A 56806-nucleotide genomic window follows, 5' to 3' on the forward strand; every position below is an offset into this window, starting at 1 on the left:
ACCCGGGGCTCGCGGGTCGCTTCCGGTGGCAGGGTCACGCTCCTCATCCTAGGCTCGACCCCGTGGCCGACCCCGAGCACGAGACCGCCGCCGACGACCGTCCGCGCGCGCACGCCGCGGCGGTCAGGCGCACCGACCTGAAGCGGCGCTCCCGCCTCGCGGGCGAGGCCTCGGCGGCCGCCGCCGAGGTGGAGAGCGCGCTCGACGTGCCCCGCGACGCGACGTCGGCCGCCTTCTTCGACGTGGACAACACGCTGATGCAGGGGGCGAGCATCTTCCACCTGGCGAAGGGGCTCTACCGCCGGGAGTTCTTCACGACCCGCGAGATCGCCGGGGCGGTCTGGAAGCAGGCCTACTTCCGGGTCGTCGGCGTCGAGGACCCGGAGCACGTGGCGGAGGCGCGCAGCTCCGCGCTCGGCTTCATCGCGGGCCACACCGTCGGCGAGCTCGAGTCGCTGGCGGAGGAGATCTTCGACGAGGCCATGGCCATGCGGATCTGGCCCGGCACGCGGGCCCTCGCGCAGCTGCACCTCGACCGGGGCCAGCGGGTGTGGCTGGTGACGGCGGCGCCGGTCGAGATCGCGACGATCATCGCGCGCCGGCTCGGGCTGACCGGAGCGCTCGGCACCGTCGCCGAGCACGACGAGGACGGTGTCTACACGGGTCGCCTGGTCGGCGACATGCTCCACGGCCCGGCGAAGAAGGAGGCCGTCAAGGCCCTCGCCGCACGGGAGGGCCTCGACCTCGAGCGTTGCTCGGCGTACTCCGACTCCTTCAACGACCTCCCCCTCCTCGGCCTCGTCGGCGACCCCTGCGCGATCAACCCCGACGCCCGGCTGCGGGCGCACGCCCGGGAGCAGGGCTGGCGGGTGCGGGACTACCGCACGGGCCGCAAGGCCGCCCGCCTCGGCCTGCTGACCGGCGCGGCCGTGGGGGCCGCCGCCGGTGCCGTGGCGGCCGGTACGGCGCTCCGTTCCGCCCGGCGCTGACCGCCGCGGACGCCACCGCCCGTTCTCCTCGGGTCCCCGACGGATTTGCCGATAGCGGTTCCCAAGGCCCCGGACGGGACCTAATCTGAGCCGACGTCCCCCTGGGGAGAGGGGCGGGGAGGGCACCACGATGGGCAGTGCAGCGCGGCAGGCACGCGCGTTCGAGCGAGGGCTCGACGCGCTGCGTGCCCTCGTGCTCGAAGCACTCGCGCCCGGGGCGGTCGCGACCGCCGGGGCTCCCCTCACGATCCTCCACCACGACGTGGTCGGCAGCGCCCGGGGCGCGTCCGGCGCGACGGCCGGCGCGACGGCCGGCGCGACGACGGGTCCGGGCGGCGGCCCGGACGGCGGTCCGGACGGCGTGCCGGGCGAGCCGGGCAGCACGGAGGCCCACTCCGCGGAGGAGCGTCCCGAGGACCGCGAGCGCCTCATCGCGCTCGTCGACCTGGCCCGCGGGGGCGACCGCGAGGCGTTCGGGCTGCTCTACGACCACTACCACGGTGCGGTCTACCGCTTCCTCTACTACCGCACGCGCTCGGTCACGCTCGCCGAGGACCTGACGTCGGAGACGTTCTTCCGCGCCCTGCGCCGGATGAGCGACTTCCGCTGGCAGGGCAAGGACTTCGGTGCGTGGTTGATGACCATCGCGCGCAACCTCACGACCGACCACTTCAAGGCCGGACGCACGCGCCTCGAGCACACGGTCGAGGACATGGGCCTGCACGACGACGGCCACGACGACGGACCCGAGTCGACGGTGCTCTCGGCGATCACCAACGAGCTGCTGATGGAGGCCCTCACCCAGCTGCCCGCGGAGCAGCAGGACTGCCTCGTCATGCGCTTCCTCCAGGGGATGAGCATCGCCGAGACGGCCGCGGTGCTCGAGCGCAGCGAGGGGGCGGTCAAGCAGCTCCAGCTGCGGGGCGTGCGCAACCTGGCGAAGCTGATGCCCGAGGGGATGCGGGACTCGTGAGCCGCCGTAACCTCCGGGCCTGCGCCCTCGTTGACCGGGACAGTGCACCTGTCCGGCCCTCCCTCGGGCAGGGCCACCGACCGATGAGGATGCCCGCATGATGTCCCTCCCGACGGCGCGTCGCCGTGCCGAGGAGCTCGACGCAGCGGTCTCCGGGTCGGCGCGCGACGCCTCCGCGCCGAGCGCCGACCTCGAGCCGCTGCTCGATGTCGTCGCCCAGCTGCGCGCCGAGGCCGCCGCCTCGGTCCCCGTCCCGCGCGCCGACTTCGCCGCCGACCTCCGCGCCCGCCTCATGACCGAGGCCGCCACCGTGCTGGTCGCGCCCGACCCGGCCACCGACGAGCTCCTCACGATCCGTCGCTCCCCCCACGCCCCCCGTCGCCAGCGTCGCGTGACCGCCGTCGCGGCCGCCCTCGTGGTGGCCGGCGGGTCGAGCACGATGGCGTACGCCGCGCAGGGCGCCCTCCCCGGCGACTCGCTCTACCCGGTCAAGCGCGCGCTCGAGGGCGCCCGCGGGTCCATCAGCCTCACCGACGAGTCGCGCGGGGCCCTCACGCTGCGGCACGCCGAGCAGCGGCTGGCGGAGGTGCAGGGCCTCGTCGACCGGCACGACAGCGCGAGCGACGCGCTCGTGTCCGACGCCCTCGCCACCTTCGTGGAGCAGTCCGACGAGGCCGCCGAGCTGCTGCTCGCGGCCGGCGCCCAGGGCGACGACAGGTCGGTGACCGACCTCCGTGGCTTCGTCGCCGGCTCCGTCGCGACCCTCGCCGACCTGGAGCCGTCACTGTCCGTCACCGACCAGGAGGGCCTGGCGGCCGCGGTCGCCGCGCTGCGCGACATCGACGAGCGCGCCCTCGAGCTGTGCCCCACCTGCGGGTCGTCCGCCGCGGTCGAGCTGCCGTTCGCGCTGGCGAACGCCGCCTCGATGTTCGACGAGGGCCTCTTCGGCGAGAACGCGCCCGTCGTGCCCGACGTCGACGTCACCGCCCTCCCGCCGGGCAGCGTGGCCGGTCCCCAGGACGACGGGACGTCCGTCGCCGCGCCGCCCGAGACCGCGCCGCCCGCCACCGGGGGGAACGAGGAGCCGAGCACGCCGTCGCAGCCGCCGACCGCGGCGCCGAGCGAGCCCAGTGCCCCGACGAGCCCGCCGCCCAGCCCCGGGCTGCCGGGCACCAGCGGCGGCATCACCGGCGCGACCGAGGGCATCACCGGCCTGACCGGGCCGCTCGCCGAGCCGCTCCAGGCCATCACCGAGACGCTCGACACCCTGCTCGGCCTCAAGTCGACGCCCTGAGCCTGGCGCGCCCGCGCGCAACGCGTCCTCCCCCGCCGCGGGGGCGCGGGTGGTTCAGCCGAAGGCGCCGCCGCGATCGATGAGCAGCTGGTAGAGCGTGCTCTGGATCGTCTCGCGCACCTGGTCGGTCACGTCGAACACCAGCATGGGGTCGTCGGCGGCACCCGCGTCGTACTCGTCCGTGCGGATCGGCTCGCCGAACTCCATCAGCCACTTCGACGGCAGCGGCACGAGGCCCAGCGGGCCGAGCAGCGGGAACGTCGGGGTGATCGGGACGTAGGGCATCCCCAGCAGGCGCGCCAGCGAGGGCACGTTGCCGACGAGGGGGTAGATCTCCTCCGCGCCCACGACGGACAGCGGGACGATCGGCACGCCCGTGCGCACGGCCGCGGCCACGAAGCCGCCGCGCCCGAAGCGCTGCAGCTTGTAGCGCTCCGAGAACGGCTTGCCGATGCCCTTGAAGCCCTCGGGCCAGACCCCGACGAGCTCGCCCGAGCGCAGCAGCCGCTCGGCGTCGGCGTTGCAGGCGAGCGTCGTGCCCCCGCGGCGCGCCACGGTGCTGACGATCGGCAGCCGGAACACCAGATCCGCGCCGAGCGGGCGCAGGAACCGCCCCGCGTGGTCGTGGACGGCCACCATCGTCATCAAGCCGTCGACGGGGACGGTGCCGGAGTGGTTCGACACGACGAGGGCGCCGCCGGTGGTGGGCAGGTTCTCGATCCCCCGCACCTCGACGCGGAACCACTTCTCCGCGATGAGGCGCAGCGCGGCGAGGAAAAAGCGCTCGGTCAGCTCGGGGTCGAAGCCGAACTCGTCGACCACGTAGTCGCCCGTCACCCGTCGGCGCAGGAACGCGAGGAAGCGCGCGAGCTGCTGCTCGGCGTCGTCGCCGAACAGCTCCGCGGCCGCGTGCTGGAAGGCGGCCAGCCAGTCCCCGATCGGCACGCCCGCCAGGGGGCCCCGCTCCTGGGCCGTGGCCGGCGCGCGGGGCGGCTCGACGTCGGACGTCACGGGCGGGGCGGGGGGTGCGGGCGGCTCCGCCGCGGGGGTACGCCGCGGGGCTCCGTTGCCGGGGCCGCTGCCGCCCGCGAGGTCACGCGCGGACGTGGACGGCCGGTTGCGGCCGCTGCCGCGCCCGGGGCGACCGCGCGTGCCGATCGGGATGATGTCGGCGTCACCCACGCGGGCCTCCCGGTGCGACGAAGGGGTGCACGGAGCCCGCGTCCACGGCGACCGGGGTCGGGCGCTCGGGCGGGGGCAGGTGCTCGGCGAGCCGGCCCAGGACCTGCTCGGGCGCCGCGAAGGTGGGCGTCAGGTCCGCCGCGAAGTCGGCGAACGCCTCGGCGGTCGTGTAGCGGGGCGTGAAGCCCAGCTCGGTGCGCGAGCGGGACGTGTCGACCCCGCGCCCGTAGGTGAGGAAGGCGACCAGCTCCGGCGACAGCTCGGCGAGCCGCACCCGACGCACGAGCTGGCCGAGGCCGCCGAGCGCGAACGGGGGCAGCGCCACGCTGGGACGCTGCATGCGCCGCACTGCCTGGTGCAGCGTGATGATGCCGTCGCCGGCGATGTTGAACGTGCCGCCCACCTCGGCGTGCACCCCGTGCTGCAGCACGCCGACGAGGTCGTCCGCGTGCAGGAACTGCATGCGCGGGTCGAAGCCGAGCACCGTGGGCACGACGGGGAGCCGGAGGTAGGACGTCATCGGGCTGGTCACCGTCGGGCCCAGCACGTTGGCGGCGCGCAGCAGGAGGACGCGGACGTCGGGGCGTCGACGGGCGAACCCGCGGACGTAGCCCTCGACCTCCTGCGCGTCCTTGCCGTAGCCGCCGCGCGCGACCCGGGGCTCGATGTCCTCGGTGAACATCGCCGGGTCGCGGCTGGACGCGCCGTACACCGTCGTCGTCGACTTCACGACGAGGTGACGGACGGTCTCCGACTTCTGGCACGCGGCGAGGAGCTGCATCGTGCCGATGACGTTGAGCTCCTTCATCGCGTTGCGACCCCCGGTCGCACCGGGGGTCGCGATGACGCTCATGTGGACGACGGTGTCGACGTCCTCACGCGCGATGACCTTCGCGATGACGGGCGTGCGGATGTCCGCACGGACGAACGAGACGGAACCGAGGTCCCCCCGCGGGGGGACGACGTCGACGCCGACGACGCGGTCGACGCCGGGATCGTCGGCGAGCGCGTGCGCGACCCGCCGCCCGAGGTCACGTGAGACCCCGGTGACGAGAACGACCCGGCCCACCGCGACGCCTCAGTCCCGCAGCGGCGTCACTTGCCGAGCTTGCGGCGCTGGACGCGCGTCTTCTTGAGCAGCTTGCGGTGCTTCTTCTTCGCCATGCGCTTGCGCCGCTTCTTGATGACAGAACCCACGAGTTACCTCTTCACGTGCCTACAGCGGAACCGCGCACCGAGGACACGGGGCGGCCAGACGCTCAGCGTAGCCGGAGGGGCGTGCCGCACCGAAACCCGCGTCCTCCGGCGGGACCAGCGGCGGGACTAGCCGGCGTTGTAGAAGCTGCGGCGCAGGTACTCGTCCACGTCGCCCTCGGCCACCCGGAACGACCGTCCGACGCGCACGGCGGGGAGGTCGCCGCCGTGCACCAGGCGGTACACCGTCATCTTCGAGACGCGCATGACCGCGGCGACCTCGGCGATGGTGAGGAAGCGGACTCCGGACAGGTCGCCGGTCGGACCGTCGTGCTGGGGCATCAGGCACCGCTTTCGTGCCCACGCGCGCCGGACGGGCCGTCCGACCCACTGACGCATGGGGTTGGCGTGAGAATAGGGCCTCGTGTGACGGATGGGGAAGGTTGGGTTCGCAAAATCTGGAACTTCCCGGCGTGTCGCCTTGCGTTCGCGCGTCGCATCGGAATGACAGCGGTGCAACTCGACCCCTCGACCCGGGGGTCCAGGGGTGTCCCCGCTCGCTGGCACACTGCGGCGGGTGATCCCCCGCCGCCCGCTCGACGCCGTGCTGTTCGACCTCGACGACACCCTGGTCGACCACCGCGGAGCAGCCCGCGCCGGCCTCGAGCGGTGGGCGTCGAGCCACGGGGTGACCGGCACGCCCGACGAGATCGCCGAGCGCTGGAGCGCGCTCGAGGTGCGCCACTACGCGGCGTACCAGCAGCGGCGGCTGACGTTCGCCGAGCAGCGCCGCGCGCGCGTGCGGGCGTTCCTCCCCCACCTCGACCTCAGCAGCGACGCCGCGGCCGACGACGCCTTCGCCGGCTACCTCGTGGGCTACCAGGCGGCCTGGCGGGCGTTCGGCGACGCGACCCGGGCGCTGCGCCGCGCCGCGGCCGCGGGCCTGGTCGTCGGCGTGCTGACCAACGGCGACGCGGTCCGCCAGCGCCGCAAGGCCGAGGCCGTGGGGCTCGCCGCCCTGCTCGACGGCCTCGGCGCCCCCGTGCTGGCCTCCTCGAGCCTCCCGGCGGCCAAGCCGGACGCGCGGTCCTACGCGGCGGCCTGCGACCGGCTCGGCGTCGCGCCCGCCACGACGCTGATGGTGGGCGACTCGCTCGTCAACGACGTCCGCGGGGCGCTCGACGCCGGCCTCGCGGCCGTGCTGCTGGACCGGTACGACGAGCACCCCACCGCCGGCGTACGCCGCGTGCGGACCCTCGACGAGCTCGACTTCGGGCGAGCGGCGTAGGACGCGGGGGTCAGGACCCCAGCGCGCGGGAGCGGTCGCGGGCGGCCTCCATGGCCGCGAGGAACGCGGCGCGGACCTTGTGGATCTCGAGCTCGCGCAGCGCGGCGGCGGTGGTGCCGGCGGGCGAGGTGACCTGCTCGCGCAGCACCGTCGGGTGGGTGCCGGTCTCGCGGAGCATGGCGGCGGAGCCCACGAGGGTCTGCACGACGAGCTCGGTGGCGGTCGCCCGCGGCAGGCCGAGGTGCACGCCCGCCTCGATCATCGACTCGACCACGAAGAAGACGTACGCCGGGCCCGAGCCGGAGATCGCGGTCACGGCGTCCTGCTGCGCCTCGGGGATGCGCACGACCCGGCCGGTCGCGCTCAGCAGGGCCTCGACCTCGTCGAGGTGCTCGGCCGTCGCGTGACGGCCCCCGGAGACGGCGTGCATGCCCTCGTCGACGAGCGCGGGGGTGTTGGGCATGACGCGCACGACGGCGACGCCGGCGGGCACCCGCTCCTCGACGTACGCCGTGGTGATGCCGGCGGCGAGGGAGACGACGAGCTGGCCGGGGCGGAGCTCGGGGGCCACCTGCTCGAGCACGGCGGCCATGTCCTGGGGCTTGACCACGAGGGCGACGGTGTCGGCGCGGCGGGCCGCGTCCACGTTGTCGACGACCGCGACGCCGTAGCGGGCGGTGAGCTCCTCGGCGCGCTCCGGCCGCTTCTCCCCCACGACCAGCTCCTCCGGGCGGCGACCCGCACGGACGAGGCCCGACAGGAGGGTCTCGCCCATGACGCCGGCACCGATGATGGCGGTCAGACGGGGGGTGGAGCTGCTCACGTGCTGCCTGCTTCCGGCTCGGGTGAGCCGGGGCGGCTCACGACCTGGAGATCAACGACGTGAGGAAGAGTGACAGGTTCGCCGGTCGCTCCGCGAGCCGGCGGGTGAGGTAGCCGTACCAGTCGGTGCCGTAGGGCACGTAGACGCGCATCGTCTCGCCCGCCCCGGCGAGACGCCGCTGCTCCGCCGGGCGGATGCCGTAGAGCATCTGGAACTCGTAGGTGCCCGGCCCGCGACCGTGGCGGCTGGCGAGGGACGCGGCGATCCGGATGAGCCGCGGGTCGTGGGTCGCCACCATCGGGTAGCCCTGTCCCGCCATGAGGATCCGCAGGCTGCGCACGAAGGCGCGGTCGACGGCGTCCCCCTGGTGGGCGACCGTCGCCGGCGCGTCGTAGGCGCCCTTGCAGAGCCGCACGCGGGAGCCCTCGTGGGCGAGGTCGCGGGCGTCGGCCTCGGTGCGGTGCAGGTAGGCCTGCAGCACGGCGCCGACGTCGGGGTGCTCGCGGCGCAGCTCGTGCACGACGGTGAGCGTGTCGTCGATGATCTCGTGGTGCTCGGCGTCGACGGTGACCGTCGTGCCGACCGCGCGGGCCGCCTCGCAGATGCGGTGCGCGTTGGCGAGCGCGAGGTCGAGGCCGTCGTCGCCCAGGGAGAGGCCGACCGCGCTCAGCTTGAGCGACACCTCGGCGCGCCGGGCCAGGCCGTGGGCCGCCAGGTCGTCGAGCAGCGCGAGGTAGACCTGCGTGGTGTCCTCGGCCCGGCCGGTGTCCGTCGTGAGCTCGCCCAGGTGGTCGATCGTGACCGCGAGGCCGTCGCCCACGAGGTCGGCCGTGACGCGCACGGCCTCGGCGGTGGACTCGCCCGCGACGTACCCGCGCACCACCGCGGCGGTCAGGGGCATCGTCATGAGCCCCCGCTTCACCTCCTCGCTGCGCGCCAGCGCGAGCAGGGGACGACGCAGGAGGGACATGCGCTCCAACCTACCGGGCGTGATCCAGGCGACACCGGGGCCGGTCCGCGGCGCCTCCAGACCGGGTACGACGGCGGTTCAGACCGCCGCGGGGCGCAGGTGCTCGCGGGCGAACGCGAGGGAGTCGGCGAGGTCCGCGCGCCGGGCGTCGGCCGTCTCCGCCTTCCGCGTGTTGATCTCGAGCACGACGTGGCCGTCGAACCCGGTGCGCACGAGGTGGCGCAGCAGGCGCTCGGGCTCCATGCGCCCGCGGCCCGGCACCAGGTGCTCGTCCTTCGCCGAGCCCGTGCCGTCGGTGAGGTGCACGTGCCGCAGGCGCTCGCCGAGTCGCTCCGCCATCGCGACGGGGTCGGAGCCGGCGATCGCGGCGTGGGAGACGTCGATCGTGGTGTTGGCGTAGTTCTCGTCCGAGGGGTCCCAGCCCGGCACGTAGACCTCGACGCCCCGCGTCGAGCCCTTCCGGGGCGTGGCCTTCCAGGGATACATGTTCTCGACCGCGAAGGCGACGCCGCTCGACTCCTCGAGCGCGGCGATGCCGTTGACGAAGTCGCGGGCGTACTCCCGCTGCCAGCGGAACGGCGGGTGCACCACGACCACGTCCGCCCCGAGGGCCTTGGCCATCTCGGCCGACCGCTCCAGCTTCCCCCACGGCTCGAGCCCCCAGACCGCCTGCGTGAAGAGCAGGCAGGGGGCGTGCACCGCACACACCGGTACGTCGTGGTGCTCGGCCAGCTGCTCCACGGCGGCCACCTGCTGGCTGAGCGCGTCGATCCCCACCATCACCTCGACCGCGTCGTACCCGAGCTCGGCCGCGTAGGCGAACCCGTGCGCGGTCGACTCGGGGTAGACCGAGGAGGTGGACAGGCCGACGATCATCGGGCCGCTCCTAGGAGTGGGGGGCGGGTCAGCCCAGGACGCTGAGCTGGTCGAGCCGTTCCAGGATGACGCCCTCCCGAAGCGCCCACGGACAGATCTCGAGGCCCTCGAGCCCGAAGATGTCCATGACGGCGTCGGCGACGAGTGCGCCGGGCACGACCTGGTGCGTGCGGCTGGGCGACACCCCGGGCAGCGCGGCGAGCGCCTCGTGGTCCATCACCATGAGCTTGGGGATCCACTCGCGCAGCTCGGCGGCGGGCAGCACCCGGGGCGCCAGCGGACCCTCGGACGAGCCCGGAGCGCCGCAGATGCGGGCCAGGGAGCGGAAGGTCTTCGACGTCGCGACCGCCTTGTCGGGCGCACCCGCGCGCAGCAGGTTGCCCGCGTCGCGGGCGATCTCGGCCCGGATGGTGCGGCGCAGGTCGCGCACGTGGTCCTCGTCGGGCACGCCCTGCGCGAACCAGGTGCGCGACAGCCGGGCCGCACCCAGCGGCAGCGACCACGCGACGTCGGGCGCCTCGTTGGAGCCGCCGGCGATCTCGAGCGAGCCGCCGCCGATGTCGAAGACGGCCAGCCGGCCCGCGGACCAGCCGAACCAGCGGCGTACCGACAGGAAGGTGAGGCGTGCCTCGTCCTCGCCCGAGAGCACCGTCAGCGACACCCCGGTGCGGCCCTCCACCTCGGCGAGCACCGCTTCGGAGTTCGCCGCGTCGCGCACCGCGGAGGTCGCGAACGCCAGCATGTCCTCGCAGCCCTTGTCCTCGGCCACGACCTTCGCCTGCTGCGCGAACGCCGCGAGGGCGTCGATGCCCGCCTGGCTGACGGCGCCCGCGGCGTCGAGGTGCTCGGCGAGGCGCAGCGGCTCCTTGTAGGAGGAGGCGGGCAGCGGCGCCGCCCCACCGGCCGCGTCGACCACGAGCAGGTGACCCGTGTTCGAGCCGATGTCCAGCACTCCCAACCTCATGGGCAGAACGGTAGCGCCGCACGGGCCCGCCGGTGCCGTCGGCCGTAGGGTGGCCCGGTGCCCGATCGGTCCGGTCCCTCCCGCGAGGCGCCCCTCGACTTCCCCCGCGCCTGGGTCGAGTTCGGCGACCCCGCCGACGACGGCCAGGTCTTCCGCTGCGACCTGACGTGGCTCACCTCGGCGTACACCTGCATCTTCGGCGCCGGCTGCGCCGGCATCTACGCCTCGGCCCCCGACGTCGGCTGCTGCACGCTCGGGGCGCACTTCTCCGACCGTGACGACGAGCGCAGGGTCGCCGGGTTCGTCGCGGAGCTGGACGCCGACCTGTGGCAGCACCGCCCGGACGTCGCGAAGGTGACCCGGAAGGACTGGGTGACCAAGGACGAGGACGGCGCCCGCAAGACGCTGACGGTCGTCGTCGACGGGCAGGAGGCATGCGTGTTCGCCAACCGCCCCGGGTTCGCCGGGGGCGAGGGCTGCGCGCTGCACGCGCTGGCGCTGCGCCAGGGGCGCAACCCGCTCGAGACGAAGCCCGACGTCTGCTGGCAGCTGCCCCTGCGCCGCACCTACCGCACGGTCGAGCGGCCCGACGGCACGTCGTACCTCGAGGTGTCGATCGGCGAGTACGACCGTCGCGGCTGGGGACCGGGCGGGCACGACCTCGACTGGTACTGCACCGGCAACCCCGTCGCCCACGTCGCCCCGGAGCCGCTCTACGTCACGAGCGAGGCCGAGCTGCGGGAGCTGATGGGCGACGCGGGGTACGTCGCGCTCGTCCGCCACTGCGAGGCGCACGTCCGCTCGCGGTCGGCCCTGGCGCTGCACCCGGCCGACCCGCGCTGATCCCCCTGCTGAATCTCGACGTCAAGACACCCGACCCCGGTTTCGCGGCGGCGCGGTGTGTCCCACAGAATCGGGCCATGCGCCTCGACCACGTCTCGTACGCCGCCGGACCCGACGGACTGGCGGCGACCGCCGAGCGCATCGGGAAGCTGCTCGGCCGTGAGTTCACCGACGGCGGCATCCACCCCCGCTTCGGCACCCGCAACATGACCCTCGGCCTCGCCAACGACACCTACATCGAGATCGTCGAGGTGCTCGACCACCCGGCCTCCGACAAGGCCCCCTTCGGCCAGGCCGTGCGAGCCCGGTCCGCGCTCGGCGGGGGGTGGCTCGGCTGGGTCGTCGCCGTCGGCGACCTGTCGCGCATCGAGCGCCGCCTCGGCCGCGAGGCCGTCAAGGGCAGCCGCCACCGGCCCGACGGCACCGAGCTGGTCTGGAAGCAGCTGGGCGTCAACGGCCTCATCGCCGACCCGCAGCTGCCGTTCTTCGTGCACTGGGACTCCCCGCGCGAGCTGCACCCGGGCGCCGGCGCCGACCAGGCGTTCTCGCTGGCCTCGCTGGAGATCGCGGGCGACCCGCACCGCGTGAGCGAGTGGCTGGGCGAGCCCATCGAGGAGCCGCTGGAGGACATGAAGGTCGAGTGGGTCGCGCCGCACGGCACCCCCGGCCTGCTCGCCGTGCAGGTGCAGACGCCGGACGGCCTCGTCCGCATCTGAGCGCACCCCACCCACGCTCGTGGCGAAGCTCCCGCCCGGCGCCCCCCGCGGCACCATCCCCAGCCCCAACATCTGGGAGCACACGGCTGCCTACGAGCTCGAGAACCGCGGCGTCGACCGCGGCGGCCTCATCGAGCGCACCATGCGCGGGATCCACGACTGGTCGGGCGCCACGTTCCTCGACCTCGGCTGCGGCGCCGGGTTCCACCTCCCGCGGTGGGCCGGCGCGGAGCCGAGCGGCGGACGCGCGGCCCAGGTCGTCGGCGTCGAGCCGCACCCCGCCCTCGCCGCCCTGGCCCGGCGGCGGGTCCGGCACCTCGAGGGCGTGCGGGTCGAGGTCGGCTCCGCCCAGGAGATCCCGCTGCCGGACGCCTCCGTCGACGTGGTGCATGCCCGGTGGGCCTACTTCTTCGGCCCGGGCTGCGAACCCGGCCTCGCCGAGCTCTCCCGCGTCGTACGGCGCGGGGGGACGGCGTTCGTGATCGACAACGACGGGTCGCGCTCGACCTTCGGGGCGTGGTTCCGGCGGGGCTACCCGAAGGTCGATCCCCCGGAGGTGATCGAGCGCTTCTGGGCGTCGCACGGGTGGAACCGGGAGCCGCTCGAGATCGCCTGGGAGCACGAGACCCGCGAGGACTTCGAGGCCGTCGTGCGCATCGAGTTCGACCCGCGCACCGCCGACGCGATCCTGGCCGAGCACGCGGGCACGTCGGTCGACTACGCCGTCAACCTGTGGTGGCGGCGGTTCTGACGCTCCTCGTGCGGGGTCGGGTCGTCAGCGCTCGCTGCTGCCCCGCACCACGAGCGTCGGCTCGAGGAGGGTGCCGGAGCCGAACACCTCGCGGTGGGTGAGCAGCTTGCCGAGGCGGTCCACCACCTGCACGGCGACCTCCTCCACCGGCTGGCGCACCGAGGTGAGGCCCCCGGGCAGGAGCTGCGCGAAGGGCGAGTCGTCGAAGCCGGTCACGGCGACGTCGCGGCCCGGTCGCAGCCCGCGGGCGTGCAGCTGGTGGAGCACCCCCGTCGCCAACGTGTCCGAGGCGCAGACGAAGGCGGTCGGGCGGGCCTCGTCGAGCAGCACCCCCGCCGCCTCGACGCCGCTGGCCACGCAGTCCTCGACGCGCGAGGCCAGGCCGGTCGTGGGCAGCCCGTGCCCGTGCATGGTGCGCGACCAGCCGGCGCGGCGGTCCTCGCCGATGGGCGAGTCCTTCCGCCAGCCGATCCAGGCGATGCGGGTGTGGCCCTGCGCGAGCAGGTGGGCGGTCGCCGCCGACGTGCCGGCAGCGCCGTCGACGTCGACCCACGGGTGCAGCGCGGCGGGTGTCCAGGGGCGGCCGAAGGCCACGAAGGGCACGCCGCCGTCCTCGAGGTAGGCCGCCTGCGGGCTGCCCTTGAAGGTGTCGGTCACGACGAAGGCGTCGACGGCGGTCGAGCGCACGAGGTCGTCGTAGCCCGACGACGGGTCCGCCGGGTCGTTCCCGTCGAACAGCAGCACGTGGTAGTCGGCGTCCCGCGTCGCCTGCACCAGCGCGTGCACGAACCGGTCGATGGTCGCGTTGGCCGTGTCCTCGGCGAAGGGCGTGAGCCGCAGGCCGATGAGCCGCGACGACTTGGTGCGGAGGTTCCGGGCGGCCCGGTTGGGCGTGTAGCCCAGGTGCGCGATCGCGGCCCGCACCCGCTCGAGGGTGTCGGCCCGCAGCAGCGAGGGGTTGTTGAGCGCGTTGGAGACGGTCTGCCGCGAGACACCGGCCATCGCGGCGACGTCCGCCAGGGTGGGCAGGGACGTCGCGCCGTCCTGCACCCGGTGGAGCTCGCGACCCATGCGTCCTCTTCCGTCCGCCTGCCCTAGAACGTTCCAACGGTACGACGCGGCGACCCCGACCGCACGGCAACCCCGCGGTTGTGGAGGGCGGTCGGGCCGGTCGCTCTCGCCGCGCCGCGGCGGCGTGCCCCCTGGGGACGAGCCGCGAGGACTGTCGGCAGCCTCGTCTAGCGTCCTCGCCATGTCCCGCACCCCCTCGCGCTCGTCGCGTCCGCGCACCGTCCACCGCTGCACCGAGTGCGGCTGGGAGACGGCGAAGTGGGTCGGGCGCTGCGGCGAGTGCCAGGCGTGGGGCACGGTCGAGGAGGTCGCCCCGGCGGCAGCGGGCACCACGGCCGTGGCGGGTCCCGTGTCGGCGCCGGCGGTGCCGATCGGCGAGGTGCGCACGGACACGGCGGCCTTCCGGTCCTCGGGCGTGCCCGAGCTCGACCGCGTGCTGGGCGGCGGTCTCGTGCCCGGTGCGGCGCTGCTGCTGGCCGGCGAGCCCGGGGTCGGGAAGTCGACCCTGCTGCTGGAGGTGGCGGCGCAGACCGCGCGGCTCAAGGCACGCACGCTCTACGTCTCGGGCGAGGAGTCCGCGTCGCAGGTGCGCCTGCGGGCCGATCGCACGCACAACGTGACCGAGGAGCTCTACCTGGCGGCGGAGACCGACCTCGGCGCCGTGCTGGGCCACGTCGACGCCGTGAAGCCGACCCTCCTGGTCGTCGACTCGGTGCAGACGATCCAGGCCGCGGGCGTCGACGGTGTGCCGGGCGGCGTCACCCAGGTCAAGGAGGTCGCGGCCGCGCTCATCCGGATGGCCAAGACCCGCGGCATCACGACGGTCCTCGTCGGCCACGTCACGAAGGACGGCGCGATCGCCGGCCCCCGCGTGCTCGAGCACCTCGTCGACGTGGTGCTGCACTTCGAGGGCGACCGCGACTCACGGCTGCGGATGGTGCGGGCGATGAAGAACCGCTACGGGCCGGTCGACGAGGTGGGCTGCTTCGAGCTGGCGAGCGACGGCATCGTCGCCGTCTCCGACCCGACCGGCCTGTTCGTCGAGCACCACGAGCGGCAGGTCCCGGGCACGTGCGTGGCCGTCGCGATGGAGGGCCGCCGCCCGCTCCTCGCCGAGGTGCAGGCCCTCGTGACGCCGACGTCGGCCGACCGGCCCCGGCGCACGACGTCGGGGCTCGACGGGTCCCGCATCGCGATGGTCATCGCCGTCCTGGCGCAGCACTGCGGGGTGCGTCTGCACAACATGGACGTGTTCGCCTCGACCGTCGGCGGAGCCCGCCTGCACGAGCCGGCCAGCGACCTCGCCGTCGCCGTGGCGCTGGCCTCGGCCACGCAGGGCCGCGCCGCCCCGCTGGGCGTGGTGGCGATGGGCGAGATCGGCCTCGCGGGCGAGCTCCGGCGGGTGCGCGACCTCGACCAGCGCCTGGGCGAGGCCGCCCGCCTGGGATTCCGGCTCGCGATCGTGCCGGGTCGCTCGCCCAACGGCCGGGCGCGCACCCCGGAGTCCTGGACCGTCGACGGCATGAAGGTGATCGACTCGAGCGACGTGCAGTCCGCCCTCCGCCTGCTCAACCTCCTGCCGGGCTGAGCCGCCCGGCCGGGCCGGCCCCGCGACGTACCGGTGGGGTGCTCAGCCCCCCGCGAACGGCGGGAGGAACTGCACGACGCTGCCCGCGGCGACCACGACCTCGCCCGGATCGTCGGAGCTCACCGGTCGGTCGTCGACGAGCACCGAGCAGACGGCCAGCACGTCGCCCAGCCGCGCCCCCGGGTGGAGGCCGAGGAGACGTTGCTGCAGGTCAGCCAGGGTCACCGGCCCCTCCACCTCGAGCCGGTCCGCGTCGGTGCCGGCCGCCTGCTTGGCCGACGCCCAGTAGCGCGCCTCGATGACCTGCGTCTCACTTCGCGGGGATTCCGGTGGTGTGTCGCCCATGTTTCTGTATTCTCCCGTTCACTTGTGCTGGCCGAAGCTCAACGTCGTGTTTCGGTCCCCACCCCCTCAGGGAGGAGACCATCGTGAGTGCACTTCTGCTCCTCACCAGCGCCCTGCAGCCCTCGGTCGAGGTGCTGCCGGGCCTCGCGCTGCTCGGCCACTCCGTCAAGATTCTTCCAGCCGAGGGCAGCGCCCTGCTGGAGGCCCCCGACGCCGACCTCGTGCTCGTCGACGGGCGCCAGGAGCTGGCCCACGCCCGTGACCTGTGCCGCCTGATCCGCACCACCGGGTCCGACGTGCCGGTCCTGCTGATCGTCACCGAGGGCGGCCTCGCCGTCGTCGCCGCCGACTGGGGCATGGACGACGTCCTGCTCCACACCTGCGGTCCCGCCGAGCTCGAGGCGCGCATCCGGCTCTCGATCGGCCGTCTCGCCGCGCAGCGCGAGGCGGACGACCCCGAGGCCCACGTCATCCGCTCCGGCGAGGTCGTCGTCGACGACGCGACCTACACCGCGAAGCTGGGCGGGCGCCCGCTCGACCTGACCTTCAAGGAGTTCGAGCTCCTCAAGTTCCTCGCCCAGCACCCGGGTCGCGTCTTCAGCCGCCAGCAGCTGCTCCAGGAGGTGTGGGGCTACGACTACTTCGGCGGCACCCGCACGGTCGACGTCCACGTGCGTCGCCTCCGCGCCAAGCTCGGCCCCGAGCACGAGACGCTGATCGGCACCGTGCGCAACGTGGGTTACCGCTTCGTGCTCCCGACGAAGGAGAAGGCCGAGGCCTCGGTCTCCGCCGACGCCTGAGCCCGGCACCCGACGTCGTCGACGGCCCTCCGACCCCCGTGGTCGGGGGGCCGCCGTACTCTCGGGCCATGGTCGAGGCGCGCGACACGACGACGTTCACCGTCCGCGAGGTCCACGACCTCGACTCCCGCGCCCGCGACGAGGTCACGGGCATCGACGGCGACGTCCGCACGACCTTCGGCGCGGGCGCGCTCGACGAGGCGGGGCTCCGCCACCTCGAGCACCGCGGCCTCGAGGACGCCCGCCTGTGGCTGGCGGTCGCCACCGGACCCGACGGCCGCGGGCGACCCGGCGGCTTCGCGTTCCTCCGGGGCACGGACGCGGAGCGCGACCTGACCCTCGCGGTCCGACCGGCGGTCGCCGGCCACGGCCTCGGTACGGCGCTCGCGGAGGCCGCCCTCGCCGACGCGCCCGCGGGACGGGTCGTCGCGTGGCGGCACACGACGGACGAGCGCGCCGACCGGTTGGCGGCCCGACTCGGCTTCGCGGTCGTGCGCGAGCTGCTGGTGATGGAACGGCCCGCGACCGGACTGCCGCCGGTCGCCGAGCGCGACGACGTGCGGATCCGGACCTACACGCCCGACGACCGCGACGACCTGCTCCGCATCAACGCGGCCGCGTTCGCCCACCACCCGGAGCAGGGCGCCATGGACGAGCGGGACCTGGCGGAGCGGATGTCCCAGGACTGGTACGACCCCGCCGGCCTCCTCGTCGCGGAGGACGCCACCAGCGGCGCCGTGCTCGGATTCCACTGGACCAAGACCGCGCGGCGGCCCGGCGACGCGGGCCCGGTCGGCTCGGGCGCGGACGGGGAGGTCTACGTCGTCGGCGTCGCCCCCGCGGCGCAGGGCCGCGGGCTCGGCACCCTCCTCACCCTCGCGGGACTGCACCACCTGGCGTCGTGGGGCGTGCAGCGCATCGAGCTGTACGTCGAGGGCGACAACGCCGGCGCCCGCGCGGTCTACGCCGGGCTCGGCTTCGAGGTCGTGGCGACGCACGTGCAGTACGCCCGCGAGGCGCCGAGCGCCTGACGCGCGCCCGGGGTGCTCCCGGGCGCGTTCGCTGGCCTCAGTCCGGGAGCTCGGCGCCGACGGCCGCGAGCACGGCGGCCGCGATGGCGCGGGCGCCCTCGCGCGTCGGGTGGGCCCCGTCGTCGGAGAGACCCGGTCGCCAGCGGTCCTCGCCGCCCTCCCCGACGGCGTCGACGGTCTCGACGAACGGCACGTCGAGCTCGGCCGCGAGCTCGCGCTCGGCGGCGATGAGTGGCCCCACGTCGCCCCAGTCGTCGCGGTCGAGCGGTGGGGGCGAGATGACCCAGACCGCGGCCCCGGCCGCCTGGGCGGACGTGACCATCGAGCGCAGCGAGTCGAGGGAGTCCTCGACCGGGATCCCGAGCCGGACGTCGTTGGTGCCGCCCATGATGACGACGGCCCGCGGGTCGCGCTCGAGCACGTCCTCGTCGAACCGTGCCTCCATCTGGCCGAGGGTCTGGCCCGAGACGGCGGCGTTCGCGACGTACCGCCACGGGGTGCGGTCGTCGACCACGACGTAGCGCAACCACGACGCCTTGCCCGGCAGGTCGGTGAACTCGTCGGTGTCGGCCTGGCTGATGGAGTCACCGATGAACACGGTGGGGACGCCGTGGGTGCTGGCCTCGACGCGGACCGCCTCGTGCACGAGCAGCCCGGTGAGCGCCGCCAGCGCCACGCCACCGGTGGCAGCACGACGGACGAGCGCGCGGTTCACGAACCGGCCTCCTCGAGACCCGCCGCCAGCGCGTCCGCGAGCTCGGCCACGGCCGCGGTGTTGCTGGCCCCGAGGGCGACCCAGTTGGCGAAGCCGTGGATGAGGCCGTCGAACCGGCGGACGCGGACGGGCACGCCGGCGTCGGCCAGCTTCGCGGCGTAGGCCTCCCCCTCGTCCCGCAGGGGGTCGAACCCCGCCGTGGCGACGTACGCCGGCGCGAGGGCCTCCGGCACGTCGGCGAAGAGCGGGGAGGCGGACGGGTCGGTGCGCTGCTCCTCGACCGGCAGGTAGTGGGCGGCGACCCCGTCCATGAACTCGGTCGTCAGGTAGAACCCCTGGCCGAAGAGCCGGTGGGAGGCGCTCCCCCGGGTCATGTCGGTCGCCGGGTAGATCAGCAGCTGGAAGGCGAGCGGGATCTCGCGCCGCGCGGCCTCGATCGCCACCGCGGCCGCGAGGTTGCCGCCCGCGGAGTCGCCGCCCACGGCGATCCGGCGGGCGTCCGCACCGAGCCACCCCGCGTTGGCGCTCACCCACTCGAGGGCGGCGAGGGCGTCGTCGTACGCCGCGGGGAACGGGTGCTCCGGGGCCAGCCGGTAGGCCACGGACAGCACCCGCACACCGGCGCGCTCGGCGAGGAACCGGCACAGCGGGTCGTGGCTGTCGAGGTCGCCGTAGAGCCAGCCGCCACCGTGGAAGAAGACCAGCAGGGGATCGCCGTCGCCGCCGTCGCGGACGAGGCGGCCGCTCGGGACGTAGAGCCGGCCCGGGAGGTCGGCCACGCGGCACGGGCGGGTGGCGCCGATCGGCTGGTCCCCGCCGGCCAGGACCGCCTGGGCCCGGAGCACCGCCCGTCCCCGGGCGACCGGCAGGTCCTCCACGACCGGCTCGCGGGCGATCCGGCGCAACCGCAGGACGAGCTGCGTGTCGAGGTCGAGCTCGAGCCCGTCGACCCGCACGGGCGGGCCGGCGAGGCGGCGCTTGACCGGCTCGGGCAGCCGCAGCACCGCCGTGACCGAGGCACGGCGGGCCGCGGCGACGACGGCTGCGGGGCGGGTCGGGAGGGACACGGCGGTCACGTTACCCGCCGGTTCGGGCACGCGCTGGGGGTCTTGCGGACCCTGTGGAGAACGACACCGGCCGTTCACCCGGCAGTGGGAGGATCATCGACATGACCGACCCGTCCGCCCTCGCTGCCCACGTCTCCGGATCCCTGGACGACGGGCCGCCCGAGGCTGCTCTGGCCGCCGTCGGCGGTGACACGTTCGACGTGGACCCGCCCTACACGCCTGACCCGGAGGCCCTCGCCGCCGTCGAGAAGCACGGTGACCGCTTCCTCGACCGCGAGGTCTCGTGGCTCAAGTTCAACCAGCGGGTGCTGGAGCTGGCGGAGGACCCGTCGCTGCCGCTGCTCGAGCGGGTGCGCTTCCTCGCGATCTTCGCGAGCAACCTCGACGAGTTCTTCATGGTGCGCGTCGCCGGGCTCAAGCGCCGGATCGCGGCGGGCGTGGCGGTGCGTGCCGCGTCCGGCCTCCTCCCGCGCGAGGTGCTGAAGGAGATCTGGGCGACGACGAGCGAGCTCATGGAGCGGCACGCGCGCGTCTTCCGGGAGGACATCACGCCGTCGCTCGAGGCCGAGGGCATCCAGCTGGTGCGCTGGGAGGACCTCGACCGCGAGGAGCAGAAGCACTGCAAGCGGCTGTTCCGCGACCGGGTGTTCCCCGTGCTGACACCGCTCGCGGTCGACCCGGCGCACCCGTTCCCCTACATCTCGGGCCTGTCGCTCAACCTCGCCGTCCTCGTGCGCAACCCGAAGTCGGGCAAGGAGCAGTTCGCGCGGGTGAAGGTGCCGCCGATCTTCGACCGCTTCGTGGCGGTGGGCAACCAGCGGTTCGTGCCGCTGGAGGACGTGATCCGCGAGCACCTCAAGCGCCTGTTCCCCGGGATGGAGGTGCTGCAGGTCCACACGTTCCGGGTGACCCGCAACGAGGACCTCGAGGTCGAGGAGGACGACGCCGAGAACCTGCTGGCCGCGCTGGAGAAGGAGCTGCTCCGCCGCCGCTTCGGCCCCGCGGTGCGCCTGGAGGTCGAGGAGTCGATCGATCCCGCGGTGCTCGAGCTGCTGATGTCGGAGCTCGGCGTGCGCGAGGAGGAGGTCTTCCGCCTGACCGGCCCGCTCGACCTGCGCGGGCTCAACGACATCGCCGACCTCGACCGGGAGGACCTGAAGTACCGGGCGTTCGTGCCCACGACCCACCCGCTGCTCGCCGAGGTGGAGTCGAGCTCGCCGGTGGACGTCTTCAAGGCGGTGCGGCGCAACGACGTGCTCCTGCACCACCCCTACGACTCGTTCGCCACGTCCGTGCAGCGGTTCCTCGAGCAGGCCGCCGCCGACCCCCACGTGCTGGCGATCAAGCAGACGCTCTACCGCACGTCGGGCGACTCGCCCATCATCGACGCCCTCATCGACGCCGCCGAGGCCGGCAAGCAGGTGCTCGTCATCGTCGAGATCAAGGCGCGGTTCGACGAGACCAACAACATCCGGTGGGCACGCAAGCTGGAGCACGCGGGCTGCCACGTGGTCTACGGGCTGGTCGGCCTCAAGACCCACTGCAAGCTCTCGCTCGTGGTGCGCGACGAGCCCGACGGCATCCGCCGCTACACCCACATCGGCACGGGCAACTACAACCCGAAGACGGCGCGGCTCTACGAGGACCTCGGCCTCCTCACGGCCGACCCGCGCATCGGCGAGGACGTCGCGCACCTGTTCAACAACCTGTCCGGGTTCTCCCGCAACGCGTCCTATGACGAGCTCCTGGTCGCGCCCGACTCCGTGCGCACCGGCCTCGTCGAGCAGATCCACGCCGAGATCGCCCACCACCAGGCGGGCCGTCCCGCGCGGATCCGGCTCAAGGCCAACTCGGTCGTCGACGAGGCGATCATCGACGCGCTCTACCTGGCCTCGCAGGAGGGCGTGCCCGTCGAGCTCCTCGTGCGGGGCATCTGCGCCCTGCGTCCGGGCGTGCCGGGCCTGTCCGAGTCCATCACGGTGCGCTCCGTGCTCGGTCGGTTCCTCGAGCACAGTCGCGTCTTCACGTTCGAGGGCGGCGGCGAGCCCCAGGCCTGGATCGGCTCGGCCGACATGATGCACCGCAACCTCGACCGCCGCGTCGAGGTGCTGGTGCGCCTGCCCTCCGTGCTCGGCACCCGCGTCCAGAGCCTGCTCGACCTCGCGTTCGACCCCGACACCAACGCATGGGAGCTCGACGCCGACGGGGTCTGGAACCGCAACGCCGGTTCGGTGCACCTGCAGGAGAGCCTCGTCGACCGGCAGCGCCGCCGCCGGTCCTGACGCCCGTCCGGGCGGACGGTACGGCGCGGGCCCGCCCCGCGCCGTACCGGGAGAACGCGCATGCGACCCCCCGCGGTTTGTGACGCCGGAGTGACGTGCCCCTAGCATGGGGCGGCCGGTTCCCATCCAGCAGGAGAAGTCGTGGCTTTTCGTTTCCGCCCGGTCGAGGGTGCCTTCTTCGACCTCTTCGCCCAGCAGGCTCAGCACCTGACCGTCGGAGCCGGCCTGCTCGCCGAGATGCTGGCCGACGGCGCCGACCACGAGGACGTGGCCCGGCGCATGCGGGACGCCGAGCACGCTGCCGACGAGACGACCCACGAGATCGTGCGGAAGGTGAACAGCACGTTCATCACCCCGTTCGACCGTGAGGACATCTACGGCCTGGCGTCGGGACTCGACGACGTCATGGACGAGATGGACGAGGTCGTCGACATGATCCTGCTCTACGAGGTGAAGTCGCTGCCCGCCGAGCTGGGTGCCCAGGTCGAGGTGCTGCAGCGCTGCGCCGAGCTGACGGCCGAGGCCATGCCGCGGCTGCGCACGATGCAGGACCTCTCGGAGTACTGGATCGAGATCAACCGCCTCGAGAACGCCGGCGACAAGAACCACCGCCGCACGCTCGCGAACCTCTTCAGCGGCAACTACAAGGCGCTCGAGGTGCTCAAGCTGAAGGACATCGTCGAGGCGCTCGAGCGCGCCGTGGACGCCTTCGAGACCGTCGCGAACACCGTGGAGCAGATCGCGGTCAAGGAGTCCTGACGACGTGGAGCTCACCATCGTCATCGTGGTGGTCGTCGTCGCCCTGGTCTTCGACTACACGAACGGCTTCCACGACGCGGCCAACGCGATCGCGACGTCGGTCTCCACCCGGGCGCTGACCCCGCGGGTGGCGCTCGGCATGGCCGCCGTCATGAACTTCGTCGGCGCGTTCCTCGGCCAGGAGATCGCCAACACCGTCGCGTCGGTGATCACGATCCCCGAACCATCGACGACCTCGGCGGCCGTGCACGGACTCGTGATCGTGCTCGCGGGCCTCCTGGGCGCGATCACGTGGAACCTCGTCACCTGGTACTTCGGCCTCCCCTCCTCCTCGTCCCACGCCCTCATCGGCGGCCTCGTCGGCGCTGCCATCGCCGGCGGCGCGGGCGTGAAGTGGGACGTCATCGTCGAGAAGGTCGTCATCCCGATGATCGCCTCGCCGCTGTTCGGCTTCGGCGCCGCGTTCCTCCTGATGCTGGCGATCATGTGGATCTTCCGCCGGCGCAAGCCCGGCCCGACGCAGCGCGGCTTCCGGGTCGCGCAGACCGTCTCGGCCGCCGCGATGGCGCTCGGCCACGGCCTCCAGGACGCCCAGAAGACGATGGGCGTCATCTTCCTGGCGCTCGTCACCGGCGGCTTCGCCGCGCAGTCCGACGGCCTCCCGTTCTGGGTCATCTTCTCGGCCGCCGCGGCGATCTCGCTGGGCACGTACGCCGGCGGATGGCGCATCATGCGCACCCTCGGCCGCCGCATCATCGACCTCGACCCCGCGCGTGGCTTCGCCTCGGAGACCGTCGCGGCCGGCGTGCTCTACACGACCGCGTTCGTGTTCGAGGCGCCCATCTCCACCACGCACACCATCACCTCCGCTGTCATGGGCGCCGGCGCCACCAAGCGCTTCTCGGCCGTGCGGTGGGGCGTCGCGAAGTCGATCGTCGCCGCCTGGGTGCTCACCTTCCCCGCCGCCGGGCTCGTGGGCGCCGTGGGTTACTGGGTCGCGCACGTGCTGTTCGAGGTCGCGCCCTGACGGTCTGACGCTCCCGGACGTCATGCACCTCGGCGGCCGGGGCCATCCGGACGCATGACGTCCCGTGGGCGTCAGGCCGCCACCCCGGGTACGCCGCGGGACCAGCCCCCACGCCGCAGGCCGGCCTCGATCTGGTCGAAGAACTCGTCCTTGGCGAAGCGCAGCCCGAGCAGCGGCAGCCGGAGGACCGTGTCGGCGCCGGAGAGCGTCACCGCGTTGTGACGGATCGCGTCGGCGACCACGTTCTCCGCCCACGCGTGGTGGATGCCGTCGATCTCGAGAACGAGGCCGTACTCCTCCCACCAGACGTCGAGGAAGTAGCTGCCGTCCCGAGCGCGCCGGCGTGCCTGCCGCGTCGGCTCCGGCAGCCCCCGTCGTCGGCACTCGCGCGCCACGTCGATCTCCCCGAGCGACTCCGCTCCACCGGCGAGCTCCAGGAGCACGGTGCCGACCAGCCGCCGCCGACGGTCACGACGGATGCGGAGGAGCTCGGTCGCGATCCGCTCCGTCGTCGCGATGCCCTGCTGCACCGTCATCGTGAGGAGCAGGGTCGCCTGACGGTCGCTGTCCGCCCAGAGGGCACCGCGCACGGCAGCCACCTCCGGCCTGCTCCGGGGGATGCCCACCCCCACCACGTCCGCCGCATCGAAACGGCGGGTCTGGCGCACGGCGACCCCGCGAGCACGCCGCACCCGCGCTCCCCGGGGAACGCTCACGCGCACGTCGCCTCCGTCGAAACGACGCAGTCCCGCGACCTCCAACGCCGCCGCCGCGTCGAGGTGGGCGCGCGGCCCGGCGCCCAGCACCGCCGCCCAGAGCTCCGCGTCGCGCGGCAGCGGCCCCGTGTGCACGGCGACGCACTGCGAACCCCATCGCCGCCAACGCCCGGCGGCCAGCTCGGCGCGCAGCTGCGCGCGGGTGACTCCCGCGGCGTACACCTGCCGGAGGGACAGCACCCCCTCCTGACCGTTCGCGATCGCGAGCGCGCGCGCACGGGCCGCTGCTCGTGCTGATCGGCGGGCCTGGCGCTCTGCGGCGGTGAGGGGCATGCCGACATGCTCGACGGTCGCGAGGACGCCGGGCCGCCCACCGGACCGACCTGTGCGCAGGTCCAGCGTGAGCCGGGCCTGTGGACCGTGGGCGGGCCCGCCGGACGTCATCCGCGGCGGTCGCCCCGGCGGCCGGTCCGCATGACGTCCGCGAGGGGTCCCCCGGGACGTCATGCGGCGCGATGGCCCCGGCGACCGGTTCGCATGACGTCCCGCGTACGGCGCGGGATCAGCCGAAGCGGCCGGAGATGTAGGCCTCGGTGGCGTCGTTGTCCGGGTTCGCGAACATCTTCTCGGTCGAGTTGAACTCGACCAGGTGGCCGGGCTGGCCGGCGCCCTTCAGGTTGAAGAAGCCCGTCTCGTCGGAGACGCGCGCCGCCTGCTGCATGTTGTGCGTGACGATCACGATCGTGAACTGGGTCTTCAGCTCGTGGATGAGGTCCTCGATCGCCGACGTCGAGATCGGGTCGAGGGCCGAGCAGGGCTCGTCCATGAGGAGCACCTGCGGCTCGACCGCGATGGCCCGGGCGATGCACAGGCGCTGCTGCTGACCGCCGGACAGGCCCATGCCGGGCTTGCTGAGCCGGTCCTTGACCTCGCCCCACAGGTTGGCGCCCTTGAGCGAGCGCTCGACGATCACGTCGGCCTCGCTCTTCTTCATCCGCTTGTTGTTGAGGCGGTTGCCGGCCAGCACGTTGTCGTAGATCGACATCGTGGGGAACGGATTGGGCCGCTGGAAGACCATGCCGATCTGGCGGCGCACGGCCACCGGGTCGACGTTGGGGTCGTAGAGCGACTGCCCGTCGACGGAGACCTTGCCCTCGACGCGGGCGCCGGGGATGACCTCGTGCATGCGGTTGAGCGAGCGGAGGAAGGTCGACTTCCCGCAACCGGAGGGGCCGATGAAGGCGGTGACCGAGCGTGCCCGGATGGTCATGTTGACACCCTGCACGGCGAGGAAGTCGCCGTAGTAGATGTCGAGGTCGGAGACGTCGATGCTCTTAGCCATGGTGGTGGGAGTTCCCTCTCAGCCCTGCTTGGGCGCCAGAATCTTGCCGAGTACGCGAGCGATCACGTTGAGCAGCATGACCAGCACCATCAGCACCAGTGCCGCTCCCCAGACGATGTCGATGTTGCCCTTGTTGCGCTCCGAGAAGATCAGCACGGGCAGGGTGGTCATGCTCCCGTCGAACGGGTTGAAGTTGGTGCGCTGCACGATGCCGGCGATGAGCAGCAGCGGCGCCGTCTCGCCGATCACGCGGGCCACGGCGAGCGTGACACCCGCGATGATGCCACCGACCGAGGTCGGCAGCACGACGCGCACGATCGTGCGCCACCGCGGGGTCCCGAGGGCGTACGCCGCCTCGCGCAGGTCGTCCGGCACCAGACGCAGCATCTCCTCGGTGGCCCGCACGACCGTCGGGATCATCAGGAGCGACAACGCGACCGCGCCGCCCAGTCCCGACTGGTATCCCGCTCCGAAGAGCAGCGTGAAGAGCGCGAACGCGAACAGGCCGGCGACGATGGACGGGATGCCGGTCATGACGTCGACGAGGAACGTGACGATGCGGGAGAACGTGTTCCGCTTGCCGTACTCGATGAGGTAGATCGCGGTGAGGATGCCGACGGGCACCGAGATGAGCGCCGCGACGCCCGTGATCACGAGGGTGCCCATGATCGCGTGGTAGACGCCGACCGGCTGGTCCAGCGAGGTCCGGTAGAAGCTGTAGGTGAAGAACGTGCCGTTGAGCGCCTGGGATCCCTCGGCGACGACCGTCCACACCAGGCTGACCAGGGGCGCCAGGGCCACGAAGAAGGTCGCCCAGATCAGGCCGGTCATGAGCCGGTCCGTCGCGGAACGACGGTTCTCGACGACGAGCGACCACACCGGCAGCGCGACGATGAAGACCAGCGCGCCGATGAGGACGGCGGCGACCGTCCCGAGGCCGAGGACCACGCCGGCGACGGCCACGGCGGCGGCCACGGCGGCCACCATCAGCGGCGCCTGGCGCGGCAGGCGCGCGTGGGTGAGCGTCGGGAGCGACGCGGGCGGGGACTGGATGCTCATCCGGCAAGCTTCCTCTCGCTGCGGGCCACGGCCCACCGGGCCGCGAAGTTGATGGCGAACGTCAGCAGGAAGAGCACGAGACCCGTGGCGATGAGGACCTCGAGGGTGCCCTCCGACCGCTCCCGGTAGCGCAGCGCGATGTTGGCCGCGATGGACGGGGTGTTCGAGCCGCTGAACAGGTTGAAGGTGAAGAGCGTGCCGGGCGACAGCACCATGACGACCGCCATGGTCTCGCCCAGCGCGCGGCCCAGGCCGAGCATGACGGCCGAGATGACGCCGGACCGGCCGTAGGGAAAGACGGTCATCCGGATCATCTCCCACCGCGTGGCACCCAGGGCGAGGGCGGCCTCGCGGTGGAGCCGCGGCGTACGGGAGAAGACCTCGCGGCTGATGGCCGTGATGATCGGCAGGACCATGATCGCCAGCACGATGCCGGCGGTCGAGATCGAGCGACCGCTGCTCACGACGTCGCCGAACAGCGGGATGAAGCCGAAGTGCTCGTGGAGCCACTCGTAGATCGGCACCAGTCGCGGCGCCAGGTAGATGCCGGCCCACAGGCCGTAGACGACGGACGGCACCGCGGCGAGCAGGTCGATCACGTAGGCCACCGGCGTGCTGAGCCACGACGGGGCGTACTGCGTGATGACGAGCGCGATGCCGATCGCCAGCGGCACCGCGATGATCAGCGCGATGAGCGAGGCCACGACCGTGCTCGCCAGCAGGGGCCACACGTAGCCCCAGAAGCTGGAGCCGTACTTCGAGTACACCTCGGCCGGCTGGGTGAAGCCGGCGGCGCCCTGGGTGAACAGGAAGATGAAGACGCTGGCCAGCGCCAGGAGGATCAGGGCGGCGGCGGCGATCGTGAGGCCCTTGAAGATCGCGTCGCCGCGGCCCGAGCGCTCGGAGATCCAGGACGGCGACGGGTCACCGCCGGCTGGCGCTTCCTTGGTGGTCAGGGTGGTGCTCACGGGCGAGGTCTCCTCCGGGCGACGTGAGAATCGGTGCGGTGGTCCGGGCACGCGCCCGGGGGTGTGACGTCGTCACACCCCCGGGAGCGCCGTGCAGGATCAGTGTGGATCAGCCGGCCGAGATGTTCTCGACGATCCCCTGGGCCTCGGTCGCGATCTCGGACGAGAGCGGCGCGGAGCCGGCGGCGTCGGCGGCGGCCTGCTGGCCCTCGTCGGACACGATGTAGGACAGGTAGCCCTTGACGTTGGCGGCCTCGGTGTCGTCGTCGTAGTTCTCGCACGCGATCAGGTAGGACAGCAGGATCACCGGGTAGGCGCCCTCCTCCGTCGTCGTGCGGTCGACGTCGGTCGCCATGTCGGTGGCGTCGCGGCCCTCGACGCGGGTCGACACCGCGACGACCTTGGCGGCGCCCTCGGCGGTCGGGGCGCTGAACGTGTCGCCCACGCCGACCGACACGGTGCCGAGGTCACCGATCTGGCTCTCGTCGGCGTAGCCGATCGTGTTCTCGGTGTTCGTGATGAGCTCGACGACACCCGAGGTGCCCTCGGCCGCCTGCGAGTTGCCGCCGGAGACGGGGAACGCGTCCTCAGCCTCGTAGGACCAGTTGTCCGGCGCCGCCTTGCCGAGGTAGTCCGTGAAGTTCTTCGTGGTGCCCGAGTCGTCCGAGCGGTGCACCGGCGAGATGTCGGCGTCCGGCAGGTCGGCGTCCGGGTTGTCGGCGACGATCGCCGGGTCGTTCCACTTCGTGATCTGGTTGTTGAAGATGTCCGCGATCACGGCGGGGCTGAGGTTGAGGCTGTCGACGCCCGGCACGTTGAACGCGATCGCGATCGGCGACACGTACGCCGGGATCTCGATGACGTTGCCGCCGCAGCGCTCGCGGGCACCCTCGAGCTCCTCCTCCTTGAGGTAGGAGTCGGAGCCGGCGAACGACGTGGCGCCGTCGATGAACTGGCCGCGGCCGTCGGTGGAGCCGATGCCCTGGTAGTCGACCGTCAGGTTGCCGTCGTTGAGGCCCTGGATCGCGGTCGCCCACGCCTCCTGCGCCTTCTCCTGGGAGGTGGCGCCCGCGCCGCGGAGCTCGCCCGACAGGCCCGAGGCGGCCGAGGGGGCGTCACTGTTGCCGGAGCCGTTCGAGCTGCCGCCCTCGTTGCCGGCACCGCAGGCCGAGAGGGTGAGGGCCAGAGCGGCCACACCGGGCACGACGTAGCGGAAGGAAGTGCGCTTCACTGCGGGTCTCCTGAAGTCTGCTGAGGATCACTGAACGAACTGACGCACGGAACGTAAGGAGGCTGGGTGTACGGATCCGTCGGCGTCAGTGAACGAGCAGTGAACGGTGGTGACCCATCGGCGAACGCCAGGTCGGGCAGACGGTGAGCATCGGGTGAACTAGACCGGTGCGCCCTTGACGACATGACCTGGACCACACTCACCCGTTACGCGCTCGTGACCTCCGTGGCGACGACACGGCCGCGGCGGTGGTGCACGACGAGCGCGGCGCCCTTGTCGAGGGCGACCGGTGCGACCCCGAGGGCGTCGAGCACCAGCGGCAGCACCGGGCGGTGCGTGCACAGGACCGTGCGGGGCTCCTCGAGCAGACGGACCACGAGGCGGCGCACCCCCGCCTTGCTCGCGTCCTCCTCGCTCAGCACCGGTTCGAGCCGCGGCGTGAGGTCGTGCGCGTCGAGGAAGGGCTGCACGCTCTGCACGCAGCGCGTGCTCGGGGACGTCACGACGGAACCCACGCCGTACGCCGCGAGCAGCGCCACCCAGCGGCGCGCCTGGTCGTGGCCGACCGCCAGCAGCGGCCGCACCCGGTCGTCGGCGCGCCAGCGGTCGCGCGAGCGGGCGACGCCGTGCCGGAGGACGACGAGGGTCGACGTACGCCGCGGGCGAGCCATCGCCTCGTCGAGGGTGGCGACGTCGTGGGCGTAGGTCAGGCGGTCGCGGGCCTCGCCGACCGGCACCCACGCGACCTCGTCGATCTCCTCGGCCCGCCGGTAGCCGGCCACGTCGTCGTCACCGACCACCCGGGCCGACCAGTAGGAGACGGTCTTGTCGCGAGGGCCGCCGCGGCCGGCGACGCGGTAGTGCTGGTCGGCCAGGGGGGCGCCCAGGCGGACCCGGAGCCCGGTCTCCTCCTCGACCTCCCGCACCGCGGTCGCGACCACGTGCTCGCCGCGGTCCACCTTGCCCTTGGGGAACGACCAGTCGTCGTACCGGGGGCGGTGGACGAGCAGGACCTCCTTGCCGGGCCGCGTCACGACGGCGCCCGCGGCGCGCACGGCGGGGCGGTCGGGCTCGGCCGCACCGGGATCGGCGGACGAGGGCAGCTGCTCGCGGGGGACGGCCCCGGGGACGCGGCGCGACATGGGCACCAGTCTCACACCCCGTCCGTCGAGCCCCGGGACGGGCGCGGGCTCAGTCGTCGTCGGCGACGACGCCGAGGATGCGGTCGATCTCCTCGGTCGTGAGGTGCCGCTCGGAGCGGCTGGCCGCGACCATCAGGTTGGTGGTGAGCTCGACCTCGCCCAGCAGCACCGAGTCCTCGAGAGTCACGTCGAACTGGTCGTTCACGGGCTCTCCTCCCTCGCGTGTGCGGACACCGGAGGGACGGTGCCCGCGGCCACCGGCGGGAAACCTCCGCGGAGGTTAAGGAAGTCGTCGGCCCCGGTGACCCGCGGGCGGGAGGTCGGCGTCAGGACGCGTCGGCCGAGGCGAGCGCAGCCGCGAGCGAGTCGTGGATGACGAAGACCTTCGCGAGGCCCGTGATGCGGAAGATCTTGAGGAGCCGGTCCTGGCTGCAGATCAGCTGCAGGGAGCCGTTGTTGGCACGCACCTTCTTGAGGCCACCGACGAGGACGCCCAGGCCCGTCGAGTCGAGGAACTCGACGCCCTCCATGTCGATCACGAGGTCGTAGGTGCCGGCGGCGACGAGCTCGGTGATCCGGTCGCGGAGGCGCGGCGCCGTGTAGACGTCGATCTCGCCACCGACGGCGACGATGGTCTTGCCATCGGCCTCGCTGGTCGCAAGAGTCAGGTCCACGTCGTCTCCTCAGGCACGCAGGTGCATGCATCGGGCCACTTGCCGGGCACCGTACCCGAGATGGTGCCCGGCCTATCAAACCATGATCCTGCGACGGGCCGCAGGAGGACGCCGGAACCGCTGTGCCGGACCCCACCGATGCCAGCAACGTCGGTGCCGCTTGCCAGACTCCCCGCCCATGGACGGTCGCGGCGAGCACGAGGCGGGGCACGGTGTCTCCCCCGCGGCCTCCCCCGCGGCGTCCCTCGCGCGCCTGACGTCGCCGTACGACCGGGCCGAGCGCCTGCGGCACGTCCGCGTGCTGCCCCGGCGCGACGCGGTGACCGCGGCGTGGCCGGACTGGGCGCACCCGGCGGTGCGCGACGGGTACGTCGAGCTGGGCGTGGCCGCGCCCTGGGCCCACCAGCGGACCGCCGCCGACCTCGCCCACGACGGCACCCACGTCGTGCTCGCCACGGGCACGGCGTCGGGCAAGTCGATGGGCTACCTGCTGCCGGCGCTCACCACGCTGCTCGACGCGCGCACCTCCCGCGGCACCCGGGGGGCCTCCACCCTGTACGTCGCGCCCACCAAGGCGCTGGCGGCCGACCAGCTCGCCGCCGTCGAGCGGCTGGGCACCGGCGTGCGGGCGGTGACGCACGACGGGGACAGCCCGACGGAGCTGCGGGACTGGACGCGCGACCACGCCGAGTACGTCCTGACCAACCCCGACATGCTGCACCACTCCCTCCTGCCGGGGCACCACCGCTGGCCGGCCTTCTGGCGCGGTCTCCGCTACGTCGTGGTGGACGAGTGCCACCACTACCGCGGGGTGTTCGGCGCCCACGTCGCCCAGGTGCTGCGCCGGGTGCGACGCATCGCGGCCCACCACGGCAGCGAGCCGACCTTCGTGCTCGCCTCGGCCACGGCGGCCGAGCCCGCCGACACCGCCCACCGGCTCACGGGGCTCGACGTCGTGCCCGTCACCGAGGACGCGTCGCCCCGGGGAAGCGTCACCCTCGGCATGTGGCAGCCGCCGTTGACGTCGCACCAGGGCGAGAACGGCGCGCCGGTGCGGCGCGCCGCGGGCTCCGAGGCGGCCGACCTGCTCACCGACCTCGTCGTCGACGGCGTGCGCACGCTCGCCTTCGTGCGGTCGCGCCGCGGCGCCGAGCAGGTGGCCCGCACGGCGCGGGAGCACCTCGCCGACGTGGACCCGGCGCTGCCGGCGCGGGTCTCCTCCTACCGCGGCGGCTACCTGCCCGAGGAACGGCGCGAGATCGAGCGGGCCCTGCGCTCCGGCGAGCTGCTCGGCCTCGCGGCCACCAACGCCCTCGAGCTCGGCATCGACGTGGCGGGCCTCGACGCGGTGCTCGTCGTCGGGTTCCCCGGCACGCGGGCGGCCCTGTGGCAGCAGGTCGGCCGCGCCGGCCGGGCGCAGCAGGACTCCCTGGGGCTGCTCGTCGCCCGCGACGACCCGCTCGACACCTTCCTGGTCGCCCACCCCGAGGCGCTTCTGGACGCACCCGTCGAGCAGACGGTGTTCGACCCCGACAACCCCTACGTGCTGGCCCCGCACCTCTGCGCCGCCGCCGCGGACCAGCCGCTCACCGACGCCGACCTCGGGCTGTTCGGCCCCACGGCCCCCGTGCTCCTCGACCAGCTCCTGGCGACCGGCCTCCTGCGCCGCCGACCGGCCGGCTACTTCTGGACCGACCGACGCCGGGCGAGCGACCTCGCCGACCTTCGGTCGAGCGGTGGGTCCCCGGTGCAGCTCGTGGAGGCCGGGAGCGGGCGCGTCATCGGCACGGTCGACGCCGCCCGGGCCCACGGCGAGGCGCACGAGGGCGCCGTCTACGTGCACCTCGGCGAGACCTGGCTGGTCGAGAGCCTCGACCTCGACGAGCACGTGGCCGTGCTGCAGCGGGCGGACCCGCCGTTCACCACCTCCGCCCGCGAGGTGACCGACATCCGCATCGTCGAGGAGCAGCGCGGCGTCGACTGGGGCGGGTGCCGCCTCGCGTTCGGGACCGTCGACGTCAGCCACCAGGTGGTCGCCTACCTCCGCCGGCGGGAACCCGGGGGCGAGGTGATCGGCGAGCAGGCCCTCGAGCTCCCGGCGCGGTCCCTGCGGACGGCCGCCGTCTGGTGGACCGTGCCCTCGTCCGTGATCGCCGACCTCGAGAGCCGCGGGGTGGACGTCGGCGACCTCCCGGGCGCGGCCCACGCGGCCGAGCACTGCTCCATCGGCCTGCTCCCGCTCTTCGCCACCTGCGACCGCTGGGACATCGGGGGCGTGTCGACCGTGCTGCACCCCGACACCGGCACCCTGACCGTCTTCGTCCACGACGGCCACCCCGGCGGGGCGGGCTTCGCCGAGCGCGGCTTCGCGGCCGCGCCGGACTGGCTGCGTGCGACCCGGGCGACCATCGCGGACTGCGAGTGCACGGAGGGCTGCCCGTCCTGCGTGCAGTCCCCGAAGTGCGGCAACCAGAACCACCCGCTGGACAAGCACGCGGCGCTGCTGCTGCTCGACGAGCTGCTGCGTCACGCGCCACCCCCGGCGGCGGCCGGAGGACCTGCCGGGCCGGCCCGGGCCACCCCCTCGACGACGGCCTCCCAGCCGCCCGGGTAGCTGCGGCGCACCGCCACCACCACCCGCACGTCACGGTCCAGCACCTCGCACGACGTCAGCTCGGCGCCGTTGCGCCCGGCCGTCTCCGTCGCGGCCGCGCACGCGTCGCCCTCCACCACGGCACCGGCTCCCGCGAGCGCCGCGAGGTCGGCGGCCGCCTGGGCCCGGCGGTGCTCGACGAACAACCCGGCCCCGACCGCGAGGACCACCGCCACCGCCCCCAGGACCGCGACCAGGGCCAGCGCCGTCACCGTGGCCGCACCCCGCTGGTCGCGGTGCTCGCGGTTGTCGTGCAGGGCACCGTGCACCACCCTCACTGCTCCTCCCGGGCGGCCACCGCGGTCGCACTCAGGGGCACCGAGGGCGCCCACGCGAGGAGCGCGGGACCCTCGACCCTGACCCGCACGGTCGCGGTCACCTCGGACTCCCCCGTCGCCACGGTCACCGTCGCGCCGTCCGGAGCCACGCGCCGGCCAGCGGCCACGCTCGCCGCCGTGCCGTCGTCCCGCGCCGCGGCCCGCGCTGCCTCCCGGGCCGCGTCGACCACCTGCACCTGCACGAACGCCAGACCCACCATCCAGGTCAGAGCGAGGGTGACGAGGACGAGCAGCGGGAGCACCATGACCGTCTCGGCCGTGACCGCACCCCGTTGGTCACGGCGCCGACCCGCGGCGACGCGGACCGGGAGGACGCGCCCGCTCCGCGCGGGTCGGCGCCGGCCCATCAGCCGATGCCGATCAGGCCGAGCACGTGCTCGAACATCGACGTCAGCATCTGGTTGCCGAGGCCACCGGTGAGCAGCTGGTAGGCCAGCCCGGCGAGACCGGCTCCCGCCGCCGTGCCCACGGCGTACTCCGCCGTCGTGATCCCCCGCTGGTCACCGGTGCCGCCGACGGTCCGGCCCGCCAGCCGCGCGACGCGGCTCCGCACGCTCCTCGTGAGGCGCATGGTCATCCCCCTTCCGGCCGGTGGGACCGTCCCGCCGACCTGGGACGACCCTCCCCCGCCGACGGCCCCCGCGATCGGGGCGACGGGTCGCCTGGGGACGACCACCTCCCCGCGGCCACCTGGGGAGAGGCAGCGGCTCACCACCGCAGTCCCTCCACAGCGGCGGCGACGAGCGGGACGATCCCGAGCAGGAGGAACGCCGGCAGCAGGCACAGCCCCAGCGGCACGGCCGCACGCACGCCGACCGCCCGCGCCCGGTCCTCCACCCGCGCGCGGGCCTGCTCGTCGAGCTCCTCGGCCAGGGCCGCCACGGCGTCGGTGACGACCATGCCCGCCTCGTGCGAGCGAGCCATGACGCGCGCGAGGGGCGCCAGCCCGGGGCTGTCCGCCGCGAGGCGGGTCCACACCTCCCCGGCGTCGAGACCGAGGTCGAGACGCGCGGCGACGGGGGCGAGCTCGTCGGCGGCGGCGCCCGGCAGCGCCGCGCGCGCCGCACCGAGCGCCCCGGCGGGACCGGCGCCCGACGCGAGCGCCGCCCCGAACAGCTCGACGAAGGCGGGGAGCTCCTGCGCGAGGCGGGCCCGCCGGCGGCGTGCCTCGGGCGGCTCCGCTCGTCGCAGGAGCACCCACAGCCCCACCGCGGCGGCCACGGCCGCGGGCCAGGCGAGCAGCCCGCTGAGGAACGTGCCGACGCCGAGGGCCGCCGACGCGCACCACAGCGGCGCCAGGCGACGCACCCGGTCGTCGCGCGGTCGCGACGGACCGGTGGCGGCCGGGGTGGGTTCTTCCAGGCGCGGGGGCGCCGCGAGGGCGACCGCCGCCGCGGCACCCGCCGCCGCCAGCAGGACGATGCCGCTGCCGCCGCTCACCGGACCTCCAGGACGTCGTCCGCGATCCGCTCGATCCAGAGCAGGCCGGCAGCGCCGAAGGCCAGTCCCCCGGCCAGGCACCCGAGCCCCAGGGGCGTGACGAGGAGGAAGTGGAGCGGATTGCCACCCGTGGTGCCCCCGAGGAGCAGGGCGACGAGGGGCAGGCCGGCCATGAGGCGAGCCGTGGCGCGGGCCGATGCGAGCTCGGAGGCCACCACGCGCCGGGTGGCCTCGGTCGCGCGCACGAGGCGGGCGACACGCGTGAGGGCGTCGGCGAGCCCGGCACCCGTGCGGGCGCTGATCTGCCAGGCCGCGGCGACCAGACCGAGGGCGTCCGCACCGGGCAGGCTCGCCAGGGCGCGCCACGCCGCGACGGTGTCGGCGCCGAGGGTGTCGGCGCGCCGCACGGCGTCGACGGAGGGCCACTCACGGGCCGCCGCGGCGAGGGCGACGGACGGGGCGCGGCCGGCCCGCAGCTCGCCCGCCAGGAGCTCGCAGAGGCCCACGACGCGTTCCCGGTTCCGCGCGGCCAGCCGTCCCTCCCGGCGGCGCCGCAGGAGCGTCCGCCCACCCAGCACGACCCCGGCGGCGAGCAACGCCCAGACGGTGGCCCGCACCCCACCGACCACGGCCGCCGTCGCCCCCAGGGTGAGCGCCCCCGCGGCGACCGCGGTGCGCCGACCGACCGTCGGCGCGCTCGCCGGCCCCGCTCGCCGGTGGGCCACCGCCGGGCCCGGCCGCCAGCCCACGAGCACGGCAGCGGCCGCCGCCAGCCCGGCGAGGAGCAGGAGGTCCGCTCCCGGGTCCGCGGTCACGACGGATCCCCCGCGTCGCGGTCGAGCAGGTGCGCGAGCCGGTCGGCACCCGCGTGCTCGACGAGACGCCCGGCGGCGTCGAACGCGACGGCGACCCGGGTCTCGACGAGGCCGTCGTCGCGGCGTACGGGCACGGCCACCTGGGCGAGCCGGCGCCGACCGTCGCGGCCGCGCGCCACGTGGACCACCACGTCGAGCGCGGCGGCGACCTGCGCGTGCGCCGCCTCCCGGCTGAGCCCCGCAGCCTGGGCGAGCGCCTCGATGCGGGCGACGACGTCACCGGCCCCGTTGGCGTGGATGGTGCCGCAGCCGCCCTCGTGACCGGTGTTGAGGGCGGCGAGCAGGTCGACCACCTCCCCACCCCGCACCTCGCCGACGACCAGGCGGTCCGGGCGCATGCGGAGCGCCTGCCGCACGAGCGTGCGGACGGTGACCTCGCCGGCGCCCTCGACGTTCGGCGGGCGGGCCTCGAGCGCCACGACGTGGGGATGGGCCGGCCGGAGCTCGCTCGCGTCCTCGACGAGGACGATCCGCTCCGCATCGGGCACCAGCCCGAGCAGGGCGCCGAGCAGGGTCGTCTTGCCCGTCCCGGTGCCACCGCTGACGAGGAACGCGAGCCGCTGCGCGACCACGCGTCGCAGCAGCCGCGCGCCGGGACCGCTGACCGCACCGCGCGCCTGGAGGTCGTCGAGCCCGAAACGGCCGCGCGGCGGCACCCGGAGGCTGACCAGCGTGCCGGGACGTGCGACCGGGGCCAGCACGGCGTGGAACCGCGTGCCGTCCGCGAGGCGGGCGTCCACGTGGGGCACCGCGTCGTCGAGCCGCCGACCCGCCTGGGCGGCGAGGCGCTGGGCGAGCCGCCGCACGGCCGCCTCGTCCGGGAACCGGACGTCGGTGAGCTCGAGGCCGCGGCCGACGTCGACGTAGACCTCCGCCGGGCCGTTGACGAGGACGTCGGAGACCCCCGGTCGGAGGAGGAGCGGGTCGAGCGGCCCCGCCCCGAGCACCTCACGCCGCAGCTCCTCGTGCACCGCGAGCACCGTCGCGTCGCCGACCGGTCGGCCGTGCGCCCGCAGCGCCGCCGCGACCCGCGCCGGCGTGACGTCGCCGCCCTCGCCCGCGAGCCGCTCGCGCACGAGGTCCACGAGGCCGCCGACCGCGGCGCTCACGCGGCCCCTCCCGCCGGCCACCGCGCCGCGTGCTCCGGGAGCAGCGCCAGCACGTCGCGCGCGGTGCGCGCGAGGCCGCGCGACGGGCGGAGCCCGCCGACGCCGAGGTGGACGTCCTCCACGGCTCGGGGCTGGTCGGGCAGGCGCGCGACGACGGGGGCGCCGACCGCTCCTGCGACCACGCCCTCGTCCGCAGCCCGCCCCCGGAGCACCACACCCACCGGGACCTGGGCCCCGAGGCCGTCGACCCGGTGGCGCGCGGCCACGAGACCCGGGGCCGTGCCCGGCACCACGAGCACCGCGAGGTCGCTGCGGGCGAGCACGTCGGCGGCCACGGCGTCGTCGCGGCGACCCACGTCGACGACGACCGTGCCGTGCGCCTTGACCGCGGCCGCCAGCACCTCGGCCAGCACCGTCGGACGGGGCGGTGGCCCGGGGGCGCCGCCGGTCGCACCCCCGACAGCCCGGCCGGCGTCGTCCCAGGCGAGCACCCGTAGACCGCCGCGGCCGGGCAGCGCGTCGCGCAGCGCCGGGCCGCTGAGGCGCCCCACGACCTCGTCGAGCGCGGACCAGCGGATGCCCGCCACCGTCTCCAGGCCGAGCACGCGGTCGACGCCGGCTCCGGCCGGGTCGAGGTCCACCACGAGGGCCGGGGCGTCCTCGGCAGCCACGAGCCCCAGCACGCAGGCCAGGGTCGTGGCCCCGACGCCGCCGGTCGCCCCGGCCACCGCGACCGTGCGGGCGGTGTGCGGCGACGCCTCCAGGGCGGCCAGCAGCTCCCCCAGCCACGCCTCGCCGTCGGGCAGCACCACCACCTCCTCGGCCCCCAGCGCCAGCGCCGCGCGCAACACCTCGTGCCCGACCTCCGCGGCCGCTACGACGTGCACGTCGCCCCGCCGCGCCGGACGTCGCTCCGCCAGCGCGACCGCGGCGTCCTGGCCGACGAGCACCAGCGGGGCCCGGCGCCAGGCGGCAAGCGCCTCGGCGACGCCGGCCGTCACCTGCACGCTCGCGCCCGACGCCGCGGCCAGCCGCTCCACCTGCGCCGCCAGACCGGCCGACCGGGTCACGAGCACGGGGCGGGTCGGGGGCGGCGGTGCGGCACGGAGCTCGGCGGTGGTCGGACCGGGGCGACGGCGTCTCATGGGTCCGACGATGCGTCGGGGGCGAGGCGCGGCGTACCGCTCCGGCCCGACCTGGGGACGAGCAGGCCGTGCAGGACCGCTGGGGACGGGGAGCGGGCCGACCGCACGACCCGGAACCTTCCACCTCCCCAACACGCGACCGAGCGGGGAACGTGGACTCCCTGGCCCTCCCCGCCCCGAAACCCACCGTCCCCGTCGAAAGGCGGCTGCCGTGCCCGACGTCCCGTCCCCCGCGCTCCCCCCGCACGTCGCCCTCCGGATCGCGGTCACGACGGGCCGGCGCACCACGCGGAGCGACCTCGTGCTCGTGGGCAGCCGGGGTTCGATCCACACGCCGCTGGGCTCGCCCGACGCGACCATCAGCGAGTTCCCCGTGGCCCGGCTCTGGCCCACCGTCCGCGCGCTGCTGCCCGCCGACAGCGTGGCCCGCAGCGCGCCCGCGGTCACCCGCGCCGCCGACCGCGTGCCCGTCGACGCGGAGGAGGCAGCGATCCTGCCGGCGCTCGTGCGGCACGCGGTCACCGTGACCGTCACGGCCCGCCCGTCCGGCACCGAGGCCGACGCCGAGGCCGCGGCCACCACCGACACCCTCGCGCTGCGCACCTGGCTGCTGACGGCACGGGACCTCTACTCCGTGACGGCGGCCGCCGACGGCTCGACCACGGTGCTGCGGGAGCGCGCCGGGGCGCTGGCCGCGACCCTGCAGTGGGACGTGGCCGGGGCGCTCGACCACCTCGTCGGGACGCTCGCCGCGACCGGAGCCGCGTGATGAGCACCGTCACCCACGGGATGGACACGGCGGCCGGCCTGGCCGCCGCGGACGACCTGACAGGCGGCGCCGCGCAGATCGACGCCCTCGCCGCCCGGCTGGACGCCGCGCTGGCGGACTTCGACTGGTGGGGGCCGGACGCCGAACGGGTGCGCGCGGACTGGTCGTTCACGCAGCGTCCCCACCTCGAGCTCGTGGCCGAGCACCTCTCCGAGCTCGCTCTCCGGCTCCGGGCGGAGGCCGACGAGCAGGACCGCGCGTCCGGCGGCACGGGCGAGGGCGGCACCGGCCCCGCCGGCCCGGGCGCCGCCGCGCAGCGCGGCCTCCTCGATCGCATCGGCTCGTGGATCGGCGACCGCCTCCAGGCCGGCGGGGTCGCGCTCGGGCGCTTCCTCGGCGGCGCGACCGACCTGCAGGGCAAGATCGTCGACGTCCTCACCGGTCAGCGGGACTGGAGCGTGTCGGCCATCGCGGCGAGCGCCCTCGGCACCGTCGGCGCCGCCCTCGGGGTCGGGGCCAACGTCGGCACCGGCGTCGACCAGCGCTGGCTCGCGCACGGCCGGGGCGCCGCGGGCGACCCCGTCGCCGTCCCGACGTCCGACACGGGGCTCAGCCACCGCCCCGCCCTCGAGCAGCCCCGCTCGCTCGACACGATCATGCAGTCGGTGACGGACGCCTACGCGAACGGCACCACCGAGGGCAGCAACGGCGAGGTGCGCATCGTGCGGGTCGACAACGGCACCGGGCCCCCGGCGTACATCGTCAACGTGCCCGGCACGGAGACCTGGACGCCGTCGGCCGGCAGCATGCCGCGCGACCTGAGCGCCAACCTGCAGCTCATGGCCGGCAACCCGACGGCAGCGGCCGAGAGCGTGCGGGCGGCGATGGAGCGGGCCGGGATCCCCCCGGGCTCCCCCGTGCTGCTCGTCGGCCACTCGCAGGGCGGCATGATCACCGGCCACCTGGCGACCGACCCCGCCTTCCGGGAGCGGTTCAACGTGACGAACATGGTCACCTACGGCGCCCCGATCGACCACCTGGACGTGCGCGGCGTGGACGTGCTCCAGATGGGTCACGCGCTCGACCCGGTGCCCCGCACCGACCTCGAGGGGCTCGGCACCTCGCACTCCCCGACCAGCCGCCACGTCGACCTGCCGAGCCCCGGCGCCTGGAACGACGTGCTCACCAACCACAGCCACGAGGCCTACATCCGCTCCGTGCACGACGCGCTCGCGTCCGACACGCCGCTCGGGGCGGAGCTGCGGGCCTACCAGGCCGCCGGGTCGATGGCGCCGTTCCTCGTCGGGCCGACCGGCACGGCGACCGCCGTCGACGTGCCCGTCGAGCGGCTTCCCGACTGAGGGTCCCGCCGACCGCGCGGATCAGCGAGGATGGCCCGATGGGGTGGATGACGCGGTTGCTGGGCGGTTCCGGGCGCAGTGACGCGCAGGTGCAGGCGCAGCTGGTGAGCGCCGTCCGCGCGCTCCCGGGGGTCACCGACCAGGACCTCGTGCTCCGCACCGACGCGAGCGGCGGCGGGTCCCTCAAGGGGTACGTCGCGGTCGCCGACACCGCCGGCTTCGAGCAGGCCCTCGCGGCGCTCGGCCGGGTGCTGGGCCGCGACGGGAACCGGGTCGCCGTGTACGCCGTGGGGCGGCTCCCCGATGGCACCGTGGTCGCCCCCACCGACGTCGGGTTCCGGTCGCGCCCGTCGGGGACGGAGCTGCACGAGCGGTACTCCTGACCCCGGCCGGCGCGAGGAGCAGCGCGGGCCCCGACCCGGTGCGACGGCTATCCTCACGACATGCCGGAGCGCACCGGAGCCCAGAGCCGCCGCACCGCGGCGTTCTTCGACCTCGACAAGACGATCATCGCGAAGTCGAGCACGCTCGCGTTCTCGAAGCCGTTCCAGGCCGGCGGCCTCATCTCCCGCCGCGCGGTGCTGCGCTCGGCCTACGCGCAGTTCGTCTACCTCGTCGGCGGCGCGGACCACGACCAGATGGAGAAGATGCGGCAGTTCCTGTCGGCGCTCACCGCGGGCTGGGACGTCGCCACGGTCCGCGAGATCGTCGCCGACACGCTCCACAACGTGGTCGACCCGCTGGTGTACGACGAGGCCGTCACCCTCATCGAGGAGCACCGCCTCGCCGGTCGCGACGTCGTGATCGTGTCGACCTCGGGCTCCGAGGTGGTCGAGCCGATCGGCGCGATGCTCGGCGCGGACCGGGTCGTGGCGACCCGGCTCGTCGAGGAGGAGGGCCGCTACACGGGCGAGATCGCCTACTACGCCTACGCCGAGGAGAAGGCGCGGGCCGTGCGGGCACTGGCCGAGGAGCGCGGCTACGACCTGGACGCCTGCTACGCCTACAGCGACTCGATCACCGACGTGCCGATGCTCGAGGCGGTGGGGCACCCCTACGCCGTGAACCCCGATCGCGAGCTGCGGAAGGTCGCGATCGCCAACGACTGGCCGGTGCTGGTCTTCACCCGGCCCGTGGCGCTGCGGAGCCAGCTGCCGCCGGCCGGGCCGACGCTCGCGGCGCTCGCGCTCGGCGGCGCCCTCACCGTGGCGGGCGTGGTGTGGACCCAGGTGCGCAAGCGCCGCCAGCCGGTCTGAGCGGACCCGATCACGGCGACGGGGGCCGGAAGTTACCGCCCGGGAACCCTTGCGTGACGTGGGTCACAGAGGCACAGTGGTGGTCACGCAGCACCCCGGATCCGGACCGGGAACTCCACAGGGACTTCACGCACCACCGGGTACCCACGCGGCGACCCACCCTTCTGACAGGGCGCACGTCGACGGGAGACTCCCGAGGCGGCAGATGAGTGCACGCTTGGTAGCCAGCGGCGGTGCGTGTCAGCGACGGCCCCCGGATCCACGCGATTCCGGGGGCCGTCTGCTGCCCTCGCTCCCCTGCCGGCCTCAGCTCGCGTCGCGGCGCAGCGGGCTCGCCTCGGCGCCCGCCGCGTAGGCCTCGGCCGCGTAGAGCAGCCAGGCGTGCACGCCGGACGCGCTCCCGCTGCGGTAGCCGCGGAGGTTCGACTCGTACTCCGCCCGCACTGCCAGGTGCCCCGCCTCCGGGACGACCAGGGACTTCTCGTCGAGCCCGCGGGCGACGAGCACCAACCGCTCGGCCGCGCGGGCCACGATGCCGTTGTGCGACGGGAACGGCGCGGCACACGCGATCTCGGCGTGGACCACGGCCGCCACGACCAGGGCCGGCACCTCGCGGGAGGTGAGCAGCAGGTCCGCGGTGCTCCGGAGCCGCGCCGCGCCCTCCGCGTCGCGCGGACGGCCGCGGCGCTCGTCGGGCAACGCCCCGGTCGCGGCCAGCGCGTGGAGCCGTGCGAACGCCATGAGCGGCGCCGTGCGCAGCTGGGGCGCGAGCCCCAGCAGCTGCGTGGAGACCCGCACGGCGTCCTGGGCGATCTCGTCGCCCGTGCCCGCGCGCACCTCCGCCAGCGTCGACGCCGACCCCTCCAGCACCGCGCTGGCGTGGGCGCCCCGCAGCAGCGACTCGGCGGTGAGCTCGGGCGAGGTGCGGCGCAGGCCCCGGTCGCGCAGCATGACGTCGATGCCGTCCCGCGCCGCGGCGTACGCCGATCCCACCCCCTCGAGGGCGACGAGGTGGCTCAGCGGATCGGGCGCGACGTCGGGCACGAGCGCGAGGGTAGCGACCCGCCGCCGGCACCACGACCCGGGAAGGGCCGCGAACGCGACAGGGAGCCGCCCCGGGGGGCGACTCCCTGCCTGCTGGTGGAACGGGTGGAACGGATCAGCGGATGATGCGGACCCCGCGGGTCGAGGCCGACGGCGCCGTGAGGGCGTTGCCGTCGATCCAGACCGTGATCAGGTGGTTGCCCACGCGGCCGGGGGGCATCGTGAAGTTCGCGCGACCGCTGACGACGAGGACCTGGTAGCCCTTGCCGCCGTAGGAGATGTTCGCGCGACCCGTGTAGGGGACGCCGCTGGAGTTGCCGACCTGGATCCCGAGGGTCGGCGTGGCGCCGGCCTTCACCGGGTTCGGCACCGTCAGCAGGACCACCGACGGCGCACGGCCGATCGTGACCCGCACGCCGACGGCGGAGCGGGCGGTCTGGGCGTCACCGCTGTAGTAGAAGCCGATGTTGTAGGTGCCCGGCTTCCAGTTGCTCGGCACGGTGGGACGGGCGACGCCGTTGACGACCGTGGCCGTCTGGCGGTAGCCGTTCCAGCGCATCTCGACCGTGCCGGTCGCGGTGGCGTCCGACGTGATGCGGATCGGGACCTGCACGCCCTTGCCGACGGTGGTGGTGACGGCCGTGGCCGGACCGGTGGCGGTGGAGGCGGTGCGCTCGTCGACGACGGCGATCGGGCCGACGGCCGTGCCGGTGGGCTCGGCGACCAGGTAGATCTCGTCGCCCTCGTAGGCCGACAGCGGGACCTCGACGGCGATCGTCGCCGCGCCGGCCGTGACCGTGGCCTCGCCGGCGACGTCGACGACCTCGCCCTCCTCGTCGACCACGTAGGCCGTGAGGTCGGTGTTCGCGGGCGAGCCCAGCGAGGTGAGGTCGAGGTTGCTCACGCTGATCTCGGCGGCGTCGCCGATCCCGAGCACGGTGGGCATGCCGGGCGCGACGACCTGGTGCTTGGCGAAGTCGGGCTCGATCGGGCTGGCGTCCTCGAGGTAGGAGAACCAGAGCTCACGGTCGACGAGACCGGTGTCGCGCGTGGTGCCCTCCTTGAAGGCGGTGAAGCTGTCGCCACCGCCCGCGAGGAAGCTGAACGTCGAGACCGTGTAGGTCTCCTCGGGCTGCACGAGCACGCCGTCGATCCAGATGTTCTCGACGCGGCTGCCGGCCGGGGCCGACGGGTTCGTCGTGATCGCGACGTTGTCCGACGTGCCGAGACGCAGCGTCGAGCTGCGGCCCTCGACGGGCCACTGCTGCTCGAAGACCTGCGCGAGCTCGGCGCCCGTCAGCTCGACGAGCGCGACGTTGTTGAGGAACGGCAGCACGTTGTTGGCCTCGGCGACGGTGACGACGCCGTCGGTGTTGGCCGGGTTGTTGGCCGTGTTGCCCTGGTAGAGCAGGTCGTCCCGCAGGCCGCCGGGGTTGGTGATGCCGAGGTCGGGCGTGCCGATGTTCTCGGGGACGCCGTCACGCAGCGCGTTGCCGACGAGCGTGCCGAGGGTCGACTCCACCGAGCGGTCCGTCGCGCCCGGGGCGCTGTAGGCGCGGGTGATGTCGGCGGTGATCTCGCCGACCGGCTCGTTGCCCACCTCGGCCGCGTAGTCCAGGGCCTCCTTGGTGATCGCGTCGACCGCGGCGACGCGCGGCAGCGTCGTGTCGGCCGTGGCGACACGGGCGACGTTCTGCTGCGTGTACGCCGTGACCTCGCCGGTCTCGCTGTCGACCGTCAGGTTCACCTGGCCGATGTTCTCGCCGTACTGGCCCGTCTGCAGCACGGGGCGCGTGCGCTCCGTGCCGGGGATCGGCGCGTCGTAGGCGTACTTCTGGTGGGTGTGGCCCGTGAAGATCACGTCGACCGCGGCGCTCGTCCCGTCGACGATCTCGGCGAACTCGGGACGGTTGGCCTTCGCCGCGTCGAGCCCGGTCGTCAGGTTCGCGCCCTCGTGGTACTGCGCGACGATGACGTCGGCCTCGCCGTTCGCGGCGTCGCCGTCGGAGAGCTCGGCCGCGACGCGGTTGACCGCCTCGACGGGGTCGCCGAAGTCGATGGTCTCGATGCCGGCGGGCGAGACGATGTCGGCGGTCTCCAGCGTGACGGCGCCGATGACACCGACGGTCAGGCCGCCGACCTCGAACTCGGCGTACTCCGGCAGCGCCGGCGTGTCCGTACCCTTCTCGTAGACGTTCGCCCCGAGGTAGTCGAAGTCGGCCGTCTCCGCGACGAGACCGGTGAGGTTGTCGTAGCCCTGGTCGAACTCGTGGTTGCCGACGCCCGACGTCGCGACCTCGAGGGCGTTGAGCACCTCGAGGGTCGGGACGTCCTCCTGCACGGCCGAGGCGAAGATGCTCGCCCCGATGCTGTCGCCGTTGCTCATGAGGAGCGTGTTCGGGTTCTGGGCCCGCAGCTGCTCGATCGTGGTGGCGAACTTGGTGGTGTTCGCGTCGATGCGGCCGTGGAAGTCGTTGAAGTTGAGGAGCTGGATCGAGACGGGCGCTGCACTCGCGGACGGCGCGAGCGCCACCGGCACGACGGCGCACAGACCGGCGGTGACGGCGAGCGCCGACAGCCGGGCAGCGCTCACGCGCAGGCGGTGGGTCTGGGAACGGGGCAACGGACTACCTCTCGGAAGGTAAAGGGGTGGCTTCGGCACGCTAACCCGTGAATCTCCTGAGGACCACGTATACGGAGATGAAGGATCCGTAACGAACTGAGAAAGCGGACGGGCTGAGTCCGTGGCCGACGGGGCGCCACGAGCGGCGGATCCACCGGCGGCTCGACCGGCGGCTCGAGCATCGACGGGACGGCGTGGCGAGCGACCGCGTCCCGCCCGCGCCGGTAGCCTCTGGCCCATCATGGACCGCCTGTCCGACCGCACCCGCGCCGCCTCCGCCTTCCCCCCCGACGCCGCCGCCTGGCTGGCCGGTCCGTCGGGGCGCACCGTGGTGCTCGTGGGCGACCCCCGCAGCACCGCCCCGCTCGAGGAGGCGCTCGCCGCCCTCGGGTACGACGTGCGCTCCAGCCTCGACGGCACCATGAGCCTGCCGGACCGGTCCGTCGACGCGATCGTGTCGTTCGACCTCTGCCCCGAGCCCGAGGTGGCCGCGCGCGTGCTGCGCCCCGGCGGCCAGGTCGCCGTGCTGGTGCAGGCGCACGACCACCGCATCCCGTGGGTGCGCAAGCTGCGCGCGGCCCTGCGGCTCCCCGAGCCGGTCGACCCGTCGGGCCCGATGGCGGCGTCGCCCTACTTCGGTCCCGTCTCCACCGACACCTTCCGGCACTGGCAGGTCGTCACGCGCGAGACGCTGGCCGAGGTCGTGCGCGCCCTGCCGGCGGTGCTCGCCCGGAGCCAGTCCGAGGCCGCCCGCGCGGTCGACGAGGCCGAGCGGCTCTACGACGACTACGGCCGCGGCCCCGACGGCATGCAGCTGCCCTGGATCAGCCACTGCTACCGCGCCCCCGTGCTGGGCGAGGCCTGGGCCATGGTCACCGAGCGCGCCCGCGCAGCCGCCGAGGCGGCGGCACTCGCCGAGCGGGCGGCCCGCAACGCGGCCCGCGCGTCCGAGGAGGCAGCCGACACGGCGACCGACACGGCTGACGCCGGTCCCACGCCGTACGACGTCGACGCGGACACCGACGCCGTCGAGGGCCACGCCGTCGCGGCGGGCGAGACCGGGGAGAGCACCGAGGCCATGGACGCCGACGCCCTGCGCGCGGCCGTGCACGGCACCGACGGGCGTCCGGCGTACCCGCCCCCGGCCCGACCGCGGCCGTCCTTCGACATGGGCGACACGGCGGAGGGGATCATCACCTACGTCGTCGACACCGGTGAGATCGCGCCGGTGCGCGCCCCGCTCGCCGTGGACGAGTCCGGCGGCGAGCAGACCCAGCCGCTCAGCGCCTTCCGCGTGCTCGGCGAGACCGGCGACGCGGAGCCCGACGCGCACGACGGGCCGGACGACCCCGACCTGCTCATCCGCTTCCGCTGACCCGCGTGGCCCGCTGGAGCCGCCGCCGCACTGCGCTCGGCACCGAGGCCGACCGGGCGACCTTCCGCACCCTGCACACGGCGTCGCTCGCGGCGCCGGCGCTGCGGGAGGGGTTGCGCCCCGACAGCGCCGCCCGCGCGATCGGCCACCTGCGGGCCCTGCTCGGTACGCCCGGGGTGGGCCTGACCGGTCCGACGGCGGTGCTCGCCTGGGACGGCGCGGGCTCCCACCACGAGGGCGACCTCGGCGCGCTCGCCGCCCGCGCGGTCGCGGCGGGCAGCACCCTGCTGGCGACCCCCGCCGACCTCCGCTGCGCGGCCCCGGACTGCGTGCTGCGCGGCGCCATCGCGAGCCCGCTCGTGGTCGAGGACGACGTCGTGGGCACGCTCGCCGTGCTCGCGCCCCAGGTCACGGGGCGGCTCGTGCGGGCCACCGACGAGGTCGCGGTGTGGGTCTCGGGCCAGCTCGAGCTCGCGGAGCTCGACGCCTCGCGCACCCGGCTCGTCGAGGCGGAGGTGCGGGCGCTCCGGGCGCAGATCAGCCCGCACTTCATCTACAACTCGCTGGGCGCCATCGCCTCGTTCGTGCGCACCGACCCGGACCGCGCCCGGGAGCTGCTGCTCGAGTTCGCCGACTTCACGCGCTACTCCTTCCGGCGGCACGGCGAGTTCACGACGCTGGCCGAGGAGCTGCGGGCGATCGAGCGCTACCTCGTGCTCGAGCAGGCGCGCTTCGGCGACCGGCTGGCGGTGCGGCTCCGGATCGCTCCCGAGGTGCTGGGCGTGACCGTCCCGTTCCTCTGCCTGCAGCCCCTCGTCGAGAACGCCGTGCGCCACGGGCTGGCGGGCTCACCGCGGCCCGTCACGACGGTGTCCATCGTGGCCCGCGACCTCGGCCGCACCTGCGTCGTCGAGATCGAGGACGACGGCGCGGGAGAGGACCCCGAGCGCATCGCCGCCGTGCTGGCGGGGACGCCCGGCTCCCCCGGCACCGCCGACTCCCCCGGCACGTCGGAGGGCGCCCACCCCTCCGTGGGGCTCGGCAACGTGGACGCCCGTCTGCGCGCGACGTACGGCGAGGACGCGGGCCTCGTCGTCGAGACCGCGCCCGGCGCGGGGACCAAGGTCGTCGTGCGGATCCCGAAGTTCGCGCCGGGGGTGCACGCGTGAGCCGGGAGCTCCGGCTACCGTCACCTCCGTGACCCAGGCCACTCCCTCCCCGGCGCCGGGCCCGCCGGGCCTCGTCGCGCTCGTGGTCGACGACGAGCAGCCGGCGCGCGACGAGCTCGCCTGGCTCCTCGAGCGGCACCCGCGCATCGGCCGCGTCGTGACGAGCTCCTCGGCGACCGAGGCGCTCCGGGTGCTCCACGACGGGGGCGGGGAGGGCAGCATCGACGTCGTCTTCCTCGACATCGCCATGCCCGGCCTCACGGGGCTCGAGCTGGCCGGCGTGTTCGCCGCCTTCCGCGAGCCGCCCGCCGTGGTGTTCGTGACGGCCCACGAGGAGCACGCCCTCGAGGCGTTCGACCTCAGCGCGGTCGACTACCTGCTGAAGCCGCTGCGCGAGGACCGGCTGGCCGAGGCCGTCCGCCGCGTGCTCGACCGGAGCGTCCGGACGACGACCGCCAGCCCCCGCCCGGCACCCGACGAGCAGGTCCGCGTCGAGCGGGGCGGCGTCACCCGCTTCCTGCCGCGCTCGGCCATCACCCACGTCGAGGCCCAGGGCGACTACGCGCGGCTCCACGCCCGCGTCGAGGGCGAGTCCGCGTCGTACCTGGTGCGCACGCCGCTCGCCACCCTCGAGGAGGAGTGGGCGGACGCCGGGTTCGTGCGCGTGCACCGCTCGCTGCTCGTCGCGCTCGGCCACGTGCAGGAGGTGCGGATGGAGGCGGGGCGCTGCACGGTGCTCGTCGACGGCACGGAGCTCGGCGTCAGCCGACGGCACACGCGGACGCTGCGCGAGGTGCTGGCCGGGTACGTCGGGGCGCGCTGAGGTGCCGGACGTCCCCGGCACGCCCGGTCCCCGGCCACCGTCGGAGCGCGTGCGCGTCACCGGTCCGCCGCGGCGCGGCGCCCGGCGGCCCACCGGCGCCGAGCAGATCGACGCGGGCACGGCGGTCGGCGAGGTCTACCTGCGCTCCCTGCTCGCCGAGCAGCTGCGCCTCGGGCTGGCGGTGGTCGGCACCCTCGCCCTGACGCTCGGCTCGCTGCCCGTCGTGTTCTACCTCGCGCCCGGGCTCGCCGACGTACGCGTGCTGGGGGTGCCGCTGGCGTGGGCGGTGCTGGCGGGGGCGGTCTACCCGTTCCTGTTCGTGCTGGGGTGGGTGCACGTGCGGCGCTCGGAGGCCAACGAGCGCGACTTCGCCCAGCTCGTCGCGCGCGAGGAGCCGCCGTCGGGGACCGACGCGTGAGCGACCCGCTCGACCCGCGCTGGGGAGGCGCGGCGGTCGCGGCGGTCGTCGCGGTGACGCTGGTGATCTCCGCCTGGGGCCTGCGCTCGTCGCGGACCACGAGCGACTTCTTCGTGGCGTCGCGCCGGGTGCGGCCGATGCTCAACGCCTCCGCGATCGGCGGGGAGTACGTCTCGGCGGCGTCCTTCCTCGGGGTGGCCGGGCTGGTGCTGGCCTACGGCGCGGAGATGCTCTGGTACCCGGTCGGCTGGACCGCCGGCTACCTCGTGCTGCTCGCCCTCGTCGCCGCCCCGCTGCGCCGCTCGGGGGCCTACACGCTGCCCGACTTCGCCGAGGCGCGGCTGGCGTCGGGGCGGGTCCGCGCGGTGTCGGCCCTGCTCGTGGTGACGATCGGGTGGCTCTACCTGCTGCCGCAGTTCCAGGGCGCCGGGCTGACGCTCGCGGTCGTGACGGGCGCGCCGTCGTGGCTCGGCGGGCCGGTCGTGGCGGTCGTCGTGCTCGTCGGCGTCGCCTCGGGCGGGATGCGCTCGATCACGTTCGTGCAGGCGTTCCAGTACTGGCTCAAGCTCGCCGCCCTCCTCGCGCCGCTGGCCGTGCTCGTCGTGGTGTGGCACGGCGACGGCCGCCCGCTGCCCCGGGACCTGGGCACGGGGCTCGCCGGGGCGGGCGCCGGCGACAGCTGGTCGACGCCCTTCGGCGGCGGCATCTCCGGCCTGGCGGCCGGGCCGGAGGGGCTCTACCTCACCTACTCGGTCATGGTCGCGACGTTCCTCGGCGCCATGGGCCTGCCCCACGTGGTCGTGCGCTTCTACACCAACCCCGACGGCCGCGCCGCCCGCCGCACGACCCTCGGGGTGCTCGGGCTGCTGGGGTTCTTCTACCTGCTCCCGCCCGTGTACGGCGCGCTCGGCCGCGCCTACGACACCGACGGCGGGCTGGACGGCGCCGACACGATGGTGCTGCGCCTGCCGGGGCTCATGACCGACGGGCTGCTCGCCGACTCCCTCACGGCCGTGCTGACCGCGGGGGCGTTCGCCGCCTTCCTCTCCACCTCCTCCGGCCTCACCATCGCCGTGGCGGGCGTGCTCAGCCAGGCCGTGACCCCCTCGGGCCGCGGGGGGCGCACGGTGGCGGGGCGCGGCGTACCGGCCCCGGTGCGGCAGCTGCTGCCGCGCTGGCGGGTCGAGCCCGTGACGGCCTTCCGGGTCGGCGCCGTGCTGGCCGTGACGGTGCCGTGCGCCGCGGCTCTGGTCTCCCCCGGCCTGCCCGTGGCGCGCTCCGTCGGTCTCGCCTTCGCCGTCGCCGCCTCGACCTTCTGCCCCCTCCTCGTGCTGGGGATCTGGTGGCGCGGCCTCACCGACGTCGGTGCGCTCGCCGGGCTCGTCGTGGGCGGGCTCGGCTCCGGCGTCGGCGTGGTCGCCGCGCTGCTGGTGCCCGACGCGGGCGGCGGGTGGGGTACGGCGCTGCTCACCCAGCCCGCCGCCTGGAGCGTGCCGCTCGCGTTCGCCGTCATGGTGCTGGTCAGCCGGGCCACACCGCGGCGCGTGCCGGTGGGCGTCGACCGGTTCATGGTGCGGCTGCACACGCCCGAGACCGTGCCGCTGGACCGGGGCTGACGGGCCCGTTCTCGCGGCGCGGCGGCAGGAGCAGGGTGCCGCGGTGGATCCCGCGCACCGTGCGGGCGGCGACCACCGCCCACGCGACGAGCAGCAGGACGAGGAGCAGCCCCGCGAGCACCTGCAGCGCCACGAGGCGCGTGGCGGCCGCCAGGCCCGAGGTGCCGGTGACGAGGGTGCCGACCGGGAACGTGAACGACCACCAGGCGAGACCGAAGGGGAGCCCGACCCGCGCCGTACGGGCGGTGACGACCACGGCGAGGGCCAGCCACAGCAGCGCGAAGCCGAGGACGGGGACGCCGTAGAGCAGCGTGGTCGCCGCGAAGGCCCGCCCGAGGGGAGCGCCGAGGACATCGGGGGCGAGCTGCCCGAGGTGGTGGGTCGCGGTGATCGACTGTCCCAGCGGCCCAAGCACGAGCCACAGGGTCGGGACCGTGGCCGCGGCACCCACGCCGTGCCGGACGAGGCGCTGCCAGATGAGCACCGTCGTCAGGGCGCAGGCCACCAGGCTCAGGCCGACGAACATGGCGCAGAAGGTCAGCATCGTCCGCTGGGCCTGCCCGGCCGGGAGGTGCGGGACCAGCAGGGCGCCGGTCGCGGCGCTCACCATCGGCGGCACGACGGACAGCAGCCAGGTGCCGGACGCCGCGTCGGCGCCGACGTCGTGGCGGGTGAACGCCGTGCACGGCACGAGCACGGCGGTGAGGAGGCCGAGCGCCGTGCCCACCGTCCAGAGCGTCACGTCCACGACGAGCGCTGGGCCGGTGCCGAGGACGCGGTGGCCGACGAGCAGGGTCGCGGCGCCGACGACCATGAGCGCCATGGCCGGCGCGCCGTAGAAGTGGGCCATCACCGGGTCGGCGAGGTGGCCGCGGGCCGCGGCGGAGTGGCGGATCCAGTGGCCGACCGTGGCCACGGCGACGGCGAGGAGCGCGGCCGAGGCCAGCAGCCAGAACGCGAGCGCCGCGGGAGCCGCGCCCGGCAGGGCGAAGGGCAGCGAGGCGAGCGCGACGGCGACGATGCCGGTGCCCATGACCGGCGCGAACCAGTTGGGCCCGATGTGGGCCAGGGCGGGGGCTCCGTCGAGGTCGCGCAGGAAGCCGGTGCGCGAGAAGCCGGTGCGCGGGTCGCGCTCGGCGGTGAGGGCGGTCATGGCTCCAGCGTGCTGGCGGCGGGGCGCCACGGGAACCCGTCAGGAGCTTGTGACCTCACAAGGCCAGCCTGTGGGCAGCGGTAAGGTCGCCTTGTGACACTCCCCGACCTGGACTCCCTGCGCCTGCTCGAGGCCGTGGCCCGCACCGGCAGCATCGGGACGGCCGCCCGCGAGGCCGGGGTGTCCCAGCAGGCGGCGTCCCAGCGCCTGCGCACGATGGAGGCCGAGCTGCGCCTGCCGCTGCTGCAGCGCGGTCCGTCGGGCTCGACCCTCACCCCGTCCGGTCGGCTCGTCGTCGAGTGGAGCACGGCGGTGCTGGCACGCGCCGACGAGATGGAGGCGGCGGTGCAGACCCTGCGGGACCAGCGCTCCGGCGAGCTCCACGTCTACGCGTCGATGACGACCGCCGAGCACCTCGTGCCCCGGTGGCTCGTGCGCCTCCGGAGCGAGAGCGCGGTGCACGCCTCGCTCGTCGCCGCCAACACGGGCGCCGTGGTCGACGCCGTGCGTCGCGGCGAGGCGGACGTGGGATTCACCGAGGGGTCCGGCGACCTCGTGGGCCTCGCCCGCCAGGTCGTGGGCGGCGACCGGCTCACCCTCGTGGTCGCCCCCGACGACCCGTGGGCGGGTCGACGCGCGGTGACCGCCGCGGCGGTCAGCGGCCGGCGCCTCACCAGCCGGGAGCCCGGCTCCGGCACCCGGCAGGTCGCGGAGGACGCGTTCCGGGCCGCGGGGCACGCGCTCGCGGTCCCGGAGGTCGAGCTCACCACCAACGCGGCCGTCCTCGCCACGGTCCGCGCCGGCGGCGCCCCGGCCCTGCTCAGCGACCTCGCCCTCGTCGGGGCGAGCGACCTCGTCGTGCTGCCCGTGCGGGGGGTCGACCTGACCCGGCAGTTCCACGCAGTATGGCTCGGGGGCAGCCGGCCCCCGGCGGGCCCGGTCCGCGACCTGCTCGGCGTCGCCGGGCGCGTGCCGCCGCAACGGGCCCGACCGGCGCCTCCGGCTGCTGCGGGGCGGTAGGCGCGGCGTACCGGCGCGGGCGCCGGGGCCTCAGCCGCGGGGCAGCTCCTTCTCGCCGGCCGCGGCTGGCGGCGCGAGGTGGGCCGGGAACGCGGCGGCGGTGGCCTCGTCCTCGGTGGTGAAGCACATGCGCGCGAAGTCCACGCCGAACGGCGTGAGGTGGAGGCTCCGGCGGAGCACCTTGGGGAACTTGACCGAGTGCATCGCCGCGAGCACGTCGGGCTGGGCCTCCACGACCTGGTAGCGCAGCAGGTCGTCGAGCGCCTCCGACGACTGCCAGACGAGGCCGAGGCGGGAGAGGTTGTTGAGGTACTGCGGCACGAGGTCCACGTGGCGCAGCCCCGCGCGTGCGCCGATCATGTTGAGGCCGCGCGCGACGAGCTGCGAGTTGACCATGCCGACCGGGCCGCCGGTGCGGACGTCCACCGACGGCTGAGGTCCGTCCTTGAGCAGCAGCACGATGATGCGGGCCTCGTCGGGGGCGAGGTCGCCGAGGATGCGCTCGTAGGCCGGGTGGCCGGTCTCCGGGTGCCACACGTCGCGCGACTGCTCGAGCAGCTTGGCGCCCTTCGCCCGGAGCCGCTCGGCCTCGGACTCGCGACGGGACAGGCCACCGCCCTCGGGGACGGGCGGGACGGCCGTCTCCCCCGGCAGCCGCAGCTGCGCGACCGCCTGCGAGAGCGGCAGCCCCGACGACACGCCCCTGGCGATGCCGGCGACCACGGCCGCGGCCTCGTTGAGGTCACGCGAGAGCTCGGCGGCCGCTTGCGGGTCGACCATGGCGCGGGCGAGCTTGAGGCCGGTGCGGGTCGAGGCGGTCACGCCCCACTCGGCGGTGTGCAGCGCCGTCGCGGCGGCGATCCGGGCGAGACCGGGGAGCGCGTCGACGGCCGGGCTCAGCGTGGCCGGGACCCGGTCCGAGATCGCGTCGGCCAGCGCCGTGGGCACGAGCGAGCTGCGGCGGGCCGGGACGAGGGCCGCGAAGCCGCGACGACGCGGCGGGGGCAGGGCGCGCGGAGGACGGTGCTGACCGCTGTCGCTCACTGACCCCCCACTCCGAAGATCCACAGGTGGAGGAACCCGCCGGCCGCCCCCATGATCGCGCCGTGAGCGTAGAGCATCCACTCGTCCTCCTTGATGGCCGCTCGCATCATCTCGACGAAGTCCCGTGGCGGGAGCTCCTTCGTGCGCTGGGCGATCAGGGTGCGGATCTTCTCGGACTGGCGCGCGGAGAAGGCCGGGTCTTGGAACGGCTTGAGCGTGCGGCCCACCGCCTCCTGGGCGACGGAGTCCTTGATGGTGTCGAAGCGGGTCGTGCCCACGGCGACCCGGACGGCCGCACGGGCCGGGCCGATCGCGCCGTCGATGGCGGGCTTGAGCGCGGTCGCGAGCATCTGTCGCGTGCGGTCGCCCCGCGGACCGTCGAGGAGGAAGTCGCCGATCCGCTCCAGCGTGATGACGTCGCTCGCGATGTGCTGCGCGTAGATCTCCGCCGCGGCGGCCTGGCGCCGGGGGAAGAGGCCCTGCAGCGTGAAGGGCCCGATCTTGCGAGGCTCCGGCGGGTCGAAGATCAGCCACATGCCGAGCAGGTTGGTGATCCAGCCGACGATGACGCCCATGACGGGCAGGGCCCACCACTGGCCGAAGGCGTGGTCGATGATCGCGACGGGGATGCCGAGCAGGAAGCCGAAGATCGCCCCGAAGACCACCATCAGCCGCAGCTCGCGCGCACCGAAGTCGCGGAAAATCCGGACCACGAGGTCGGGGTTCTGCTCGAAGTGGTCGATCACCATGATCTTCGGGTCGAGCAGTTGGTCGATGTGGATGCCGATCTCGGTCGTCACGCGGCGTACCACCTGCGGGAGCTGCGCCTGCACCCGCTCCACGACGGCCGAGCGGACCGGGCGCGGCAGGTCGTGCCACAGCCGGGGGTGCTCGCGCTCCATCACCTGGTTCACCAGGTCGGGGATGTCGGGCGAGAACATCTCGACGATGTGCTCGGCGATCTTCTCCGGCTCCAGCTCCTGGTAGAACTCCGCAGGCGTGCCGAGCTTCGCGATCGCCTTGTCGACGGCGATGCTGCCCATCTTCCCGGCGCGCGCGGGCACGATCCCCTGCCACCCGAGACCGCCCGAGAGGAACCCGGGGATCTCCTGCACCTTGCGCGGCGACGCCGTCGCCAGCTCCTTGAGCCCCGGCACGCGGAAGCCGTGGAAGTGCGTCGGCGAGAACAGCATCCACAGGCCCGACCAGTTGATGAGCCAGCCGATCACGGACGTGAAGACGGGGATGGACCAGAAGTGGACCCAGTTCATGTGCGCGAGGTAGTCGCGCAGCCAGTCCAGCGCTGCTTCGAGCGTCGACCTCACCACCTCGTGCCGCACGGCGTCGTTGCCGCTGGTCAGTCCCTGTGCGCACCGTAGCGCCCGGACGGGCGTCGCGGCCCCGGTACGACGGGCAGGAATGTGACATCCATGCTGTCACATCGGGTGAACGGCGGGGGTGGCGTCGGGTCACGGTGCGGGGCGGGATCGCCCTTGGATGCCGGGACTAGCGTCGACGCACTGCCGTCCCTCGGAAGGTCCTCGCCATGAACCGACTTCTCGCCGCCGCTGCGACCGGCGCCTCCGTGCTCCTGCTGAGCGCCTGCTCGGGCGGCACCGTCGACCAGGACGACCTCGAGGAGCAGGTGAAGTCGTCCTTGACCGAGACCGTCGGCCAGGCGCCGAAGGACATCGACTGCCCCGACGAGCTCGAGGCGGAGGAGGGCGCCACTACCACCTGCGTGCTGACCGCCGACGACGACAGCACGATCGACGTCGACGTCGAGGTGACAGGCGTCGACGGCGACCGCGTCGACCTCGACATCCAGGTGGCCGACGAGGTCAACTGACGCGGTTGAGCGCGTCGAGTCGTCACCTACGCCGCGGTGGCGGTGAGGACGCGTCGCTGCGTACGTGGCAGCTCGACGACGACCCCGGGTCAGTCATCCACAGATCACCACCGAGAGGTGGTCGTCGCACGTTTGTTCGACTAGAGTGGGCGGCATGGATCGGGGGACCCACACCATTGCGACCGCGTTGATCGACGCGGTCCGCGAGCGCACGCGAGCGGCTCGTGTGGCGGAGGCGGCTGCCTTCGTCGCCGTGGGCGACTGGGCCGCTTTCCACACGTCGGACGCTGTGGTGGGTGATCCGATCACGGTGCTGGGCGAGTGGCACGACGAGCAGCACGTCGCGGCGTTGGCGGGGGATCAGTTCCTCGAGCTGGGCGGGCCGGGGGCGCCGGTGGTGGCGGAGTTCTGCATCGGCGAGATCGCCGCCGCCCGCGGCTCCTCGTTCGACGCTGCGCGACGTCTGGTGGGGGACGCGGTTGAGCTGCGGTACCGCCTCCCGCGCGTGCACGCCCGCATCGCCGCGGGTGAGGTCGACGTCTGGCGCGGCCCGGCGGATCGCCCAGGCCACCCGCTCCCTGACCGTCGAGGCAGCGAGCTTCGTGGACCGGCACATTGCGTACGTCGCGGGCAAGGCCACCGGCCCCGAGGTCGACCGCCTCGTCGCCGAAGCCGCAGCACTGTTCGACCCGGAGACCACCGAAGCCGAACGCCACGCGGCTGACGGCGGCCGGTACCTCGCCATCGACCTCGACGACCTCGCCTATGCGGACCCGTTGACCGGGACCCTGCGGGGCACGGTGAACGTCCACGGCTCGCTGGATTTGGCTGATGCGCTCGACCTGGAACGGACCGTCGCGCACGTTGCCCGCCAGCTCGCCGAGCTCGGGCACGACAGCGACCTCGACGTCCGCCGCTCCGTGGCCCTCGGCGAGATCGCCCGGCGCTGCGACGGCGTGACCACGCTGGAGTACGGCGCCGGTGAAGCGCCGAACGGAGACCAGCCACAGCCGGTCCAGCGGGCCCGGCGCGAGGTGGTGCTCTTC

Annotated in this window: 59 protein-coding genes (2 of these 59 running past the window's edge); 26 read left to right on the top strand and 33 right to left on the bottom strand. The window is 74.4% G+C overall.

Features of this window, described 5'->3' with window-relative positions; genetic code table 11:
• On the bottom strand, positions 1-38 hold the 5' portion of the coding sequence (locus PIR53_13785) for a glutaredoxin family protein (protein ID WZH51081.1). Its footprint begins 232 nt before the window's first position; 38 of the gene's 270 nt are visible here — the first part of the coding sequence; it begins with the start codon at positions 36-38; its stop codon lies off the left edge, out of view.
• 24 nt (positions 39-62) lie between these two features.
• On the opposite strand from PIR53_13785, the gene PIR53_13790 reads away from it, so the two are divergent.
• The 3 genes from PIR53_13790 (at position 63) to PIR53_13800 (ending at position 3256) form a co-directional block, all read left to right on the top strand.
• Positions 63-989, top strand: a complete 927-nt coding sequence (locus PIR53_13790) for an HAD-IB family hydrolase (GenBank protein WZH51082.1) — start codon at positions 63-65, stop codon at positions 987-989.
• A 130-nt stretch (positions 990-1119) separates the two neighbouring features.
• Complete coding sequence (locus PIR53_13795; protein WZH51083.1) at positions 1120-1962, top strand: sigma-70 family RNA polymerase sigma factor; 843 nt, start codon at positions 1120-1122, stop codon at positions 1960-1962.
• A 97-nt stretch (positions 1963-2059) separates the two neighbouring features.
• Entirely contained in the window at positions 2060-3256 is a 1197-nt protein-coding gene (locus PIR53_13800) for a DUF5667 domain-containing protein (protein WZH51084.1), read from the top strand.
• A 54-nt stretch (positions 3257-3310) separates the two neighbouring features.
• On the opposite strand, the gene PIR53_13805 is transcribed toward PIR53_13800, so the two are convergent.
• From PIR53_13805 to PIR53_13820, 4 genes are all read right to left on the bottom strand, one after another.
• Positions 3311-4438 carry a lysophospholipid acyltransferase family protein gene (locus PIR53_13805; protein WZH51085.1) on the bottom strand — a complete coding sequence of 376 codons (1128 nt, stop codon included), beginning with the start codon at positions 4436-4438 and terminating at the stop codon, positions 3311-3313.
• A complete protein-coding gene (locus PIR53_13810) occupies positions 4431-5507 on the bottom strand; it encodes an NAD-dependent epimerase/dehydratase family protein (GenBank protein WZH51086.1) in 1077 nt (358 codons plus the stop codon). The genes PIR53_13805 and PIR53_13810 overlap by 8 nt, the downstream gene beginning before the upstream one ends.
• A 26-nt stretch (positions 5508-5533) precedes the next feature.
• Positions 5534-5635 (bottom strand): AURKAIP1/COX24 domain-containing protein, encoded by a 102-nt coding sequence (locus tag PIR53_13815; GenBank protein ID WZH51087.1) that lies wholly within the window; start codon positions 5633-5635, stop codon positions 5534-5536.
• 126 nt (positions 5636-5761) lie between these two features.
• Complete coding sequence (locus tag PIR53_13820) at positions 5762-5974, bottom strand: helix-turn-helix domain-containing protein (GenBank protein ID WZH51088.1); 213 nt, start codon at positions 5972-5974, stop codon at positions 5762-5764.
• 235 nt (positions 5975-6209) lie between these two features.
• Here PIR53_13820 and PIR53_13825 point away from each other — a divergent pair, with 235 nt between their 5' ends.
• Positions 6210-6920, top strand: a complete 711-nt coding sequence (locus tag PIR53_13825; GenBank protein WZH51089.1) for an HAD family hydrolase — start codon at positions 6210-6212, stop codon at positions 6918-6920.
• 10 nt (positions 6921-6930) lie between these two features.
• On the opposite strand, the gene proC is transcribed toward PIR53_13825, so the two are convergent.
• The 4 genes from proC to PIR53_13845 all read right to left on the bottom strand — a co-directional run bounded on the left by proC (position 6931) and on the right by PIR53_13845 (position 10553).
• The gene (proC, locus tag PIR53_13830; protein ID WZH51090.1) at positions 6931-7743 is read right to left on the bottom strand and encodes a pyrroline-5-carboxylate reductase; all 813 of its coding nucleotides are present in this window, start codon (positions 7741-7743) and stop codon (positions 6931-6933) included.
• Positions 7744-7780: 37 nt separating this feature from the next.
• Positions 7781-8713 (bottom strand): proline dehydrogenase family protein, encoded by a 933-nt coding sequence (locus tag PIR53_13835; protein WZH51091.1) that lies wholly within the window; start codon positions 8711-8713, stop codon positions 7781-7783.
• Positions 8714-8791: 78 nt separating this feature from the next.
• A complete protein-coding gene (locus PIR53_13840) occupies positions 8792-9589 on the bottom strand; it encodes a sugar phosphate isomerase/epimerase (GenBank protein WZH51092.1) in 798 nt (265 codons plus the stop codon).
• A gap of 28 nt (positions 9590-9617) precedes the next feature.
• A complete protein-coding gene (locus PIR53_13845; protein ID WZH51093.1) occupies positions 9618-10553 on the bottom strand; it encodes a Ppx/GppA phosphatase family protein in 936 nt (311 codons plus the stop codon).
• A gap of 57 nt (positions 10554-10610) precedes the next feature.
• Between PIR53_13845 and PIR53_13850 the strand changes: the two genes are divergently transcribed.
• The 3 genes from PIR53_13850 (at position 10611) to PIR53_13860 (ending at position 12863) form a co-directional block, all read left to right on the top strand.
• Positions 10611-11396 (top strand): hypothetical protein, encoded by a 786-nt coding sequence (locus PIR53_13850; protein ID WZH51094.1) that lies wholly within the window; start codon positions 10611-10613, stop codon positions 11394-11396.
• Positions 11397-11473: 77 nt separating this feature from the next.
• On the top strand, positions 11474-12112 hold the full coding sequence (locus tag PIR53_13855; protein WZH51095.1) for a VOC family protein: 639 nt from the start codon (positions 11474-11476) through the stop codon (positions 12110-12112).
• A gap of 19 nt (positions 12113-12131) precedes the next feature.
• Entirely contained in the window at positions 12132-12863 is a 732-nt protein-coding gene (locus PIR53_13860; protein WZH51096.1) for a class I SAM-dependent methyltransferase, read from the top strand.
• Positions 12864-12887: 24 nt separating this feature from the next.
• On the opposite strand, the gene PIR53_13865 is transcribed toward PIR53_13860, so the two are convergent.
• Positions 12888-13934, bottom strand: a complete 1047-nt coding sequence (locus PIR53_13865) for a LacI family DNA-binding transcriptional regulator (protein WZH51097.1) — start codon at positions 13932-13934, stop codon at positions 12888-12890.
• 181 nt (positions 13935-14115) lie between these two features.
• Here PIR53_13865 and radA point away from each other — a divergent pair, with 181 nt between their 5' ends.
• Positions 14116-15522: a DNA repair protein RadA gene (gene radA / locus PIR53_13870; GenBank protein ID WZH51098.1), complete on the top strand. Its 1407-nt coding sequence runs from the start codon at positions 14116-14118 to the stop codon at positions 15520-15522.
• Between the two features lie 42 nt (positions 15523-15564).
• Here the strand turns inward: radA and PIR53_13875 are convergent, their stop codons facing one another.
• Positions 15565-15867, bottom strand: a complete 303-nt coding sequence (locus tag PIR53_13875) for a MoaD/ThiS family protein (protein ID WZH51099.1) — start codon at positions 15865-15867, stop codon at positions 15565-15567.
• Between the two features lie 83 nt (positions 15868-15950).
• Here PIR53_13875 and PIR53_13880 point away from each other — a divergent pair, with 83 nt between their 5' ends.
• The gene (locus tag PIR53_13880) at positions 15951-16667 is read left to right on the top strand and encodes a response regulator transcription factor (protein WZH51100.1); all 717 of its coding nucleotides are present in this window, start codon (positions 15951-15953) and stop codon (positions 16665-16667) included.
• Between the two features lie 68 nt (positions 16668-16735).
• Complete coding sequence (mshD, locus tag PIR53_13885) at positions 16736-17698, top strand: mycothiol synthase (protein WZH51101.1); 963 nt, start codon at positions 16736-16738, stop codon at positions 17696-17698.
• A 37-nt stretch (positions 17699-17735) separates the two neighbouring features.
• On the opposite strand, the gene PIR53_13890 is transcribed toward mshD, so the two are convergent.
• Together PIR53_13890 and PIR53_13895 are read right to left on the bottom strand one after the other, a co-directional pair.
• Positions 17736-18413 (bottom strand): GDSL-type esterase/lipase family protein, encoded by a 678-nt coding sequence (locus PIR53_13890; protein WZH51102.1) that lies wholly within the window; start codon positions 18411-18413, stop codon positions 17736-17738.
• Positions 18410-19480 carry an alpha/beta hydrolase gene (locus PIR53_13895; protein WZH51103.1) on the bottom strand — a complete coding sequence of 357 codons (1071 nt, stop codon included), beginning with the start codon at positions 19478-19480 and terminating at the stop codon, positions 18410-18412. Before PIR53_13895 ends, PIR53_13890 begins: the two co-directional genes overlap by 4 nt.
• A gap of 101 nt (positions 19481-19581) precedes the next feature.
• Here PIR53_13895 and PIR53_13900 point away from each other — a divergent pair, with 101 nt between their 5' ends.
• From PIR53_13900 to PIR53_13910, 3 genes are all read left to right on the top strand, one after another.
• Complete coding sequence (locus PIR53_13900; protein ID WZH51104.1) at positions 19582-21762, top strand: RNA degradosome polyphosphate kinase; 2181 nt, start codon at positions 19582-19584, stop codon at positions 21760-21762.
• Between the two features lie 141 nt (positions 21763-21903).
• Positions 21904-22521, top strand: coding sequence for a DUF47 family protein (locus PIR53_13905; GenBank protein ID WZH51105.1), 618 nt, complete (start codon positions 21904-21906; stop codon positions 22519-22521).
• 4 nt (positions 22522-22525) lie between these two features.
• Entirely contained in the window at positions 22526-23548 is a 1023-nt protein-coding gene (locus PIR53_13910) for an inorganic phosphate transporter (GenBank protein ID WZH51106.1), read from the top strand.
• A 71-nt stretch (positions 23549-23619) separates the two neighbouring features.
• Here PIR53_13910 and PIR53_13915 read toward each other — a convergent pair whose 3' ends face one another.
• The 8 genes from PIR53_13915 to PIR53_13950 form a co-directional block, all read right to left on the bottom strand.
• A complete protein-coding gene (locus PIR53_13915) occupies positions 23620-24597 on the bottom strand; it encodes a hypothetical protein (protein WZH51107.1) in 978 nt (325 codons plus the stop codon).
• A 229-nt stretch (positions 24598-24826) separates the two neighbouring features.
• Positions 24827-25606, bottom strand: a complete 780-nt coding sequence (gene pstB, locus PIR53_13920) for a phosphate ABC transporter ATP-binding protein PstB (protein WZH51108.1) — start codon at positions 25604-25606, stop codon at positions 24827-24829.
• A gap of 18 nt (positions 25607-25624) precedes the next feature.
• The gene (gene pstA, locus PIR53_13925; protein ID WZH51109.1) at positions 25625-26665 is read right to left on the bottom strand and encodes a phosphate ABC transporter permease PstA; all 1041 of its coding nucleotides are present in this window, start codon (positions 26663-26665) and stop codon (positions 25625-25627) included.
• Positions 26662-27633, bottom strand: a complete 972-nt coding sequence (pstC, locus tag PIR53_13930; GenBank protein ID WZH51110.1) for a phosphate ABC transporter permease subunit PstC — start codon at positions 27631-27633, stop codon at positions 26662-26664. Before pstC ends, pstA begins: the two co-directional genes overlap by 4 nt.
• Positions 27634-27742: 109 nt before the next feature.
• Positions 27743-28864, bottom strand: a complete 1122-nt coding sequence (pstS, locus tag PIR53_13935) for a phosphate ABC transporter substrate-binding protein PstS (GenBank protein WZH51111.1) — start codon at positions 28862-28864, stop codon at positions 27743-27745.
• Positions 28865-29070: 206 nt separating this feature from the next.
• Positions 29071-30006: an NUDIX hydrolase gene (locus tag PIR53_13940; protein ID WZH51112.1), complete on the bottom strand. Its 936-nt coding sequence runs from the start codon at positions 30004-30006 to the stop codon at positions 29071-29073.
• A 49-nt stretch (positions 30007-30055) separates the two neighbouring features.
• Entirely contained in the window at positions 30056-30211 is a 156-nt protein-coding gene (locus PIR53_13945) for a hypothetical protein (protein WZH51113.1), read from the bottom strand.
• Between the two features lie 121 nt (positions 30212-30332).
• Entirely contained in the window at positions 30333-30680 is a 348-nt protein-coding gene (locus PIR53_13950; protein WZH51114.1) for an STAS domain-containing protein, read from the bottom strand.
• Positions 30681-30858: 178 nt separating this feature from the next.
• Here PIR53_13950 and PIR53_13955 point away from each other — a divergent pair, with 178 nt between their 5' ends.
• Entirely contained in the window at positions 30859-33294 is a 2436-nt protein-coding gene (locus tag PIR53_13955) for a DEAD/DEAH box helicase (GenBank protein WZH51115.1), read from the top strand.
• On the opposite strand, the gene PIR53_13960 is transcribed toward PIR53_13955, so the two are convergent.
• From PIR53_13960 to PIR53_13990, 7 genes are all read right to left on the bottom strand, one after another.
• Positions 33207-33605: a pilus assembly protein TadG-related protein gene (locus PIR53_13960; GenBank protein ID WZH51116.1), complete on the bottom strand. Its 399-nt coding sequence runs from the start codon at positions 33603-33605 to the stop codon at positions 33207-33209. The genes PIR53_13955 and PIR53_13960 overlap by 88 nt on opposite strands.
• 2 nt (positions 33606-33607) lie before the next feature.
• The gene (locus tag PIR53_13965; protein ID WZH51117.1) at positions 33608-34018 is read right to left on the bottom strand and encodes a TadE family type IV pilus minor pilin; all 411 of its coding nucleotides are present in this window, start codon (positions 34016-34018) and stop codon (positions 33608-33610) included.
• Positions 34018-34242, bottom strand: a complete 225-nt coding sequence (locus tag PIR53_13970; GenBank protein WZH51118.1) for a DUF4244 domain-containing protein — start codon at positions 34240-34242, stop codon at positions 34018-34020. The genes PIR53_13965 and PIR53_13970 overlap by 1 nt, the downstream gene beginning before the upstream one ends.
• A gap of 137 nt (positions 34243-34379) precedes the next feature.
• Positions 34380-35111 (bottom strand): type II secretion system F family protein, encoded by a 732-nt coding sequence (locus tag PIR53_13975; protein WZH51119.1) that lies wholly within the window; start codon positions 35109-35111, stop codon positions 34380-34382.
• Entirely contained in the window at positions 35108-35926 is an 819-nt protein-coding gene (locus tag PIR53_13980) for a hypothetical protein (protein ID WZH51120.1), read from the bottom strand. The genes PIR53_13975 and PIR53_13980 overlap by 4 nt, the downstream gene beginning before the upstream one ends.
• Entirely contained in the window at positions 35923-37095 is a 1173-nt protein-coding gene (locus PIR53_13985) for a TadA family conjugal transfer-associated ATPase (GenBank protein WZH51121.1), read from the bottom strand. Before PIR53_13985 ends, PIR53_13980 begins: the two co-directional genes overlap by 4 nt.
• Positions 37092-38240, bottom strand: a complete 1149-nt coding sequence (locus PIR53_13990; protein WZH51122.1) for a septum site determining protein — start codon at positions 38238-38240, stop codon at positions 37092-37094. The genes PIR53_13985 and PIR53_13990 overlap by 4 nt, the downstream gene beginning before the upstream one ends.
• Before the next feature lie 211 nt (positions 38241-38451).
• Between PIR53_13990 and PIR53_13995 the strand changes: the two genes are divergently transcribed.
• Genes PIR53_13995 through PIR53_14010 form a run of 4 tightly spaced genes read left to right on the top strand, consistent with a single transcriptional unit; the run spans position 38452 to position 41626 of the window.
• On the top strand, positions 38452-39009 hold the full coding sequence (locus tag PIR53_13995; GenBank protein WZH51123.1) for a hypothetical protein: 558 nt from the start codon (positions 38452-38454) through the stop codon (positions 39007-39009).
• Entirely contained in the window at positions 39009-40370 is a 1362-nt protein-coding gene (locus PIR53_14000; protein ID WZH51124.1) for a hypothetical protein, read from the top strand. Before PIR53_13995 ends, PIR53_14000 begins: the two co-directional genes overlap by 1 nt.
• A gap of 38 nt (positions 40371-40408) precedes the next feature.
• Entirely contained in the window at positions 40409-40753 is a 345-nt protein-coding gene (locus PIR53_14005) for a hypothetical protein (GenBank protein WZH51125.1), read from the top strand.
• Positions 40754-40813: 60 nt separating this feature from the next.
• Positions 40814-41626 carry an HAD-IB family hydrolase gene (locus PIR53_14010; GenBank protein ID WZH51126.1) on the top strand — a complete coding sequence of 271 codons (813 nt, stop codon included), beginning with the start codon at positions 40814-40816 and terminating at the stop codon, positions 41624-41626.
• 306 nt (positions 41627-41932) lie between these two features.
• Here the strand turns inward: PIR53_14010 and PIR53_14015 are convergent, their stop codons facing one another.
• Both PIR53_14015 and PIR53_14020 read right to left on the bottom strand, forming a co-directional pair.
• Positions 41933-42670, bottom strand: a complete 738-nt coding sequence (locus PIR53_14015; GenBank protein ID WZH51127.1) for an oxidoreductase — start codon at positions 42668-42670, stop codon at positions 41933-41935.
• Positions 42671-42785: 115 nt separating this feature from the next.
• Complete coding sequence (locus tag PIR53_14020; protein ID WZH51128.1) at positions 42786-45263, bottom strand: bifunctional UDP-sugar hydrolase/5'-nucleotidase; 2478 nt, start codon at positions 45261-45263, stop codon at positions 42786-42788.
• A 271-nt stretch (positions 45264-45534) separates the two neighbouring features.
• Here PIR53_14020 and PIR53_14025 point away from each other — a divergent pair, with 271 nt between their 5' ends.
• The 5 genes from PIR53_14025 to PIR53_14045 are packed head-to-tail and all read left to right on the top strand — an operon-like array spanning position 45535 to position 50694.
• A complete protein-coding gene (locus tag PIR53_14025; GenBank protein ID WZH51129.1) occupies positions 45535-46668 on the top strand; it encodes a hypothetical protein in 1134 nt (377 codons plus the stop codon).
• A gap of 5 nt (positions 46669-46673) precedes the next feature.
• A complete protein-coding gene (locus PIR53_14030) occupies positions 46674-47837 on the top strand; it encodes a histidine kinase (GenBank protein ID WZH51130.1) in 1164 nt (387 codons plus the stop codon).
• Positions 47838-47865: 28 nt separating this feature from the next.
• The gene (locus PIR53_14035) at positions 47866-48660 is read left to right on the top strand and encodes a LytTR family DNA-binding domain-containing protein (protein ID WZH51131.1); all 795 of its coding nucleotides are present in this window, start codon (positions 47866-47868) and stop codon (positions 48658-48660) included.
• A 49-nt stretch (positions 48661-48709) separates the two neighbouring features.
• Positions 48710-49078, top strand: coding sequence for a hypothetical protein (locus PIR53_14040; GenBank protein ID WZH51132.1), 369 nt, complete (start codon positions 48710-48712; stop codon positions 49076-49078).
• Complete coding sequence (locus PIR53_14045) at positions 49075-50694, top strand: cation acetate symporter (GenBank protein ID WZH51133.1); 1620 nt, start codon at positions 49075-49077, stop codon at positions 50692-50694. Before PIR53_14040 ends, PIR53_14045 begins: the two co-directional genes overlap by 4 nt.
• Here the strand turns inward: PIR53_14045 and PIR53_14050 are convergent.
• Positions 50645-51847 (bottom strand): TDT family transporter, encoded by a 1203-nt coding sequence (locus tag PIR53_14050; GenBank protein WZH51134.1) that lies wholly within the window; start codon positions 51845-51847, stop codon positions 50645-50647. The genes PIR53_14045 and PIR53_14050 overlap by 50 nt on opposite strands.
• 93 nt (positions 51848-51940) lie before the next feature.
• On the opposite strand from PIR53_14050, the gene PIR53_14055 reads away from it, so the two are divergent.
• A complete protein-coding gene (locus PIR53_14055; GenBank protein ID WZH51135.1) occupies positions 51941-52867 on the top strand; it encodes a LysR family transcriptional regulator in 927 nt (308 codons plus the stop codon).
• Positions 52868-52897: 30 nt separating this feature from the next.
• Here the strand turns inward: PIR53_14055 and PIR53_14060 are convergent, their stop codons facing one another.
• Together PIR53_14060 and PIR53_14065 are read right to left on the bottom strand one after the other, a co-directional pair.
• The gene (locus PIR53_14060) at positions 52898-53911 is read right to left on the bottom strand and encodes an Abi-alpha family protein (GenBank protein ID WZH51136.1); all 1014 of its coding nucleotides are present in this window, start codon (positions 53909-53911) and stop codon (positions 52898-52900) included.
• Positions 53908-55236: a hypothetical protein gene (locus tag PIR53_14065; protein WZH51137.1), complete on the bottom strand. Its 1329-nt coding sequence runs from the start codon at positions 55234-55236 to the stop codon at positions 53908-53910. Before PIR53_14065 ends, PIR53_14060 begins: the two co-directional genes overlap by 4 nt.
• Positions 55237-55457: 221 nt before the next feature.
• On the opposite strand from PIR53_14065, the gene PIR53_14070 reads away from it, so the two are divergent.
• Entirely contained in the window at positions 55458-55760 is a 303-nt protein-coding gene (locus PIR53_14070; GenBank protein WZH51138.1) for a DUF4333 domain-containing protein, read from the top strand.
• Positions 55761-56287: 527 nt separating this feature from the next.
• A protein-coding gene (locus PIR53_14075) for an HNH endonuclease signature motif containing protein (GenBank protein WZH51139.1) crosses the window boundary here: on the top strand, positions 56288-56806 show its 5' end (the start). 594 nt of this gene lie beyond the right edge of the window; 519 of the gene's 1113 nt are visible here — the first part of the coding sequence; the start codon lies at positions 56288-56290; the stop codon falls past the right edge of the window.

The sequence above is a fragment of the Nocardioides alkalitolerans genome (assembly GCA_038184435.1).
GTDB classification, from domain to species: domain Bacteria; phylum Actinomycetota; class Actinomycetes; order Propionibacteriales; family Nocardioidaceae; genus Nocardioides; species Nocardioides alkalitolerans_A.

Coding starts and splice junctions, on each gene's coding strand:
- PIR53_13795 (WZH51083.1), top strand. CDS start 1,120: ATGGGCAGTGCAGCGCGGCAGGCACGCGCGTTCGAGCGAGGGCTCGAC.
- PIR53_13800 (WZH51084.1), top strand. CDS start 2,060: ATGATGTCCCTCCCGACGGCGCGTCGCCGTGCCGAGGAGCTCGACGCA.
- PIR53_13820 (WZH51088.1), bottom strand. CDS start 5,974: ATGCCCCAGCACGACGGTCCGACCGGCGACCTGTCCGGAGTCCGCTTC.
- PIR53_13835 (WZH51091.1), bottom strand. CDS start 8,713: ATGTCCCTCCTGCGTCGTCCCCTGCTCGCGCTGGCGCGCAGCGAGGAG.
- PIR53_13840 (WZH51092.1), bottom strand. CDS start 9,589: ATGATCGTCGGCCTGTCCACCTCCTCGGTCTACCCCGAGTCGACCGCG.
- PIR53_13845 (WZH51093.1), bottom strand. CDS start 10,553: ATGAGGTTGGGAGTGCTGGACATCGGCTCGAACACGGGTCACCTGCTC.
- PIR53_13855 (WZH51095.1), top strand. CDS start 11,474: ATGCGCCTCGACCACGTCTCGTACGCCGCCGGACCCGACGGACTGGCG.
- PIR53_13865 (WZH51097.1), bottom strand. CDS start 13,934: ATGGGTCGCGAGCTCCACCGGGTGCAGGACGGCGCGACGTCCCTGCCC.
- radA (WZH51098.1), top strand. CDS start 14,116: ATGTCCCGCACCCCCTCGCGCTCGTCGCGTCCGCGCACCGTCCACCGC.
- PIR53_13875 (WZH51099.1), bottom strand. CDS start 15,867: ATGGGCGACACACCACCGGAATCCCCGCGAAGTGAGACGCAGGTCATC.
- mshD (WZH51101.1), top strand. CDS start 16,736: ATGGTCGAGGCGCGCGACACGACGACGTTCACCGTCCGCGAGGTCCAC.
- PIR53_13900 (WZH51104.1), top strand. CDS start 19,582: ATGACCGACCCGTCCGCCCTCGCTGCCCACGTCTCCGGATCCCTGGAC.
- PIR53_13915 (WZH51107.1), bottom strand. CDS start 24,597: ATGCCCCTCACCGCCGCAGAGCGCCAGGCCCGCCGATCAGCACGAGCA.
- pstB (WZH51108.1), bottom strand. CDS start 25,606: ATGGCTAAGAGCATCGACGTCTCCGACCTCGACATCTACTACGGCGAC.
- pstA (WZH51109.1), bottom strand. CDS start 26,665: ATGAGCATCCAGTCCCCGCCCGCGTCGCTCCCGACGCTCACCCACGCG.
- PIR53_13940 (WZH51112.1), bottom strand. CDS start 30,006: ATGTCGCGCCGCGTCCCCGGGGCCGTCCCCCGCGAGCAGCTGCCCTCG.
- PIR53_13955 (WZH51115.1), top strand. CDS start 30,859: ATGGACGGTCGCGGCGAGCACGAGGCGGGGCACGGTGTCTCCCCCGCG.
- PIR53_13965 (WZH51117.1), bottom strand. CDS start 34,018: ATGGGCCGGCGCCGACCCGCGCGGAGCGGGCGCGTCCTCCCGGTCCGC.
- PIR53_13970 (WZH51118.1), bottom strand. CDS start 34,242: ATGCGCCTCACGAGGAGCGTGCGGAGCCGCGTCGCGCGGCTGGCGGGC.
- PIR53_13990 (WZH51122.1), bottom strand. CDS start 38,240: ATGAGACGCCGTCGCCCCGGTCCGACCACCGCCGAGCTCCGTGCCGCA.
- PIR53_14000 (WZH51124.1), top strand. CDS start 39,009: ATGAGCACCGTCACCCACGGGATGGACACGGCGGCCGGCCTGGCCGCC.
- PIR53_14005 (WZH51125.1), top strand. CDS start 40,409: ATGGGGTGGATGACGCGGTTGCTGGGCGGTTCCGGGCGCAGTGACGCG.
- PIR53_14010 (WZH51126.1), top strand. CDS start 40,814: ATGCCGGAGCGCACCGGAGCCCAGAGCCGCCGCACCGCGGCGTTCTTC.
- PIR53_14025 (WZH51129.1), top strand. CDS start 45,535: ATGGACCGCCTGTCCGACCGCACCCGCGCCGCCTCCGCCTTCCCCCCC.
- PIR53_14050 (WZH51134.1), bottom strand. CDS start 51,847: ATGACCGCCCTCACCGCCGAGCGCGACCCGCGCACCGGCTTCTCGCGC.
- PIR53_14070 (WZH51138.1), top strand. CDS start 55,458: ATGAACCGACTTCTCGCCGCCGCTGCGACCGGCGCCTCCGTGCTCCTG.